53 protein-coding genes (2 of these 53 only partly in view) are annotated in these 57,671 nt (G+C 49.7%); 20 read left to right on the top strand and 33 right to left on the bottom strand.

Annotated features, from left to right (window positions below):
- Nucleotides 1-1,225: the 3' portion of an LTA synthase family protein gene (locus tag MKX40_RS28820; protein WP_339238496.1), read on the top strand. The gene continues 758 nt to the left of window position 1, outside the view; 1,225 of the gene's 1,983 nt are visible here — the last part of the coding sequence; its start codon lies beyond the left edge, outside the window; it ends in the stop codon at nt 1,223-1,225.
- Nucleotides 1,226-1,321: 96 nt separating this feature from the next.
- Here the strand turns inward: MKX40_RS28820 and MKX40_RS28825 are convergent, their stop codons facing one another.
- The 5 genes from MKX40_RS28825 to MKX40_RS28845 all read right to left on the bottom strand — a co-directional run bounded on the left by MKX40_RS28825 (nt 1,322) and on the right by MKX40_RS28845 (nt 5,410).
- Nucleotides 1,322-1,882 carry a hypothetical protein gene (locus MKX40_RS28825; RefSeq protein ID WP_339238498.1) on the bottom strand — a complete coding sequence of 187 codons (561 nt, stop codon included), beginning with the start codon at nt 1,880-1,882 and terminating at the stop codon, nt 1,322-1,324.
- 155 nt (nt 1,883-2,037) lie between these two features.
- Nucleotides 2,038-2,709, bottom strand: coding sequence for a GNAT family N-acetyltransferase (locus MKX40_RS28830; protein WP_339238500.1), 672 nt, complete (start codon nt 2,707-2,709; stop codon nt 2,038-2,040).
- A 93-nt stretch (nt 2,710-2,802) separates the two neighbouring features.
- Nucleotides 2,803-3,477: a GNAT family N-acetyltransferase gene (locus tag MKX40_RS28835; RefSeq protein ID WP_339238502.1), complete on the bottom strand. Its 675-nt coding sequence runs from the start codon at nt 3,475-3,477 to the stop codon at nt 2,803-2,805.
- A gap of 80 nt (nt 3,478-3,557) precedes the next feature.
- A complete protein-coding gene (locus tag MKX40_RS28840) occupies nt 3,558-4,415 on the bottom strand; it encodes a carbon-nitrogen hydrolase family protein (protein WP_339238504.1) in 858 nt (285 codons plus the stop codon).
- A gap of 110 nt (nt 4,416-4,525) precedes the next feature.
- A complete protein-coding gene (locus MKX40_RS28845; RefSeq protein ID WP_339238506.1) occupies nt 4,526-5,410 on the bottom strand; it encodes a LysR family transcriptional regulator in 885 nt (294 codons plus the stop codon).
- Between the two features lie 156 nt (nt 5,411-5,566).
- Between MKX40_RS28845 and MKX40_RS28850 the strand changes: the two genes are divergently transcribed.
- From MKX40_RS28850 to MKX40_RS28870, 5 genes are all read left to right on the top strand, one after another.
- Nucleotides 5,567-5,938 (top strand): CidA/LrgA family holin-like protein, encoded by a 372-nt coding sequence (locus MKX40_RS28850; RefSeq protein WP_076333761.1) that lies wholly within the window; start codon nt 5,567-5,569, stop codon nt 5,936-5,938.
- The gene (locus MKX40_RS28855) at nt 5,935-6,615 is read left to right on the top strand and encodes an LrgB family protein (RefSeq protein ID WP_339238508.1); all 681 of its coding nucleotides are present in this window, start codon (nt 5,935-5,937) and stop codon (nt 6,613-6,615) included. The genes MKX40_RS28850 and MKX40_RS28855 overlap by 4 nt, the downstream gene beginning before the upstream one ends.
- Nucleotides 6,616-6,720: 105 nt before the next feature.
- On the top strand, nt 6,721-7,239 hold the full coding sequence (locus MKX40_RS28860; protein ID WP_047840820.1) for an AbrB/MazE/SpoVT family DNA-binding domain-containing protein: 519 nt from the start codon (nt 6,721-6,723) through the stop codon (nt 7,237-7,239).
- 127 nt (nt 7,240-7,366) lie between these two features.
- Nucleotides 7,367-8,062 (top strand): Crp/Fnr family transcriptional regulator, encoded by a 696-nt coding sequence (locus tag MKX40_RS28865; protein ID WP_339238511.1) that lies wholly within the window; start codon nt 7,367-7,369, stop codon nt 8,060-8,062.
- A 77-nt stretch (nt 8,063-8,139) separates the two neighbouring features.
- Complete coding sequence (locus tag MKX40_RS28870) at nt 8,140-8,979, top strand: DNA alkylation repair protein (protein WP_339238513.1); 840 nt, start codon at nt 8,140-8,142, stop codon at nt 8,977-8,979.
- A gap of 50 nt (nt 8,980-9,029) precedes the next feature.
- Here MKX40_RS28870 and MKX40_RS28875 read toward each other — a convergent pair whose 3' ends face one another.
- Entirely contained in the window at nt 9,030-9,410 is a 381-nt protein-coding gene (locus MKX40_RS28875; RefSeq protein WP_339238516.1) for a DoxX family protein, read from the bottom strand.
- Between the two features lie 423 nt (nt 9,411-9,833).
- Between MKX40_RS28875 and MKX40_RS28880 the strand changes: the two genes are divergently transcribed.
- Nucleotides 9,834-10,133: a helix-turn-helix domain-containing protein gene (locus MKX40_RS28880; RefSeq protein ID WP_026081419.1), complete on the top strand. Its 300-nt coding sequence runs from the start codon at nt 9,834-9,836 to the stop codon at nt 10,131-10,133.
- Between the two features lie 107 nt (nt 10,134-10,240).
- Here the strand turns inward: MKX40_RS28880 and MKX40_RS28885 are convergent, their stop codons facing one another.
- The 5 genes from MKX40_RS28885 to MKX40_RS28905 all read right to left on the bottom strand — a co-directional run bounded on the left by MKX40_RS28885 (nt 10,241) and on the right by MKX40_RS28905 (nt 16,418).
- The gene (locus MKX40_RS28885) at nt 10,241-11,245 is read right to left on the bottom strand and encodes a Gfo/Idh/MocA family oxidoreductase (RefSeq protein ID WP_339238518.1); all 1,005 of its coding nucleotides are present in this window, start codon (nt 11,243-11,245) and stop codon (nt 10,241-10,243) included.
- A gap of 68 nt (nt 11,246-11,313) precedes the next feature.
- A complete protein-coding gene (locus MKX40_RS28890; protein WP_339243231.1) occupies nt 11,314-12,924 on the bottom strand; it encodes an FAD-dependent oxidoreductase in 1,611 nt (536 codons plus the stop codon).
- 445 nt (nt 12,925-13,369) lie between these two features.
- Entirely contained in the window at nt 13,370-14,857 is a 1,488-nt protein-coding gene (gene glpK, locus MKX40_RS28895) for a glycerol kinase GlpK (protein WP_339238520.1), read from the bottom strand.
- A 28-nt stretch (nt 14,858-14,885) separates the two neighbouring features.
- Nucleotides 14,886-15,455 carry a glycerol-3-phosphate responsive antiterminator gene (locus MKX40_RS28900; RefSeq protein WP_339238522.1) on the bottom strand — a complete coding sequence of 190 codons (570 nt, stop codon included), beginning with the start codon at nt 15,453-15,455 and terminating at the stop codon, nt 14,886-14,888.
- A 195-nt stretch (nt 15,456-15,650) separates the two neighbouring features.
- Nucleotides 15,651-16,418: a GTP cyclohydrolase II gene (locus MKX40_RS28905; RefSeq protein ID WP_339238524.1), complete on the bottom strand. Its 768-nt coding sequence runs from the start codon at nt 16,416-16,418 to the stop codon at nt 15,651-15,653.
- Between the two features lie 360 nt (nt 16,419-16,778).
- Between MKX40_RS28905 and MKX40_RS28910 the strand changes: the two genes are divergently transcribed.
- The 4 genes from MKX40_RS28910 to gntK all read left to right on the top strand — a co-directional run bounded on the left by MKX40_RS28910 (nt 16,779) and on the right by gntK (nt 21,730).
- The gene (locus MKX40_RS28910) at nt 16,779-18,014 is read left to right on the top strand and encodes an extracellular solute-binding protein (RefSeq protein ID WP_339243233.1); all 1,236 of its coding nucleotides are present in this window, start codon (nt 16,779-16,781) and stop codon (nt 18,012-18,014) included.
- Nucleotides 18,015-18,173: 159 nt separating this feature from the next.
- The gene (locus MKX40_RS28915) at nt 18,174-19,040 is read left to right on the top strand and encodes a sugar ABC transporter permease (protein ID WP_339243235.1); all 867 of its coding nucleotides are present in this window, start codon (nt 18,174-18,176) and stop codon (nt 19,038-19,040) included.
- Nucleotides 19,041-19,060: 20 nt separating this feature from the next.
- Complete coding sequence (locus MKX40_RS28920) at nt 19,061-19,888, top strand: carbohydrate ABC transporter permease (protein WP_036612996.1); 828 nt, start codon at nt 19,061-19,063, stop codon at nt 19,886-19,888.
- Between the two features lie 291 nt (nt 19,889-20,179).
- Nucleotides 20,180-21,730 carry a gluconokinase gene (gene gntK / locus MKX40_RS28925; protein WP_339238526.1) on the top strand — a complete coding sequence of 517 codons (1,551 nt, stop codon included), beginning with the start codon at nt 20,180-20,182 and terminating at the stop codon, nt 21,728-21,730.
- 791 nt (nt 21,731-22,521) lie between these two features.
- Here gntK and MKX40_RS28930 read toward each other — a convergent pair.
- The gene (locus tag MKX40_RS28930; RefSeq protein ID WP_237177210.1) at nt 22,522-22,911 is read right to left on the bottom strand and encodes a nuclear transport factor 2 family protein; all 390 of its coding nucleotides are present in this window, start codon (nt 22,909-22,911) and stop codon (nt 22,522-22,524) included.
- A gap of 184 nt (nt 22,912-23,095) precedes the next feature.
- Between MKX40_RS28930 and MKX40_RS28935 the strand changes: the two genes are divergently transcribed.
- The 3 genes from MKX40_RS28935 (at nt 23,096) to MKX40_RS28945 (ending at nt 25,360) form a co-directional block, all read left to right on the top strand.
- Nucleotides 23,096-23,392: a metalloregulator ArsR/SmtB family transcription factor gene (locus MKX40_RS28935; protein ID WP_339238528.1), complete on the top strand. Its 297-nt coding sequence runs from the start codon at nt 23,096-23,098 to the stop codon at nt 23,390-23,392.
- A gap of 72 nt (nt 23,393-23,464) precedes the next feature.
- On the top strand, nt 23,465-24,280 hold the full coding sequence (locus MKX40_RS28940; RefSeq protein WP_339238530.1) for a hypothetical protein: 816 nt from the start codon (nt 23,465-23,467) through the stop codon (nt 24,278-24,280).
- Nucleotides 24,281-24,400: 120 nt separating this feature from the next.
- Nucleotides 24,401-25,360: an MraY family glycosyltransferase gene (locus tag MKX40_RS28945; RefSeq protein WP_339243236.1), complete on the top strand. Its 960-nt coding sequence runs from the start codon at nt 24,401-24,403 to the stop codon at nt 25,358-25,360.
- A gap of 104 nt (nt 25,361-25,464) precedes the next feature.
- Here the strand turns inward: MKX40_RS28945 and cydC are convergent, their stop codons facing one another.
- Genes cydC through MKX40_RS28965 form a run of 4 tightly spaced genes read right to left on the bottom strand, consistent with a single transcriptional unit; the run spans nt 25,465 to nt 31,653 of the window.
- Nucleotides 25,465-27,327 (bottom strand): thiol reductant ABC exporter subunit CydC, encoded by a 1,863-nt coding sequence (gene cydC, locus MKX40_RS28950; RefSeq protein ID WP_339238532.1) that lies wholly within the window; start codon nt 27,325-27,327, stop codon nt 25,465-25,467.
- Nucleotide 27,328: 1 nt separating this feature from the next.
- Complete coding sequence (gene cydD / locus MKX40_RS28955) at nt 27,329-29,236, bottom strand: thiol reductant ABC exporter subunit CydD (protein WP_339238534.1); 1,908 nt, start codon at nt 29,234-29,236, stop codon at nt 27,329-27,331.
- Between the two features lies 1 nt (nt 29,237).
- Nucleotides 29,238-30,293, bottom strand: a complete 1,056-nt coding sequence (cydB, locus tag MKX40_RS28960) for a cytochrome d ubiquinol oxidase subunit II (protein WP_339238536.1) — start codon at nt 30,291-30,293, stop codon at nt 29,238-29,240.
- Complete coding sequence (locus MKX40_RS28965) at nt 30,238-31,653, bottom strand: cytochrome ubiquinol oxidase subunit I (RefSeq protein WP_339238538.1); 1,416 nt, start codon at nt 31,651-31,653, stop codon at nt 30,238-30,240. The genes cydB and MKX40_RS28965 overlap by 56 nt, the downstream gene beginning before the upstream one ends.
- A 468-nt stretch (nt 31,654-32,121) precedes the next feature.
- Between MKX40_RS28965 and MKX40_RS28970 the strand changes: the two genes are divergently transcribed.
- The 4 genes from MKX40_RS28970 to MKX40_RS28985 are packed head-to-tail and all read left to right on the top strand — an operon-like array spanning nt 32,122 to nt 36,626.
- The gene (locus MKX40_RS28970; protein ID WP_339238540.1) at nt 32,122-33,423 is read left to right on the top strand and encodes a hypothetical protein; all 1,302 of its coding nucleotides are present in this window, start codon (nt 32,122-32,124) and stop codon (nt 33,421-33,423) included.
- Complete coding sequence (locus tag MKX40_RS28975; protein ID WP_339238542.1) at nt 33,420-34,415, top strand: glycosyltransferase family 2 protein; 996 nt, start codon at nt 33,420-33,422, stop codon at nt 34,413-34,415. Before MKX40_RS28970 ends, MKX40_RS28975 begins: the two co-directional genes overlap by 4 nt.
- A 1-nt stretch (nt 34,416) precedes the next feature.
- Entirely contained in the window at nt 34,417-35,958 is a 1,542-nt protein-coding gene (locus MKX40_RS28980; RefSeq protein WP_339238544.1) for a glycosyltransferase, read from the top strand.
- Nucleotides 35,955-36,626 (top strand): class I SAM-dependent methyltransferase, encoded by a 672-nt coding sequence (locus MKX40_RS28985; RefSeq protein ID WP_339238546.1) that lies wholly within the window; start codon nt 35,955-35,957, stop codon nt 36,624-36,626. The genes MKX40_RS28980 and MKX40_RS28985 overlap by 4 nt, the downstream gene beginning before the upstream one ends.
- 257 nt (nt 36,627-36,883) lie before the next feature.
- Here MKX40_RS28985 and MKX40_RS28990 read toward each other — a convergent pair whose 3' ends face one another.
- The 5 genes from MKX40_RS28990 to MKX40_RS29010 form a co-directional block, all read right to left on the bottom strand.
- Nucleotides 36,884-38,887 carry a glycosyltransferase family 2 protein gene (locus tag MKX40_RS28990; RefSeq protein WP_339238548.1) on the bottom strand — a complete coding sequence of 668 codons (2,004 nt, stop codon included), beginning with the start codon at nt 38,885-38,887 and terminating at the stop codon, nt 36,884-36,886.
- 57 nt (nt 38,888-38,944) lie between these two features.
- A complete protein-coding gene (locus MKX40_RS28995; protein ID WP_339238550.1) occupies nt 38,945-40,933 on the bottom strand; it encodes a glycosyltransferase in 1,989 nt (662 codons plus the stop codon).
- A complete protein-coding gene (locus tag MKX40_RS29000) occupies nt 40,890-43,175 on the bottom strand; it encodes a glycosyltransferase (RefSeq protein WP_339238552.1) in 2,286 nt (761 codons plus the stop codon). Before MKX40_RS29000 ends, MKX40_RS28995 begins: the two co-directional genes overlap by 44 nt.
- A 79-nt stretch (nt 43,176-43,254) precedes the next feature.
- Nucleotides 43,255-44,700, bottom strand: coding sequence for a DUF6385 domain-containing protein (locus tag MKX40_RS29005; protein ID WP_339238554.1), 1,446 nt, complete (start codon nt 44,698-44,700; stop codon nt 43,255-43,257).
- Nucleotides 44,701-44,745: 45 nt separating this feature from the next.
- The gene (locus MKX40_RS29010) at nt 44,746-45,243 is read right to left on the bottom strand and encodes a DUF6385 domain-containing protein (RefSeq protein ID WP_339238556.1); all 498 of its coding nucleotides are present in this window, start codon (nt 45,241-45,243) and stop codon (nt 44,746-44,748) included.
- 199 nt (nt 45,244-45,442) lie between these two features.
- Here MKX40_RS29010 and MKX40_RS29015 point away from each other — a divergent pair, with 199 nt between their 5' ends.
- Both MKX40_RS29015 and MKX40_RS29020 read left to right on the top strand, forming a co-directional pair.
- Complete coding sequence (locus tag MKX40_RS29015; protein WP_339238558.1) at nt 45,443-45,976, top strand: hypothetical protein; 534 nt, start codon at nt 45,443-45,445, stop codon at nt 45,974-45,976.
- A gap of 30 nt (nt 45,977-46,006) precedes the next feature.
- The gene (locus MKX40_RS29020) at nt 46,007-46,588 is read left to right on the top strand and encodes a hypothetical protein (protein WP_339238560.1); all 582 of its coding nucleotides are present in this window, start codon (nt 46,007-46,009) and stop codon (nt 46,586-46,588) included.
- 121 nt (nt 46,589-46,709) lie between these two features.
- Here the strand turns inward: MKX40_RS29020 and MKX40_RS29025 are convergent, their stop codons facing one another.
- The 12 genes from MKX40_RS29025 to MKX40_RS29080 all read right to left on the bottom strand — a co-directional run.
- Nucleotides 46,710-48,035 (bottom strand): MFS transporter, encoded by a 1,326-nt coding sequence (locus MKX40_RS29025; RefSeq protein WP_339238562.1) that lies wholly within the window; start codon nt 48,033-48,035, stop codon nt 46,710-46,712.
- Nucleotides 48,036-48,104: 69 nt separating this feature from the next.
- Complete coding sequence (locus tag MKX40_RS29030) at nt 48,105-49,283, bottom strand: winged helix-turn-helix domain-containing protein (RefSeq protein WP_339238564.1); 1,179 nt, start codon at nt 49,281-49,283, stop codon at nt 48,105-48,107.
- A gap of 139 nt (nt 49,284-49,422) precedes the next feature.
- A complete protein-coding gene (locus MKX40_RS29035; RefSeq protein ID WP_036606660.1) occupies nt 49,423-50,217 on the bottom strand; it encodes an ATP-binding cassette domain-containing protein in 795 nt (264 codons plus the stop codon).
- Between the two features lie 2 nt (nt 50,218-50,219).
- The gene (locus MKX40_RS29040) at nt 50,220-51,140 is read right to left on the bottom strand and encodes an ABC transporter permease (RefSeq protein ID WP_339238566.1); all 921 of its coding nucleotides are present in this window, start codon (nt 51,138-51,140) and stop codon (nt 50,220-50,222) included.
- A gap of 90 nt (nt 51,141-51,230) precedes the next feature.
- Complete coding sequence (locus tag MKX40_RS29045) at nt 51,231-52,280, bottom strand: ABC transporter substrate-binding protein (protein ID WP_315938603.1); 1,050 nt, start codon at nt 52,278-52,280, stop codon at nt 51,231-51,233.
- Nucleotides 52,281-52,603: 323 nt separating this feature from the next.
- Nucleotides 52,604-52,762 carry a hypothetical protein gene (locus MKX40_RS29050; RefSeq protein WP_339238569.1) on the bottom strand — a complete coding sequence of 53 codons (159 nt, stop codon included), beginning with the start codon at nt 52,760-52,762 and terminating at the stop codon, nt 52,604-52,606.
- Between the two features lie 3 nt (nt 52,763-52,765).
- Entirely contained in the window at nt 52,766-52,924 is a 159-nt protein-coding gene (locus MKX40_RS29055) for a hypothetical protein (RefSeq protein ID WP_339238570.1), read from the bottom strand.
- Nucleotides 52,925-53,080: 156 nt separating this feature from the next.
- On the bottom strand, nt 53,081-53,728 hold the full coding sequence (locus MKX40_RS29060) for a winged helix-turn-helix transcriptional regulator (RefSeq protein ID WP_339238573.1): 648 nt from the start codon (nt 53,726-53,728) through the stop codon (nt 53,081-53,083).
- A 12-nt stretch (nt 53,729-53,740) separates the two neighbouring features.
- Entirely contained in the window at nt 53,741-54,628 is an 888-nt protein-coding gene (locus MKX40_RS29065) for a rhodanese-related sulfurtransferase (RefSeq protein WP_124116691.1), read from the bottom strand.
- A 239-nt stretch (nt 54,629-54,867) separates the two neighbouring features.
- Complete coding sequence (locus MKX40_RS29070; protein WP_339238576.1) at nt 54,868-55,977, bottom strand: hypothetical protein; 1,110 nt, start codon at nt 55,975-55,977, stop codon at nt 54,868-54,870.
- Nucleotides 55,978-56,035: 58 nt separating this feature from the next.
- The gene (locus tag MKX40_RS29075) at nt 56,036-57,550 is read right to left on the bottom strand and encodes a HAMP domain-containing sensor histidine kinase (RefSeq protein ID WP_339238578.1); all 1,515 of its coding nucleotides are present in this window, start codon (nt 57,548-57,550) and stop codon (nt 56,036-56,038) included.
- Nucleotides 57,547-57,671, bottom strand: partial view of a response regulator transcription factor gene (locus tag MKX40_RS29080; protein ID WP_339238580.1) — the end only. It continues 586 nt past the right edge of the window; the window shows 125 of its 711 coding nt (coding positions 587-711); its start codon lies beyond the right edge, outside the window; it ends in the stop codon at nt 57,547-57,549. The genes MKX40_RS29075 and MKX40_RS29080 overlap by 4 nt, the downstream gene beginning before the upstream one ends.

The raw sequence follows: 57,671 nt of genomic DNA on the forward strand, positions 1-57,671 counted from the left end.
TCTGATTGGATTAGAGGTGGATGGACAGGAGATCACGCCCAACCTGAATGAATTGGCTAGACAGAGCCTGTATTTTCCGAACTTTTATCAGCAAGTGGGACAGGGAAATACATCCGATGCCGAATTCGTTGTGAATACTTCGTTCTACACCCCACCGAACGGGGCAGCAACGACTGTATACGCAGATAAGGCTCTGCCGAGTCTACCCAAGCTAATGGCGGCGAACGGATATCAGACAGCCACATTCCATACAAATGATGTCCGATTCTGGAATCGGGATCAGTTATACAAGGCACTTGGATTCGACCAGTATTATGATATTGATTATTTCGGCACACAGGATTCTATCGCCTTCTCGGCCTCGGATGAAGTGCTATATTCCAAAACACTGGATAAGCTGGAGTCCATGCAGTCTTCCGGTGATCCCTTCTATGCCCATATCATCTCCATGTCAGCCCACCACCCGTACACTTTGCCCGAAAACAAGGTGAAGCTGACGCTGCCTGAGCGTTACAAGGATACGTTGCCCGGCGATTATCTGATATCGCAGCACTATGCCGATCAGGCGATTGGACAGTTGATTGCTGGACTGAAGGAACGGGGATTATGGGAAAACAGCCTGCTCGTCCTGTATGGGGATCATCTGGGTCTCCCCATCTATTCACTGGATAAGCAAGACAGAGTCATCATGAAAGAGTTGTATGGTCGGGAGTACACATCAGCAGATATGATTAATATTCCGCTCATGATCTCGGCCCCTGGCGTAACCGCGGGTGTTCAGCTGGAACAGATCGGAGGTCAGGTGGACATTCTGCCAACGATTGCGGGACTCACCGGCGTATCATTGGAGGACCAATTACACTTCGGACAGGATTTGTTGCGTGAAGGCGGAAATCTTCTACCCGAACGATATTACCTTCCTTCCGGGTCGGTTCTAAACGATGCTTCTCTCTTCATACCCGCAAAAGGATACGGGGACGGAACGCATTATTCCCTAGCTGATGCGGGCAGACAGGATACCGGGCAAGAGCAGAAGGCTGTTCCTTCGGAAGAGACGCCGCAGATTTCGGCGGGCAAGGTACCTCCAGCAATCTTTACATCCAGTAACAATGAGGTTTCTTCTTCACGGTTTATAACCAAGGAACAGTATGATCGAGCATTGGATCTTGCACACTTGTCCAACAGTTATTTGAGCCAGCTTCCGGATCGAAAGACTACACAATAGTTGAATTTTTTTACTCGAACTCATCCATGCGGCGACCTTCCTCTCTTACATAGACGGAATGGTCGCTATTTATCTGTACGGAGCCAGACTGGTTGCCTATCCATTCGTGAGCAGACCATCAAAGAGCCAGTTGCCTTCCTCGGAACGAATGAAATAGAGATCCAATGCACCGTTTCCATCAGACCATACAGTAGCCATATGTAAAATGAGCCGATCTGAATCCAGCGGATTAAATCCGCGATACTCCAGATTATTCAGGCTAACGTTTTGCAGAAAAGGTACTTCGTAATCTACCTGATCCCGTTTCGAAATAATGATATTGCTCTGCTGCGATATTTCTATGTTCGGAGAAGACACCGATTCAAGATATGCATAATCTTTAGATTGCATCGCTGCCATTAATTTAAACGTAATGTTCAGCGTTTCTCTTAAACTTTCTACTTCTTCCTGCTCTTTTGCCTTTTTTTCATCTTTTTCCTTCTGGTTGTTCCGCACCTGCTCCCTCAGCAGTTCGTTTTCCTTCTGAACTTGTTCGGTATCTATGGCGTCCTTGCGTTCCCTCTGCTGTACATCTGGTAGTGAAGCATCGTCACTTGAAGTGCAGGCTGTTAAAAATAAAGCGAACATCGATATGAACAAGATTCTGCTTTTACTCATCTAATCCCCTCCTTAAATAAAAATGAAAATAAACATATATCTTCCATATTAATGGTAACATATCCCACATAAATAAAAAGAGGATCTCGTTCGTTCTGAAAAATAAACCAAAAAGACCCGAACCCTGTTAGTCCAGGCTCGGGTCTTTCAACTCATTACAACGGCAGTAATGCAACCGACTTACGAGCAGTCAATTGCTCTACCATGGCAAGCCACTCCTGTGGTTTGTTCGGTAGCACCGCATAATACCGATTCAGGAAATCAGCCACCAGACTGGCTGGCAGTTCACCGAGGGACTCATCGCTTGGCATAAAGCACAGATCCAATCCGCCAACCGCTTCCCCATCCCCTTGCCAGGATGGATGAACGTACGGGAAATCCAGACGCTGGTATCCCAGATGCGACAATACTTCGCGGCGTACATACGGGTCCATCGGCTTGATCCCGCCAAATTCGTGATCCTGACTCAGATATGGGTTATAGATTTCGGCAAACATGCCGAACAATTCCTTCCCGTTGGCTGCCGCGAGCTTCTGCAGATCACGCTTGCGGTGATTCGCCAGGAAACTGCCGATACCCAGACCTTCACGCCCAATAATCGTAAAGTCCGTCATCGCCACATTCCAATCCTCGTAGTAACGGTACTCTGTCGCGCCAACGACTTGTCCCTCGTGCACAGCCACGAATACCCGAATACCTGGATCTTCCAATGGCTCTGCCCAGAGCGGGAAGTCCAACACTTCTTCCCTTGGGAAGATCTCCTGCATCAGCTTGTGCATTTGGGCAAACAATGGATCGTTAATGGATGTAATACGCGTGAATTCCATGGATAAATGCCTCCTTGATAAGAATGTATAGTTTAATCATTCGTGTATATAACTCGTTCAAAATTGGGTTTGATCTGTAACGGTGAGCAAATCTTATCGAAATGGATTTCGCCACTCCATCAGGGCAGCATAATTGCAGGACTCCTCGTCATCCAGATAGTCTGCGGTCACGCCAACTGGCATGCGGCCACAACGCAGCAGGAACGATATCACCGGGTCATGCTTCTCTCCCGCGGCCACTTGATCCAGATATTCCTGTGCAGACAGTTGATCTGCAACCAGATGATAACCTGGCATTCTGCCTGCACCCAGTAACCGATCTATACCCTGTGCAATCACCAGGTGGTACATCGCCTGCATCATCAACTGAGCCAGTCCCCACTTGCGATACTTCGGACGAACACAGAGATCAACAATATACAGCGTGTTGCCATCCGACTGGTGGTTACGAATATAGCCGTCATCTGTGACTTCGGCCCAGGTATGACTCGCTGGATGTGCAGGGTCCCACTGCATCCGCAGCGAGGTCATCGATCCAGCCAATTCTCCATCCACTTCAATGCAGATGGCCCCTTCCGGGTAATGCTGCACATGACTGTTGAGCTGCTCGTGACTCCAGAGCAGCTCTTCCGGATAAGGAGGAGGGAAACTTTCCGCCTGAATACGAATAAGTTCCTCAAAGTCGGCTACAACGTAATTGCGGACGACCGCTTTTACCCTTTTACCCTTCCGCTCCGGGTCGGTGATCAGCATTTCTTTCGTATACATGTTGCCGGATCGCCCCTTTCCACTGACAAATGAATTCTGATACATGTTCCGATGTCTTGTTCATTAATAAATGGAATTGTCTATTCCCAATCGGTATACAGATCAGTACGGCGGTCACGCCAGGTCGTTACCGATCCACGTTCCCGCACTTCATATAACAAGTCCAGATCCAGATCAGCGGTCACAATCATATCGTTGTTAATCTCACCCTCCGCCAGAATGCCACGTGGCGGGAATGGGATATCATTCGGCGTAATTATTGCGGCTTGTCCATAGTTGGCACGCATGAAGTCAACCGTCGGCAAGTTACCCACCGTTCCGGTTAACACCACATATACCTGATTCTCCACCGCGCGGGCATGACTCGTATAACGCACACGGTAGAATCCATGACGATCGTCCGTACAGGAAGGACAGAAAATCACGTCAGCACCTTTGGCTTTGGCCATGCGTACAATTTCCGGGAACTCAATATCGTAACAGGTCAGCATGGCAATACGACCTTTATTGGTGTCGAACACCTCAAGTCCATCTCCGGGAGCCATATTCCATTCCTGCACTTCAGTTGGCGTTATGTGAATCTTGTCCTGGCGTGCGATGCGACCATCCGGGTAGAACAGGTGAGCTGTATTATACAGCTTTCCCTCACGGCGAATGACGTGGGTTCCCCCGATAACATGCATACCGTACTTGGCAGCAAGTGAGGTGAACAGTTGTTCATATTGCTCCGTAAAGTTCGGCAGATCCTCAATGGTCAATGCATTACCTTGTTCGTCTCCAATGGACATTAGTTGCGTTGTAAAAAATTCTGGGAACAGCACAAATTCGGTCCCGTATTCATTCGCTGTCCGTATATAATGCTCCGCCTGAGCGGCGAACTGCTCAAACGAGCTGATTGTGTGCAATTGGTATTGTACAGCGGATACCCGCAGTTTCATGTTCGTACACCTCCACCATAATTATGCTTCCATTGTAACAACGATCCTGATTCAACAAAAGAGTATTTACACTGGGCACTACAACGACAGAATACCTTCCGATCGCTCCCTTACTCACCCAGCATCGACTGTGTGAATCCGATCCATTCTCTCGTGGCAAAAGACAGATAACGGTCCTTCCGCCAGATCATGCCGAGCTGCCATGGAATCACCGGTTCCACCACGGGTATAATGCGCACGCGCATGTGGTCCACCTCACGACAGATCGTTTCCGGCAGTAAGGCTACACCCAGATTGGCGGCAACCATTGCGCTGAGCAGATCCCACTGAGAGCTCTCATACACCACCCTCGGCTGGAACCCCGCATGCTGGCAGGCCACAATAATCCGATCATGCAATGCAAAATCCTCCCGAAACAGCACAAAGGCGTCGTTTTCGAGTTCATGCAGCGCAACCGAATCTTTACCCGCAAGTGGATGTGAAGGGTGTACAAGCAGATTCAATTTCTCTTTCACAAAAACAAAATGATCCAACAGTTCGTCCACGGTTGGCAGAACGGCAACACCAATATCCAGTGCACCGCTAATCACATCGGCCTCCACTTTTTTGGCACCATCCTCAAATAGCTGAATGGTCACCTGCGGGTAGGCTTTGTGGAATTCACCAATGATCATGGGGAAAAAGCTGGACCCCACCATCGGCGGCAGGCCAATCCGCAGGTGACCTTTCTTCAGATTCATCAAGTCGTCCAGTTCGGATGACAGATTGCGGAATGATTTTTCAATCTCAAGCGCCTGGCGGAAAAACACATGGCCTGCATCGGTTAATTCCACCTTTTTTCCATAACGGTCCAGTAGCGTGATCCCCAATTCCTCTTCAAGACTCTTGACCGTCTTGCTGATGGTAGGCTGGGTGATATACAGCACTTCAGCGGCTTTGGTGAAGCTTTGTTGTCGGGCAACTTCCAGAAAATATTGCAAATGGCGGATATCCATCCGTTGATCTCCACCTCTCATAGACAAATGGAATAGTAAACATTCTTAATATGCATTTTACTCATGAAAGAATGCCATGTAAAATTTATGATATCAAATGAAACATTTTCAAAAAAAAATTAAACGATTACGTTGATGATACAAGGAGGGATTGAAGTGAAAAAATGGGGCCTTGGTATTGCACAGGTTGCGCTCTTAATGGTTTTTTCACTGCTTATGGACCTGCTGGCCCGTACTCTCCATCTTCCTGTACCGGGTTCGATTCTCGGTATGGTCGTGCTATTCATTCTGCTTCAGACTCGTGTCGTGAAGCTGCGCTGGATTGAAGTTGGAGCTGCATGGCTGCTCGGAGAACTACTGTTATTTTTCATCCCGTCAGCCGTTGGCATCATGAACTATATGCCCATGCTGGAGCATGACGGATTGCAGATTTTATTCATCGTACTACTTAGCACTTTCCTGGTCATGTCCTGCACAGGACTCGTTGCTACACGAATTGCGAAACGAAAGGAGCGTCACATTGGATGATTGGATTCCTCTGCCTGTTGTTAACCGTCGGGATCTATGCGGTAGCCAAACGAATGTATCGCAACCTGCCAAAAGTGTATCTGTCTCCGTTGCTCATTACGCCGCTTCTTGTCGTTGGCGTATTGCTCGCAACCGGAACGGATTATACCACGTATAGCAGTGGTGGCAAATGGCTGAGTCTGTTGCTTCAACCGGCCACCGTGGCTTTTGCTGTACCGCTTTATACTTTTTTCCATGTACTCAAAAAACATATCTCCGAGATTGTCTTCAGTGTCATGACCGGATCGGTGGTTGCCGTGCTGTCTTCTGCCCTGCTTGCCAAATGGCTGCAACTGGATTCAGGACTGATCCATAGCTTGATCCCACGTTCTATCACCACCCCAATTGCCATGAACGTCTCCGCTACAATCGGCGGCATTCCTGCGGTGACAGCTGTTTTCGTTATTATGACCGGCCTGCTCGGGGTGATTATGGGACCTTCTATTGTTAAAATGCTGCGCATTGACGGTGAGATTGCACGAGGCACACTGTTTGGAACCGGTGCCCATGGCACAGGAACATCCAAAGCGTTTGAACTGAGTTCCCTGACAGGTACCATCTCCAGCATCTCCATGGTGCTCGCCGCATTATTCACTTTAGCCGTTGCACCGATCCTTTCCAAACTTATTTTCCCATAATAGATGGAATTATCCCACTTTTTTGAAATATTATTGTTGTATTAAAGCCCTTTCTTCCTTACAATAAGGACAGGTTTTAATTGTGAATATTGCGGGGGAGATGCGATGAAAAGAACCGGAATGAAGAGATCTCTGGACCGTCTTGGACGAATTGTCCTTCCCAAAGAAATGCGGGATACGATGGAAATCCATATCGGCGATCCGCTTGAGTTTTTCATTGAAGGGAAAGAGTTGATTTTGAGAAAGTACAAATCAACATTATGTATTTTTTGCGGTGATGTAGATACGGAAATGTATTTCAAAGAACAATTCATCTGCCGGACTTGTGCAATTCAATTAAAACACCCGGATGACTCTCCCGACTGGTTCGTACCTCAGAACAAACAGGCTCCTGCACCCGTGGAGCGTCCTGCTTCCAAATCCGCCCCTGTCTCATCTCCCGCTAGGGAAGAAGGGACCACAGCTGACAACCAAGAATATCCGGATTTGCGGCCGAAAACGGCACGCATGCTGCAACAAATGAAAGAAATTGTTGAACAGAATCCAGGTTTGGCTCAACAGCAAATTGCGGAAAAGCTTGGCATCAGCCAAGGACGCGTCTCTCAATTAAAAAAGTTACTATAATTAAAATGGCATTCGATCATTTATAGTCAGAAGACCTTCCGATGCCGGAAGTCCCGCTGCAAGAGAACCCGTTGTTTTTCGTGGGTTCTTCTTTTTTTATTTTCATAATGTTATGGGAAGGAATGCTATGGATAAAATTCTGTATTTATCACAATTCGACCTGCTGTCCTCCTTGTCCGAGGCCGACCTGATTGAAATGGATGGGATGACTTCTATCACGACCTTACCTAAAGACAGTCAGATCCAGACACCGGCTACATTTACGGAAGGTTTCTATTTTGTAAAACGGGGAAAGGTTCGTTTATATACATTGAGCCCGGAGGGCAAGCAGTTCACGCTTGATATGTTGACGGAAGGTAACGTGTTTGGAGAGATGAATGGAATCTCACTCGGAACACGTGCCGTTTATATCGAAACGATGGAGGAATGTGATATTTGCCTGATGAACAAACCGCGTTTTGAACAGTTTCTGATTGGGCATCCGGAATTTATGATGAGACTGATGAACATACTAAGTGAACGGATCAAGCGAATGAGCGAGTTGACACAGACGCTTGCACTCGGTAACCTGCACGAAAAGGTGATACATAATCTCTTCCGGCTGGCTGAACAGATGGGATGCATCGAAGAAGAGGAGTTCTGCAAGATTCAACTGGCACTTACCCATCAGGAGATTGCCTGGATGGCGGGAGTCACACGGGAATCGGTCACCGTCGCCATGCAAGAGTTAGCAAGAGCAGGCCGTATACGTACCGGATTCAAATCAGTCTCCCTTCATCGTGACGAAATCGCTACCCTTCGAAAAATCACTGCACAGTTGTAAGATGCCTTACATCCCTTTTCTCCGGTAAGTTGTATTGTATAACGCATGAGTCTATACAACCAAGGAGGCGTATACCGTTGGATGCTAAGTCAGATCTGTTTATCCCTGAGGACGTTCTTCTTCGCAAAGGCGCCCGTAAAGCAGCGGAAATCCCAGAGCACATCCGCAATGGACTACAAGCAGGACAGATCGAATCGGTCAATCTGACCGAATGGCTGGCAGTAGATCATGTTTTTCTTTTTCAGAAGGTTACCCATGAATGGGGAATGGATGCTGAAACGATAGAAATTATGGAGCAATTAAAACAGATGAATGAGCATCGGATTATGAAAATCATTCCGGCCATTGGTATGCAATGGCTTAATCTGTTGAATCGTCTAACCATGAATGAACATACCAATCTCTTTCGTTCCATTGCAGAACATCGTTCAGACAGTATTCGCTGCTGGGCGGCTTATATCATTGGGTTGGATTCCCGGCTCAACCTGACTGAAAAGTTGGAGCGTATTCGGCCCTTTGCCGCAGATCATCACTTTGGTGTAAGGGAAATTGCCTGGATGGCGGTACGGGAGCCCATCTCTGCCGATTTATCCTCCGCTTTGCACGATTTGATCCCATGGAGCGTTGACCCTGATCCACTGATCCGTCGGTTTGCCATAGAATGCATCAGACCTCGTGGCGTATGGGCCAAACATATTCCGGAGTTAAAAGAAAACCCGGCTATGGCCCTTCCCTTGCTTGACGCGGTGAAATCGGATGCTCATAAGTATGTACAGGATTCGGTAAGCAACTGGCTGAACGATGCCGGCAAAACAAATCCCGAGTGGGTCCGGCAGGTCTGTGACACTTGGATTCAGCAGTCCGATACCAAACATACACTGCGAATTATCACACGTGCCAAACGAAGTCTTACATAAAAAGATGACCACCGCTTATTGGCAGTGGTCATCTTCTTGCTGTCTCTCAATTATGCCTGAATCGCATCCATCTGGCCTTCTTCTTCCGCTTCCAATCTGCGCATGCCCACAATCAGGACAATAATGTTAGCTACCAACAACACAGCCGGGAATGGGACCGCAGCATATTGTGCATAGATCAGATGGCTTCCCACGGCTCCAATCAGAATGAATGTCAGTATGCCTGAAGCCAGGATACGAGTCCGTGGAATCAGCAGTCCGACTGCACTAAGCAACTCGGCAGCGCCAAGCAGATACATGGTCCATGTTGGATAAGAGAAACTCTCGAATGTCTGAACCATCATGTCTGCTCCAGTAATTTTATTAAACCCCGTCATGACGAACACACCCGCAAGCACAACCAGAAAAATATAACCCAAAATTTTGTTCATATGTAGATCCTCCTGTGACAAATTATATGTTCCTACTATGTAATGAATATTTTTGCTGTACATTGTAAAAAAAATCTATGTAAAAGTTCCCAAAGGGTCACTCTGTTTTCAAGCGTTCAGCCCAGTTCCATTTTCAAAATAGTACGCGTTCATATTATACGTATTATTTATCACCAACTTACTTTTATGAAGTTAGTATATAATAATAATATAATTTCTTCAAGTAATTTCTCACCATATGATGTATAATACATACAAAAGGTATGTTACAGTATATTTTGTAGTAACCCTCATTTACTTGAATGTTCTACCATTCCAAAAGTGGCAGAAACCATGTCCTTTCATATACAACTGTGAAGAAAATGATCATGAAGCGAGGTGAATACGTTGAAACTGAGAAAAGTAAAAGCACCAAGTCCCTGTATGATTACTCAGGCGATAGACATTATAGGCAAGAAATGGGTTCTGTTGATCATGTACCAACTGTTGTCCGGACCCAAACGGTTCACGGAGCTTGAAGCAGAGATGGCGATCAGTGGACGACTTTTATCGGAGAGATTGAAGGAAATGGAGACGGAAGGCATTGTAACCCGGCACATGTTTCCGGAGATTCCTCCTCGTGTAGAGTATGAATTAACACCCAAAGGCAGAGCGATTGAACCTGTCATTGATCAGATCTACAGCTGGTCTTCCGACTGGTTGAAACAGCAGAAATCCGAGTAATTTGAATGCCGATCCATTCATGTCCGCTCGACACAAATACGCCTGAATCAGGCTGATCTGCCGATCAGTTTCCGATTCAGGCGTATTTAGATTACGTTCAACCTTGATTAATGAGAGAGATGCTTTGAGGGCTGAAGCTTGACAGGCAGACCGGAATCAGCCGATGCCAACGCCGCCGTCGTAATCTCCTGTGTACGGCAGGCATCCGCATAATCGGACAGGATTCGTGAACGGTCCCCGGTACGAAGGGCATGAATGAACGCTTCATTCTCACGCTCGTATGGATTAGGTCCTGCCGAAATCTCAAGTCCTGCCATCGCATTTGTTGCGGCACTTGGCAGAAGCAAACGTTCCGGTGTCCAGTCCCACACACCTGCATCCGTGTAGAATTGGAGTCCTGCGCCGCCCTCTCCGTCTGGCAACAGACAGGTATTGGCGATGCTTGCAATCGCTCCACTTTCCAGCTTGAGCGTCACATTCGCCACATCAGCAACGCTGACATTTTCATGTTTCTCATGCATGCTTCGCTGAGCTGCTACAGCATATACCTCTGTAACTTCTCCTGCACAATACCGAAGCAAGTCTACAATATGTGTAGTTTGCTCTACGAATTGTCCTCCAGAACCATCCTGACGCCGCCACCAGGCAACCCCTGGCATTCCGCCCATCCAGCGGCCAAGAGCCATGCCAACAGTCTGTTCTTTCATCGCTTGTTGCATTACTTGAGCAGCCTCCTGATAACGGAAATGGTATCCGACAGAGGTTAACAATCCGCTCTTCTGCACCTGATCCAACACCTGACGTGGCACGTCCATTCCGGTGCTCAATGGTTTCTCCACCAGGAATGGAATACCCCGGCGGATTAATTCGGACTCTATCGATCCATGAGACATCGGAGGCACACAGATATATACCGCATCCAACTTCTCACCATCCAGCATATGTTCAAGTTCCCCGTAACCAACAGCATCATAGACGGAGGCCATGGCCTCTGCCTTTTCCAACGTTGTTCCACAGACACTCGCGACACGAACACCTTCCATTCGTGCGAGAATATCCGCGTGCACCTTACTGAACCAGCCTGTTCCAATGATTCCGATCTGTAATGTCATGGATGTAATCCCCTCTCTATGTTACACGCTTACATGTTCCATTCGACTCTCGGCCTTGAAATCCTGCCTTAGATTTTGCCGGATGCTTCCAGCAACAGCTGATTCAGTTCCTGTGTGTGCTTGAACGTTTGCTCTTCCGACCAGTTCAAACAATCGGCCATATACGAGATAACCGCTGTTTTATAGCGACGTACTTCATCAATGCGGAAGAATAAATGACCTGTTCTTCGTACCAAAAAGTCAGACGGGGTTACAGCCATCTCTTCATCAATCGCGTAACGCAGCATCAACAGTAGCTCCTGTGGCATGCCATGGAGCTCAGCCTTGGTGCGGGGATCAGGCATTCGCTCATACAGTGCTTTTACATTGGAACCATACGTGCGAACCAGCCGCTCTGCGGCAGGCCGAGTAAGCCCCAAAGCGACACCATCCTTGATCTTGCGCTCCGCATACGATACAAATCCAGCCGAACCGCCTACGTCACCGCCGGAGATGGGCATCTTCTTCGTTACGCATGGGCCTATGTTATGTCCACTCTCCTGCTCCATCTGGCGTGCGACCAGATCAACGACCATCTCGGCCATTTTACGGTATCCGGTCAATTTGCCCCCGGCAATCGTAATCAGATTGGAATCAGAGACCCAGACTTCATCTTTACGTGAGATTTCGGAGGGATTCTTGCCTTCCTCATGAATAAGTGGACGCACACCCGCCCATCCGGATTCCACGTCTTCGATACCAATGTGTACATCTGGAAACATGCCATTGATTGCATCAATTACATAATCTCGATCCGATTCGGAGATTTGCGGGTGTGCAGGATCGTCCTGATATACGGTGTCGGTTGTTCCGACATAGGTTTTGCCATCACGTGGGACAGCAAACACCATTCGACCATCTGGTGTATCAAAATAGACTGCCTGCCTCAATGGGAATCGTTCACCATCAAAGACCAGATGAATGCCTTTGGTCATCTGCAGCGTTTTCCCCTGGCGCGAGCCATCCAATTCCCGCAGACCGTCCACCCATGGACCGGAAGCGTTGATCACCTTGCTTGCTTTCAGCGTATAATTCTGCCCATTGATCTGATCGATGGCCTGAATACCTGTAATTTGGCCATCCTCCTTCAGAAAACCCGTCGCCTTGACATAGTTCACTGCCTGTGCCCCGCGTTTAACAGCTTCTTTCAACACTTCAATGGTGAGGCGGGCATCGTCAGTCCGGTACTCCACATAGAGTCCACCACCTAATAACCCCTGTTTGCGCAATAAAGGTTCACAATCTGACACCGCTCCAGCATTCAACATTTGGCGTCGTTCACTGCGCTTCACCCCGGCGAGCCGATCATACACCATCAGTCCAATGGATGTGCTGAATCGGCCGAACGTACCTGCCGTGTAGATCGGTAACAACATCGGTTCCGGTGTTGTCACATGTGGCCCATTTTCATAAACGATAGCCCGCTCCCGTCCTACCTCAGCAACCATCTTCACTTCATATTGTTTCAAATATCGCAATCCGCCATGGACCAGTTTGGTCGAACGACTGGATGTACCCGCTGCAAAATCCTGCATTTCTACAAGTGCTGTCTTCAATCCGCGTGAAACTGCATCCAATGCAATCCCTGCACCTGTAATCCCACCGCCAATAATTAATATGTCAAAATGTGCATTCGCCATGCCTCGCAAATATTCGGTCCGGTGTGCTGAAGAGAACGTTTCTGTCATTCCTGAACCTCCCATTGATTTCCTTAATGTTTCCGTAAAAAAACAAAAAAAGGACCACGTCATTCGCTCAGCAATTGCTGAGCGGCACGTGGTCCCTCCCGATCTCCAGACATCATTTTTTAACTTGTGCCTTTATCCTATCACAGATTTTTCACGGCGTGAAGTCCTGAAATGACACATTATTCAAAAAATATTCAAAAACCTGTTCTGCCAAAGGATGGAATTTCAAATGAATCCACTAACCTTGATTTTTTCCTTATAGTGGGTTTACGTTTCGGCATCTCCAGGAAGAATAACCCTGTAAATCATGCATCATTTTCCACCAGTAAATATCATTTATAACATATGTTTAGTTAAAAAGTACAAATACCCACAATGAGGTATATTTTATTTCTTTTTATTTAAAAGCCATCGCCGCTTTCACTGCTCGCTTCCAGCCTGCATACAGTTCTGTCCGCTGATGCTCCGCCATAACAGGCTGGAAGACACGCTCCGTATTTTCATGATCGGTCAATTCATCCGCACTCGTCCAATACCCAACCGCCAATCCTGCCAGATAAGCCGCACCCAATGCCGTCGTTTCATTCACCGTTGGGCGTTCGACAGGAATGCCCAGAATATCACTCTGGAATTGCATGAGAAAATCATTCGCTGCCGCTCCCCCATCCACACGCAAAGCATGTACGGAGATACCCGAGTCGGATTCCATGGCCTCCAGTACATCTTTGGTCTGATACGCCAACGCTTCAAGCGTAGCACGGATGAAGTGTTCCTTCGTCGTGCCTCGGGTCAGGCCAAACACCGCACCCTTAACCTCGCTATCCCAATACGGACTGCCCAGCCCCACAAAAGCAGGTACCATATATACGCCGTCCGTTGAAGGCACGCGCGAGGCGTAGTCCTCACTGTCTTTGGATGATCGAAGCATCCTTAATCCGTCACGCAGCCACTGAACCGCTGAACCAGCAACAAAAATACTGCCTTCAAGCGCATATTCAACCTTGCCATTCATCCCCCAGGCTATGGTTGTAATCAGTCCGTGATCGGATTGTACCGGGTTCTCTCCCGTATTCATGAGCATGAAACATCCGGTACCATATGTATTTTTCATACTGCCCTTGGTGTAACATCCCTGACCAAACATCGCTGCCTGCTGATCTCCTGCCGCTCCAGCAATCGGAACCCGATGACCGAAGAAATGATAGTCTGTCGTATGTGCATATACCTCGGATGAACCTCGCACTTCTGGCAGCATGGCCTTAGGAATGTCGAGGATCTCCAACAATTCGTCATCCCATTGCAGATCATAGATGTTGTACATCAGGGTACGTGAGGCATTGGATATATCCGTGACATGTGTCCCCCCGCTTAGTTTCCAGATCAGCCAGCTATCAATCGTGCCAAACAGTAATTCCCCCTTCTCTGCCCGCTCCCGGGCGCCAGGGACATGATCCAGGATCCATTTGACCTTCGTTCCCGAGAAATAGGGATCGATCAGTAATCCTGTTTTGCTGCGGAAAAGGTCCCCCAGACCTTGCATCTTCAATTCTTCACAGATATCTGCAGTCTGTCTGGACTGCCATACCACTGCATTATAGATCGGTCTGCCTGTTACTTTGTCCCATACCACCACAGTCTCCCGCTGATTGGTAATTCCAATTCCCGCAATCTGGACCGGTTTGATGCCGCTCTCTGCCAGACATGAAGCCATCACGGCAAGAATGGAACTCCAGATTTCGTTGGCATTCTGCTCCACCCAGCCCGGCTTGGGGAAATACTGAGGGAATTCCTGCTGTGCAATGTGCACGATCTCTCCGCCCCGATTAAACAGAATAGCTCGGGAGCTTGTCGTTCCCTGATCCAGAGCCAATATATACTTTTCCATACAGATAACCTCCTGTTGTGGGTTCTTTTTAGGGTGTAAGCGATTTCTCAAAGTGTCGAATCAGATCTGCATTGGATGTGGTCACCGCCGTAGCTCCAACACCAAGCGCAAGTTCAACCTCTTCCGGTGATCGAATCAATCCCCCTGCAATAATAGGGATACCGGTACGCACAGACACTTCCGCAATAATATGCGGAATGACACCAGGTAATACTTCAATATAATCCGGTTGAGTTTTGGCCAGTAACAGATAACTTTTCTCCAGGGCGTGGGTGTCCAGCAGAAAAATACGCTGAATAGCTGTAATCCCTTTCTGCTTCGCTTTCTGAATGACACTTGCACGTGTAGAGATCAGTCCTGCCGGACGAATGTGCTGACACAGATACTCTGCCGCATACTCATCATTCTTCAATCCCTGTATCAGATCTGCATGCAAAAGTATTTTCTTGTCATACCGCTTCGCCTCGTCCATCACACTCTGAAGCTGTGCAATATGGGTTTCCAGCATCACCCCATAGGTATAAGGGCCTTCAATCATCGCTTCAAACTGCTTCATGCTCTTCGCAGCTGGCAATATACGTTGTCCCTCAAATGGCACCTTCGTTCCTCCCGCATTCATCAGATGCCTATATTGTATAATCCGTCCAGTGAGAACGGCAAGCCATTCCGTAAATCAGGAAATCTGGTTGCTTGCCGGCTATCAAGATCGCACCAAAAAGCCGTTGCTGTATTTCTCCTTAATGGAGAGTACAACAACGGCTCCCAGTTAATCGTGCCCTTTAATGAATTATCATTAAGCCTGTGCATGCGGAAGCAGCGTATCTGCCCCAGCCCAGCCATCATTTTCTGCCAAGTGACCGGAACGGTTCACTTTGGTCTGCAGATATTTCTCGTTGAACGCAGAGCGATCGCCCCACAGTGGGACACGTCCACCAACATTCAATCCCGCTTCCTGCAAGGCAGCCAGCTTCCGTGGATTGTTGGTGATCAATGTAACGGGTGCGGAACGAAGCGCACGTAACACAGCAATCGCATCGTCATAATTACGAGCGTCGTCCGTGAATCCAAGCTGCAAGTTCGCATCTACCGTATCCAGACCCTCTTCTTGCAAAATGTACGCCATCGCTTTGCTGAACAGACCGATACCACGGCCTTCATGGTTCGCAAGATAGAACAGGGCACCTGCTCCGTGAGCGGCGATCATCTTCATGGATTGCTCCAACTGAAAACCGCAATCACAGCGTTTGCTGCCAAAGATATCGCCTGTATGACAGATGCTGTGCATCCGAATTAATGCTTCTTGCGCTTCGGCAAAGTCACCATATACCAGAACACTGGATTGTTGGCGCTCTGCCAGTTCAGTAGCAGCGAGAGATTCAATTAACTCGCCGCTCTCCATCGCTTTGTCCGATTTCATCCAGCTATACCACTGAAATGTCTTGGTCTCCCCATCCAGGTTAACCGGAAGCTTGATCGGTCCCACCAGGTATATAAACTCTTTTCCACTCGGAAAAGTCTGAATTTTGGGGGCAAGCAGTTGAATAATATGTGAATTGATCATTGTCGTTCCTCCTGTTTAGGCCACTGTCTGTTGATTGATTCGCATCCAGAGCGAAAATGGATCACTCAGATGTTATATAGTACGTATCTATATTATTCTCATCATCATTAGTTACTTTATGTAAGTTAGTTTAGAATAAAAATTATATTGTGTCAAGTAACTTTTATTTTTAAAGTAACTACCCAATTTATGTTACGCAATGGACACAAATATGTGTTTCATTTCAGGAATATTGGGTATGACTTAATAAACTGCTCATACACTAATGTTGTAGTACAAAGCACTTCATGCCTCGAACTTAACGATGAGGGGGTAATACACATGATCCGCCGGAAAAGAACATGCTGGACAGCCATACTGATGGTCTGCGTCCTGCTCATAAGCGGATGCTCCATCTGGCCCGGACAGGACGATTCAGCGAACAACAAAAAGGTAACGCTTACATTATGGTACTGGAACCGTTCCATTGATGATAAGTTGATTGCCAGGGCTAAAGAAAAGTTCCCCAATATCGAACTGACAGCTCAGAAAATCGGCGGTGATTTCAAAGCAAAGCTCAAAACAACACTCGCTGCACGCTCAGGTGAGCCAGACATTGTTGCACTGAACGACTGGATCATGGAGCTATTCCCCAGTGAGGACCGTTTCTATAATCTGTATGATCTTGGTGCAGGAGATATTGAAGACCAATATCTGCCGTGGAAGTGGAAGCAAGGCGTGACGCCAAATGGACAGATGATCGGTTTCCCCATGGATACGGGACCGACAGCCCTCTTCTACCGGGAAGATCTATTCAAGGAAGCCGGATTGCCGTCTGATCCTGAAGACGTTACACGTCAGATCAACAGCTGGGATGCTTATGCTGCTGCCGGAGAGAAGATCAAGGAAAAATTCGGAGGCAAGGTATTTCTGACCGACAATATTGCAACCGTTTACAATCAAGTCTTATCACAGGCTGCCGAACGTTATTTCCGCCCGGATGGGTCCTTTATCGGTATGGATTCCCCTACTGTGCGCAAGAGCTGGGATACGGCCGTTGCCTTTAAAGAGAAAGGCTTGCTTGCCAATGCAGATGGCTGGACTCCGGGCTGGAACGCAGCGATGAATAACGGTGAAGTCGCCTCGTTCGTGGGTGCTGTCTGGATGAAGCAAGTACTTCAGGAAGCTGCACCGGATACATCCGGAAAGTGGCGGGTAGCTCGGGCTCCGGGAGGGGATGGCAACAACGGAGGATCATTCCTGTCTATCCTGAAGTCGAGTGAACATCCTCAGGAAGCCTTTGAACTGGTTCGCTGGCTGCAAAGTCCCGAGAATCAGTTGGAGCAATATCAGACATTGAACCTGTTCCCTTCTGCACCAGGTGTATTTGACGACTCTGCCATGACAGAGAAGGAACCCTTCTTCGGTGGGCAGGCGACCGGCCCTGTATTTGCCGACTCGGCACAGCAAGTACCGGATGCTTTTTTTGGTGAAAGATACCCCTCTGTACACAACATTATTACGCGAAGGCTGAATGATATCGCGAAGCAAAATGCCAATCCACAGCAGGTCTGGACGGATACGGTACACCGCGTTGAGCGGGAATTGCAGCGGTGAGTATAAAATACAGCGTTATCCTGATTACTGGTCCTGGTTTTATGTGGTCTTGTTATCCGCAAAGGAGGAATTCATATGGCTGTAACTGAACCTCGTCTTACGCCCGATCCTAGCAATACCAGACCTGATCTGGATCGGCAGAAGTCACTCTGGTCCAGAATGTGGGAACATCGTGCACTTTATGTTGCGATATCGCCTTTTTATATTCTGTTTGCCGTATTTGGCCTATTCCCGATCGGGTTCTCCCTCTATCTGGCTTTTCATAAATGGGATGGCATCGGGATCATGACGTACAACGGGTTTAACAATTTCAAATACATGCTGACCGATGCCGAATTCTGGCAAGCCGTGGGCAACACATTCATGATCTGGATCTATTCGACTATTCCGATGCTCTTCTTCGCATTGATTATTGCCTTTCTGCTGCATGCACCATTTGTGAAGTTCCGTACATTATTTCGGGTCGGTTATTTCCTGCCAAACGTCACGTCCATTGTGGCGGTAGCCATTATCTTCGGTGCCTTATTTGCCAACAATTATGGTTTTCTCAATTATCTGCTGCAATCGGTCGGGCTACCGGTTGTGGAGTGGCTAAATGCACCATGGGGCATCAAAGTTGCGATCTCCTCCATGGTGGTCTGGCGCTGGACCGGATATAACGCCGTTATCTATCTGGCCGGGCTACAGAGTATTCCCCAGACGTTATACGAAGCAGCCAAGATTGACGGGGCATCCGCGATACAGTCCTTTTTCCGGATCACAATCCCGATGCTGCGTCCAGTCATCCTGTTCACAGTCATTACATCAACCATCGGCGGTATGCAGCTGTTCACCGAGCCGCAAGTATTGGTAGGCAATGATGGTGGCGCGGGTGCAGCAGGCATGACGATTGTACTGTACCTCTACCGTGAATCCTTCATTAACAATTACTTCGGATACGGCGCTGCTGTTGGCTGGGGTATGTTCCTCATTATCGCCCTGTTCTCGATTGTGAACTGGAAGCTTGTTCAAGGCAAATCATCCTGATGTGATAAGGGGGAGCGCACATGGCGACCAAACACCTCAAATCGCTGGTGTTGTATACCGGTCTTATCGGGGGCATGCTCATATCCATGTTCCCGTTCTATTGGCTGATTGTAATGTCCACCCGGACAACGTCCGATATCTACAAGTTTCCACCGCAGCTCTGGTTCGGGGGCGAATTGTGGAATAATATTACGCGAGTGTTACAGCAGATTGATTTTTGGGGCGCCTTTCTGAATACGTTGTTTGTGTCGGGCCTCGTGACCATTCTGGTACTGTTTTTTGACTCACTGGCGGGGTTTGCGTTTGCGAAGTTTGAATTTCCCGGCAAAAAGTGGCTTTTCATCTTGCTGCTCGCGACCATGATGGTACCTTCCCAGCTGTCACTGGTGCCCTCCTTCGTGCTGATGGCCACGTTCGGCTGGGTCGGTTCCTTCAAAGCCCTTATTATTCCAGGCATGGTCAATGCCTTCGGGATCTTCTGGATTCGCCAATATGCTACGGAGTCGATTCCGAATGATCTGCTCGATGCAGGACGCATCGACGGCTGTAATTTCTTCCGGCTCTATTGGAACGTGGCGCTGCCGATTCTGCGACCTGCCTTTGCTTTCCTCGGTGCGTTTACCTTTATCGGCGTATGGAACGATTATCTGTGGCCTTTGATCGTCCTGACGGATGAGCGTAAATACACGTTGCAGATTGCGTTGTCTCAATTAAACGGGCTGTATAACACCGACTACGCGATGGTGATCGCAGGTACGTTGCTTGCCGTCATTCCGCTGATTGTCATGTTCCTGTTCATCAGCCGCCAGTTTATCTCGGATATTGCCGCAGGAGCGGTGAAGGATTAAGGCTGGTGTAATCGAGATCGACGTAATCTGTTCCAATTTTGATCCATCCCTCAAGTCTGATATTCTTATCTATAGTTGAAATAACAGATGCCATATAAGTTGGATGATTAGCGCCACGTGCGCGAAGGGGACAGAAAGGGCCTGAAGAAATGGAATTAAAAGCTTTCCAGAGGAAAGCTACTTCGAAAGCATATGCTTCGCATTTAGGCGATCGGAAGGCTTTCTGTACCCGAAGTGTTAACGTGTGACAGCATTCTTTCACTTATATATTTAAGAAAGAGGGATGACAAAATGGCTTCTTCACCCTATATGATCGGCGTAGATATCGGCACAACCTCCACCAAGGCCGTCTTGTTCGAGCAGAACGGAACCATTGTGGCTCAAGGCAGTGCCGATTATCCGCTGCACACCCCCACACCTGCGATTGCAGAGCAGGATGCGGAAGATATTTTCAAAGCAGTCATCGAATCGGTCAAACAGGCTACCTCCAAAGCAGGAGTTAAGCCGGACGAGATCCTATTTGTCTCGTTCAGCTCAGCCATGCACAGCATTCTGCCAGTCGATCAACACGGTACACCACTGATGCGGGCCATGACATGGGCAGATAATCGCAGTGCCGAGTGGACTGAAGTACTCAAATCGGAGATGAATGGTCACGAAATCTATCTGAGAACAGGGACGCCGATTCATCCGATGTCCCCACTCACCAAGATCATGTGGCTCACCCGGGATCAACCGGAACTGTTCCAGCAGACGCACAAATTCATATCCATGAAAGAATATGTGTTCTATAAATTATTTTCTGAATACGTCATAGATCACTCCATGGCCTCCGCCACCGGACTCATGAATCTGGAGAAACTCGACTGGGATGCAGAAGCACTCCATGTGGCGGGCATCACGCCGGAACACCTATCCCGATTGGTACCGACCACCCATGTGCTCAAACATGGATTGCATCCGGAGTACGCCAAGGAGATGGGCATTGCGTTCACCACACCGTTTGTCATCGGGGCCAGTGATGGCGTGCTCTCCAATCTGGGCGTTAACGCCATCGATCCAGGCGTTGTGGCCGTGACCATTGGTACCAGTGGAGCGATCCGTACCGTCGTGGATAAACCGGTGACCGATCCGAAAGGACGCTTCTTCTGTTATGCACTCACAGAGGATGCATGGGTGATTGGCGGACCCGTGAACAACGGCGGTGTTATTTTCCGCTGGATTCGGGACGAGTTTGCGGCTTCCGAGATAGAGACCGCGAAACGACTTGGCATTGATCCGTATGAAGTGCTCACTCGTGTTGCGGAAAATGTGCCTCCGGGTTCGGAAGGGCTCTTGTTCCATCCGTACATGACGGGTGAGCGGGCTCCACTCTGGAATCCCAATGCACGCGGTTCGTTCTTTGGCCTGACGCTGCATCATAAGAAAGAACATATGATTCGCGCTGCGCTCGAAGGTGTATTGTTCAACCTGTACACGGTTATGTTAGCAATTGAAGAAAAAATCGGTCGTCCGAAAAAGATTCAGGCTACAGGCGGCTTCGCCCGCTCCGAGTTGTGGCGCCAGATGATGGCGGATATTTTCGATCAGGATGTCATCATCCCCGAAAGTATTGAAAGCTCCTGTCTCGGCGCAGCCGTACTGGGCTTGTACGCCCTTGGCCGCATTGATTCCCTGAGCGCCGTCTCCGGCATGATCGGATCAACGCACAGACACCAGCCGGACCCGGACAGTGTCCGTGTCTACCGGGAACTGCTGCCGATCTTCATCCGCATCTCCCGCAAATTCGAAGAAGAGTATGCGGATATCGCTGCTTTTCAGAACAAGACGATGCAGGGATAGGCAATGCGGGAAGATGACCGGAGAACTGGTCAGTTTAAGTTTTAAGGGTTGGGGTTTGGTTATTGGGTTTGGTTATTGGGTTTGGTTATTGGGTTAGGTCTGGGGGTTGGGATTGGAGATTTGGAGCGTTTGAGGCTTAGAGCGGGGTTAAAAGGCTCAATGTTACACGTTGGAGATTCAAAACGTTGAACATGGAGCAGCTAACGAATCGTAGACGTCTTATTTGCAGCTTTTAGCGTGTTTTAAAAATCTAACGAATCTGAGACGCCTTATATCAGCTTACATGGGCGCAAAACTACGCTAGAACCTAATATGTTGATCATTAACGTGTCTGTGATTCGTTAGAATTTTGATTTTGCGAAATATCCTCCTATAGCTCGTCTCAGGTTCATTAGAATTGCCGGACCCTCGCTACCACGCAGCGAATCACCATCTCCTTCGCTACATCCGGCTCAAATTAACATTCGACTATTACATTTGACTCTAACGAGTACGTTTATGCACATTCATGAGGACCGTCTCACCATGCTTACGACATGCGGGACGGTCTTTTTCATGCACAGTTTTTCAGGTACATATTTTCATGTACAGTGTTTTGGTTCATCCATTTCCCTGTAAAAACTGTGCGATCAGAGTGATAAAACCCTCGTTCTCAGTGCCTTCTAATTAACTAAAAGCGCTACAGAAAAAAGCCCACAGCATGAAAAACTGTGGACCTCAAGTGTGGCTATCTTTTTAGTAATTCAAATTTCTGGATTTTCATTCATCAAACTGAAATCGCTAGATTTTATTTACTGATTATACTTGCTGAATGCATTCTGATCGGCCTGTACATTCTCCAGATACACAATCTGCCCCGCATCATTCACACGCGCGATATCAATGCCTGCTTTGGCATATACCGTTCCGTCTGCCGCTTGTCCGCATACCGCCCAGTTGGTTTGGTAACTGCCGTCAGGCTGCTGCACCCACGCGTCCCACATATGTTTTACGTCCTTATTGTACTCGTAGAAAGCTTTCATAAAACCATCGAACCCTGTGCGACTGGTACCATTAAGTACAATTTCTGCGTCCGGTGTAAACAGGGACAACAGATCTTCCATGGCGCGCTCGTCTGTGCGTGAAGCATCAAATAAACGGAAGTAGTTGTTCAACATTGTAGTGGTATTTGTAGTACTCATATATATTCCTCCTAGAATAAAAAGCCGATTTCCAATCTTTCAGTTCGAATAATTTCGAACTAACTGAAAAGAAATGTAACACACTTCCTATCCTACCCGCAAGAGATAGTTCGATATTTTTCAAACATTGAAAGAAAAAGCCGAATATGCTAACGTCATAGATATGAGAACTCCAACGATACCTATGGCTTCGGAACTGAAACTGACTACGGTCTGCAATGCACTCGGTGATCCAATCCGCATGAAAATTGCACACTGTCTGGCCAGTTCTGGCGAGAAAAACTGTTCCGCCTTCGAAGTAGACCATATTTCCAAATCCACATTGTCCCATCACATCAAAATTTTACGTGAAGCTGGCGTGATCCAGCCACGCATTGAAGGTAAACAGCACTTTTATTCCCTGCGAAAGGAAGAACTAAACTCACGTTTTCCAGGTCTCGTCGAGATGATTCTGAATACAACCGAGGAATACGCACATTAAAGTAGGCAGGTCTGGGATCGATTGAAGAACCACATTTATCATGATGGTATATCCATAAAGGAGGCTAACTATATGGACAAAAAAGCGGCAAAGATACTGCTGAGCACATTCTGGGGAGGTGGCGGCTGGAAAACAGCTTCTATCCCGTTCTCCGGGGATGAATTTGAGTATGCCAAAAGCAAAGGCGTCATGTTCGACCCACTCACGATTACGCATGACGAGATTGTCCAGCGTCTATACGACATGCATCAGGATAACTCGTTCAAGGAACGGGTGATCTCGGCCTTTCTACATAGTCTGTCCACCAAAAAAGTCTACCTGCGCAGCGCATTATCCAGCTGGGCTTTAACCTTGAACATGCCTCTGCATACCTATGGGGAACGCCCTGCCCTTCACCCTAACACCAGTGCCTGCGGGGATTGTAATTACCTGCGTTTGCAGTCAGACAAGGAATATTCCAACGTCGATTTAAACGTCCTGAACTTTGAACGGATCAAGTGGGGCGGCGTGCGTCATGGCTGGCTTCTCTATTGCCTTATGGATTTGGAATTACTGCGTAAGGACAACGATACAAGCTATGAAGTAACCCCTGAAGACCAAGCTATCCTCGTAAAGCTGCTTGAAGCAGCTCAGACGGAAGACCCCAAGGACAGTGCACGCTCACTTGAGAAAAAGTGGAAAGATATCTTGCCTTCCAGCAAACAGGAGCGGGATGCCCTGCTGGAAATCTGGGCGGCAGCTGGCATACTGGTTCCTGGGGACAAACCGAGGAAAGCCAAGGGTGGTTCCGGTGATTTCATCTTTGCAGCAACCTGGCAAGGTGATGATGGCTATCATGCAGAAACCGTAAAACAATATTTCGGCTCCTATCTTCCTCAAATGCGATAAAATCTGAACTTTGGCTCACCTTTTTTCGTACGTCTGGTTACAATAATGACATCGACAGATTTCCTGTTTAACTCGTATAATAAGGGGAAATGGGTAGATGGGAGTGAAACAAGCGAGTTTATGGTATACATACTGGCTTTTATAGTGTCTTTTGCTGTCGTGGTTCTGCTTATTCCGCCGCTTGGTCGACTGGCTCACCGGCTCGATTTTGTGGACAAGCCTCGAGAGGATGTGGAGCGTAAGCTGCACAGGCAACCGATCCCGCTCACGGCGAGTTACGCGATATTTACTGGATTTTTCCTGACATACATTGCTCTGACCAAAGAAATCACTTGGGAAACGGCGGCTCTGGTCGCTGGTGGTATGCTTCTGCTAACGATTGGTACCGTCGACGACTGGTACAAAACTAAAGGCAAAGATTTTCCTGCCCTGCCCAAGATGCTCGTACAAGTCTCTGCGGCAGTGCTCGTATTTGCTTCGGGCATTGCGTTCACCGGATTCGTGAATCCCTTCAACGCGGAATATGTCATGCTCCCGATCTGGCTGCAATTCATTCTCACGATCCTCTGGATCTTCGGAGTGACAACCGTCATCAACTTCTCGGACGGCATGGACGGACTGGCTGGCGGATTATCGGCCATCTCGGCGATTACCTTGTTCATCGTGGCCCTGGCCAAAGGACAAAGTGACTCCGCACTCATGTCGATCACTCTGGTTGGTGTGACTATCGGTTATCTGAAGTACAACAAAGCTCCTGCCAAAGTGTTCATGGGTGATGCAGGTGCTACGTTCCTCGGCTTCATTCTGGCGGTTATCGCTCTGGATGGTGCATTCAAACAAGCGACCATGTTGTCCATCTTCATTCCAATTTTGGCGCTCGGTGTACCAATCTTCGATAACATCTTTGTCGTGATCAAACGCTTCATTCAAGGTAAAGCAATCTACCAGGCCGATGCGAGTCAAGCCCATTATCGACTGCTGCGTGCCGGATTGAATCAAAATCAGGTGGTGGGTGTACTGTATCTCGTCAGCACCTGCCTCTGTCTTTCCTCCATCATATTGATGTTGGTAGAGATGTAAGTATCCGCAACAACGCGGTCATATCATTGAAAAAGAGACGAGTCCAAGATTTCTTGGCTCGTCTCTTTGTTATGTTTATCTGATTCGCGCTCACTGGCTCACACTTATCTCGAAGCCGCCGGCGGCAACGGTTGTTCATGTTGCTGCCGCCCTGTCCATCCCGGCCGATCAAGTTCAATGAGACGGCGGTATCGCTCTTCCCCGGCCAGCAGTTGTTCGTGAGAACCCTGCATGGCAATCTGTCCATTTTCCATAAAAATAAGTTCGTCCATCTGTTCCGCACCAATCAGGTGATGGGTGACCCAGATCATCGTTTTTCCTTGCAAGCTGTCCAGAATGGTGCGCATCAGTTCACGTTCCGTCACGGGATCAAGCCCCACGGTTGGTTCATCGAATATCACAACAGGTGTCTCCCGGAGCAATACCCGGGCAAGTGCAATTCGTTGTCTTTCCCCACCGGAGAAACGCAGCCCCGTCTCCAGCATCGGCGTATCATAGCCCTGCGGCAAGGATTCGATCAGACCGGATAAACCGACTTGAGCGGCCACCTGACGAATCTCCTCATCCGTTGCATGTGGACGACCAATCCGTAAATTATTGGCTACCGTGGTATCGAACAGGTGTGGGCTCTGATTCAGCACTGCGATGACATCAGGCACACTCTCATCCAGCGTCTGCACAGGTGCATTATTGATCAGAATGTTCCCCGCAGACGGAAGCAAGGCACCCTGAATGAGCTTCAACAAGGTAGACTTGCCGCCACCGCTTCGCCCAAGGATAGCTAATCGTTTGCCTTGCGGCAAATGAAGGGAGATATCCTGCACAGCGTAAGGATCATCCGGTGCATAGCGGTAACTAACACGATTGATCTCGATGTCTGCTCTTAGTTTGGGCGGAATGCGCAGACGAATTCGTCTGTCCGAGTCGGCTGTTCCGCCAACATCACCCACTCCCGTCTGCCCCGGAAGATCCGATTTCCCTTCCAGCTGTTTCAAGCGGTCCAGTGATTCCCGGTACTGTGGAAGGTGCTCCACAGCATCCCCTACTGGCAGAAGTGATTCCGTAAGCGGAAATAATACCAGTACAAAAGCAGCAATCATCACAGCAGGCAATTGTCCGATAGAAGCGGCATTTCCGGCCCATAACGTCACGGATATGACCATCAGGCCAATGACACACTGGGCCATCAGATCACGCCAGCGTGTCCATCGCCGCAACTTGCGGCGAACCGTGTCGACCTGTTCTTCCGCCTCTTCCTGTTGCTGAACAAATTCAGCTGCTCGTCCACTTGCAAGCCAGTCTCCCAGTCCAAGCACACCGTCAGTCAGACGGGTATACAACCTGCTGTTTTCCTTTTTCAGCCGCACACGCCATTTCCACGTCACTTTCAGGGAAATCGCAGGTAGCGCAGCAACGAGAAATAACATATACAGGCCCATCCACAGCGCAAATCCCAGATCCACACTGCCAAAAGCAATCACAGCCCCGCCGTACATCACAAGCGCAGTAACAGCAGGAAAGACGGTACGAAGATAGATATCCTGCAGCCGCTCCACATCATCGGCGAGTGCTCCGAGCACATCTCCGGTCTGCATACGAGAATGCAGGAATAGCGCCTGCGGCTCCAGAATGCGATATAACTTCACCCGCTGATCGGCCAACACACGCAGTACCGCATCATGTCCTGCCAATCGTTCGATATATCGAAAGACAGCGCGGAATATCCCAAATGCACGTACACCAACAATAGGGACATATACCATCAGAATATTTTCAGGACGCAGCGCAGACTTGGAGATCAAAAATCCGGAGGTAAACAGCAGCAGTACCGCACACAGTGCAGCACAAGTGCCTAGCGCAATGACTGCGATGAATCTCCAGCGGTACTGTGCCACATACGGAGCAATCCAGCTATTTTTTTCTTTGCCGTTACGGACGGTCTCCATATGTTCATATCCGGACTTCATGTTATATCGCCTCCATCTGGGCCTGAATCATCTGATAATATACACCTTGCCTTGCTAGCAGTTCCTGATGTGTTCCTGTCTCTGCCACCGTGCCGCCATCCATAACAATAATCCGATCCATATGCGACATCCAGTGCAGACGATGGGTAGCCAAAAATACAAGTTTGCCTTCGAACAGCGGCAGCATCGTCTGTTTCAGTTCATACTCTGTTTCCACATCCAGATGTGCTGTCGGTTCATCGAGCAGCAGAATGTTTCGTTTGCTCAGCAGGGCTCTTGCCAATGCCACCCGTTGCTCCTGCCCACCACTGAGCTGTCTGCCGCCAGCCCCAATAGGCTCATGCAGCCCACCGGATAATGAGGACCGTAACTTGGTTAATCCGGCAGCGCTAACTGCTTTGGCCACCTCCGCATCCGAAGCCTCCGGCATGTAGAAACGAACGTTATCGGCCAGGCTTCCACTAAAGATATACGGATGCTGCGGGATCGCTGCCGTCTGTCTTCGCCAGGATTCGAGCATATCCGATGTAACCGGCTGTCCGTTAGCCAGTACTTGACCCGAAGTAGGTAACTGGAAACCAGCCAATACATCAATTAATGTGGACTTGCCTGCTCCGCTGGCGCCAATAATACCGATTTTGCCGAGACCTGTGATCTGAAATGTGACATCCTTTAGCGAATATGGACCTTCATCCTCATGCCGTACCTGTACATCCGTAAGTGCAAGTCTACTATTCTCATTCCAAGAGGATCTGGAGGAAAAGGAAGAATCCAACTCAGGAATAGCATCGGGATCAAGATCAGGGTGCACCGCAGCCATGTTGTCACTCAACACGACACGTATGGTCGAGATGCCGACTTTCCTTTTACCCGAAGTTAATGATGGTGTAGATCCTGCTTCGTCCTCTGCCGTAACCGCATGCGGAACAACATTAGCATAGACTTCCTTCTGTTTCTGTTCAGCGGCTCTACCCCGTTCGATCACCTGATTAATGGCCGCTCCGGCTTCCTTACCGTCCAATGTGGCGTGATAATCAGCGCCGAGCATACGTACAGGCAGGAAATATTCGGGTGCGAGAATCAGTACCGTCAGTGCAGGACCGAGCAACATATGTCCTTCCGTCAGACGTAATCCCAGACTAACCGCCACGGAAGCAACGGACAGCATGGTGAAGAAGTCGAGTGCAAATGAAGAAAGAAAAGCCATGCGAAGGGTGGACATCGTCGCCTTCCGATACCGCTGACTGACCCGCCGAATGGAGCCTTCATGTGTTTTGCTCTGTCCCAATGTTTTTAGCGTCTCCAGCCCACGTAAGGTATCGACAAAATGGTTAGCGAGCGCTTTGTAGGATCTGAATTGTCCGTCTATCTTACGCTGAGCTGCGAGGCCAATCAGAATCATGAACACGATCAGGATCGGGAGTGTCAGCATCAAAATAACCCCGGACATCATATCCAGCTTGAACACATACAGCAAAATGACGATGGGTGTGAATCCTATGCCCAGCATACGAGGAATGAACAGTTCGAGATACGTCTTGTATTGAGCGGTGCCCTCACGTGCCAGTGTAACCAGATGGCCTGTGCCCTCGGTCTTGGCATAACGCGGCCCAAGTCTGAACCACTGCTCCACCATCTGTCTGCGCAGATCAGTCCCTGTCCTCTCCGCATATCGTGATGTCACGAGTTGTAACCAGAAGGATAGAGCGTATCGGGCGGCAAAAGCAGCCAGGAACAGCAGCAGTACCGGGTACTGCTCCGTTACGGATGAACCTTCAAACAATGCCGTGATGGCTTGTGCCAACCATTTGGCTTGCATAATGATCGTCATCGCCTGTAGGAGTACCAGCGCTGATGCCAGCGAAAGTACTGGCCGGATGCCCGGCAGCTTCAGCAGCCCCCGTCCCATGTCAGTACTCCAGGTGGTGCTGCTCGTTCAGGCGTTTGCGGAAGATATAATAACTCCAGATCTGATACCCAAGAACAAATGGCAGCAGTGTACAAGCTACAATGGTCATGACTTTCAAGGAATACGCACCAGATGCCGCATTGTATACGGTCAGGTCATATGCCGCTCCAAAGGAACTCACCATCACTCTTGGGAACAGTCCGATAAATACCGAAGCAAAGGCAATCGCAATCACAGCACCTGTCATACCAAAAGCCCAACCTTCACGCTTCTGACGAATGAAGTATGCCGCAAGCGCAAGTGAAACTGCACCAAGTACAACCATGATCCACAGTGCCCAGCCACGAACGGCGAACACATCGGTCATGAAATACGTCAATATCGCATACACGGCAAGCAGTACAGCTAGCGGCAGCATCAATTTTTGCGCTGTATTCAAGGCACGCTCTCTGAGTTCCCCGACTGTTCGTAGGGAGGCAAACAGCAATCCATGAACCAGACACAGCAGGGTTACGCTCAAACCACCAATTACAGTGTACGGATTAACGATATCCAAGAATCCTGCGCGCAACTGCATCTCCCCATCAATGGGCAGACCCTTCATGAACGTGGCAAAGACTACGCCGAACAGGAAAGGCAGGAGCGCGCTGGATACCACAATGATGATATCCCATGTTTTGCGCCAACGCTGCTGTTTCATTTTACTGCGGAATTCGAAGGCAACCCCGCGACCAATCAAGGCGAGTAATACGACCACAAGCGGCAGGTAGAAGCCACTGAACATCGTGGCATACCAGTGCGGGAAGGCAGCAAACATGGCACCCCCTGCTGTAATCAGCCATACTTCGTTACCATCCCAGAAGGGACCAATCGAGTTGATCAGGGTCCGGCGTTCACGGTCCGTTTTGGCAATAATGCCTGTAGACATCCCCACTCCAAAATCAAAACCTTCCAAAAAGAAGAAACCGACAAACAATACGGCAATCAGCAAAAACCACAACTCACTTAGTGACAACGGAATAACCTCCATCCACGCCGAACGGATCGGCCGATTCATCGTGATCTTCCGGCTTCTCGACCGCAAACGGTCCTGCCTTGATCTCACGTACGAACAGGTATACCATCACGATACCGAGAACCGTATACGCAGCGGTAAAAGCAATGGTAGAGAACAGGATCATTCCTGCGGATACGTTCGGTGAGACACCGGCTTCGGTCGTCATATAGCCAAACACCGTCCACGGTTGCCTGCCAACCTCGGTCATGATCCAACCAGATGTATTAGCGATAAATGGCAGAGAAATAGCAATTACCATCAGACGCATGAACCACTTTCCTGCAATCTCCAGCTTCTTGCGCATGGCCAGAAACGTACCATATAGGGATAACAAAATCATTAAGCCACCTGCTGCGATCATAATGCGGAAACTCCAGAACGTTGTTCGTACCGGCGGGATGTAATTCCCCGGTCCATACGTCTGCTCATACTCGGCTTGAAGCTCCTTCATGCCTGTGACACTGCCGGAGAACTTGCTGTAGGACAGGTAACTGAGCAATCCAGGGATTTTGATCTCACCGGTATTCTCCTGTTTGTCTGGATCGATAAAAGCAACTACCGTCCATGGTGCCGGATCTTCCGTTGTCGTCCATGTGCCTTCACTGGCTGCCATCTTCATCGGCTGTGTCTCCACCAGATATTGCGCCTGGAAATGCCCGGAGAACGCTACACCCAATGAAGAAACGAGTCCAATGATGATCGCAATATTAAACGATTTGCGGAAGATCTCTACATCCTGCTTCTTCATCAATTTGTAAGCACTGATCCCGGTGACAACGAAGGCCCCTGTCATCAATGCCCCAAAGATGGTATGCGGGAACTCAACGAGAAGCTGACCATTCGTGATCAGTGCCAGGAAATCATTCATCTCGGCTCGGCCGTTGTTGATCTCAAACCCGACGGGATGCTGCATAAATGAATTGGCTGCCAGAATCCACAGCGCGGACAGGAATGTGCCGACAAACACCAGCCAGATGCAGGCCAGATGCACTTTTTTGGACAAACGATCCCATCCGAATATCCACAGCCCAATAAATGTAGACTCCATGAAAAACGCGAGTAACGCTTCAACAGCCAGTGGCGCACCAAACACGTCCCCCACGAACCGGGAGTACTCGGACCAGTTCATGCCGAACTGGAATTCTTGCAGAATACCTGTGACAACCCCGACGGCAAAGTTAATCAGGAACAGCTTGCCCCAGAACTTGGCCATCGTTTTGTAGATTTCCTTCCCCTTAACAACGTACAACGTCTCCATGATTGCAACCAACAGCACAAGACCGATGGATAGCGGGACAAAGAAGAAATGGAAAATCGTTGTAAGTGCATATTGGATACGCGATAACATAATCGGATCCATACCGTTACCCCTTCTTTCTGTTCACTTCGCAGTATGCGTATTTGGCATTGAAGCTGCACCTTCGCTGTCTGTCCGCCAAATACGTTGATGAACGTATTGTGCCAGATTCCCTATTTTATACATGTGAGAATTATCACAATCTCCGTGTTTAGAGCAAAAAAAAGTGATCCTGGTCACACAAAAGATAAAAATCAGCCTTTTGTAGTGCGAATTCAAATATCTTTTTTACAGTATCCAGAAGGTGTAATGACGCCGAAATTAGAGGATTGGTGCTTAGGGAAGCTCTATAATGGCTTGCCTACTTCATCTATTCATGGAAGATACTCATGTTTGGGACGGAATGCCCATATGTTAGTCTCAGGCATATCATGCGAAGTGCCGTGAGGGCTTTACATATGAAGTGGAAGCATGAAGCACATGCATAGTGAAGGACGCTCCTTATTACAGTCAAGGTGAGGTGAACGATTCATGGAAAAACCTGCGCCGTTACCAAGTGAAGACTCCGAAGCCAGTCCGGATAAGACCCGTGCAGCTGTCGCAGAACAGCCCCCTGTCCGATATGTTCTCTTCCCTCGCAAAGGAGGATGGTCATCCTTTCCCTATCCCGATATTGCTGCACTGCTGTCGATTGAGGGTGAGGTCTACTATGTCAGCAGTCTGACGCAAACAGAGGATGTACCTGCGGTGATCACTGTAATCTCCTTACCTGAAGCCGAGCAGCTATTGATGGAGCCACGTACTGTGGCAGTGGTTACTCATCCCTACTGGCTCATGGCTGCAGCTTCGCTGGAACCAGAGCTATGTATTGTCCTGCTCCCTGAGCCTGTCGGAGACGAAGCCTCTTCTCCCCTGTGGGAAAGCAGTATTTCCAAACTGGTGGGTATCGCTGATCTGGTAGGTACATCCTCCGAAACACGATATATGAAGCTATTATTCCAAGGCGTACGCGCCATCTGGCTGGGAGGCGAAGATCCTTCACAAGCGGGTACGGTGCAAAAGGATAATCTCGAAGTCCCTCTCCGGGACTACGAACTGTTCTTCCTGCATGCGCTGCGGCAGATCCTGTCAGGCACTCCGGATAGCGTTACCCTGCTTCAATGCAGTGTACGTGCTGATTTCTATCGCCAGCTTCGAGCCAAAGCAGGGGCGCATGAGACCATATCCTTTTTGCTCGCAGCCTATGAGTACTTGCTTGAAGATTCTCGGGCCATCCAATCATTACAAGAGGCATTCACCCAAGCGGTCCTGAATGGTCGAAGTGATTGTGTGATCTCCCACTATCGCTTCCTGTCTGCCATCCATGCCCGGGCCGGACAATTGGAGGACGCCCTGCTGGTGTACGGGATTAGTGCATCCGACGAACAGGAACGACATCATTATGAACAGTTATGTCGCTGGTTGGAGGCAGGAGAAGATCAACTTGTACGAGCGGAATTACTACGTATGAACGATGATTATGGAACCGCGCTGCGCACCCTGGACGAACTTGGCGGAGAAACCGCGAGACATTGGAAATTCCGCATTTATCAGGAGACAGGTCGCGTGGAAGAGGCACTGGCGCTGGTTCATGCAGTCGATATTCAGGATGATGCCAGTCGCCGGGATTATCAGCAATTATCCGGAAGTGTGCTGGCCCTGCGAGGCGACAGACACGGGGCAGTCAGACATTTTCTCGAAACGGCACTGGAGGATGAAGATGCGCTCGCCCGGATTGTCGAGCTGGAGTTGTTGGATCATGCCGTACAGCAATTGCTTGGGGAGGTGCCATGATGCTGGACCCGAAGAAACGCAGGCAACAGTTGAATGGGCCGATGGTGCACAGGGATATCCGAACCGAAACCACTTACACGCCAACGGTAACAGTGGATCTGACACATACAGACGCATCGGGAGAAGGCGATCAGCCGCCGAATCATGCACATCCAGCGCAGAACATCCGAAGCCAGGTGCATCACTGGGGCGGTGAACAAGGTCAGGGTGAACAGGATGCTGCTGTATCACAAGAGGAAACGAGTGCATTCAAAGAGCCCTTCTCCATCCGTCGAGTTCGTAAAAGCAAAGGCAACAAGCTGACCGCCATGCTCCAGGTTCGCAATGAACGCGGCCGATACCTTGAAGAAGTATTGCATGATCTGAGTGAGTTCGTGGATGAGATCGTGATTGTAGACGATGCCAGCACAGACGGAACCCCGGAGCTATGCAAAGCCTATCCGAAGGTGGTCCGCCTGGAGGTATTGGAGAAACCGCTGTTCGCCGAGGAATGGCGACTTCGCAACACCTTATGGCAAGCGGCGGCGGGAACACGTCCCGACTGGTTGCTATCGGTTGATGCGGATGAGCTGTACAGCACAGAGGCCAAGAAAGCCATACGCACACTGATTAATCAGGAATATGCAGACTGGTTTGCCTTCCGTTTCTATGATATGTGGGGTGGCCGAACCCATTATCGGGAAGATGATCTCTGGTGTCTGCACAAGCGGCATACCGCTTCACTTGTACGTTATATGCCTGGATATCCTTATTTTTATCCACAACAGAATCATCATGTTCCCCGTCTTCCCTTGTCCTGCACCGTATTGCCCGGAGTCAGCACGGAATTGAAGGTTCAACATCTCGGCTGGGCAGGCAGTCTGGAGGACCGGGTGCGTAAATATTTGCGTTACAAGCGTATTGATCCCAGCGGTGAGTGGGGCAATCTTGCACATTACGAGTCGATTCTCGATCCAGAACCTCGGCTGATTCCCTGGAAGGAGGGACCGTGAGATGGGCGTGGTGAGTATTCTGACGCATAGCTTCACCGACGGGTATAACCGGGAATTTGGTCGGGTATTCGGTGGTGGGCTGGAGCGTTATATCCTGGATCTGTGCAGTGTCATCCGCGGACTCGGACATATTCCTGAGGTTCATCAACTGTCCTATTTTGAAGCATTCCAGACTCGGACGGAGCAGATTGACGTATTCGGTTATTCGTACGACATGGATAATGTACCGGAAGCCTTTGATCGAATGGCAGCCGCGGCACGCGGCCCAGTGATCTATGCAAGCTGTCTGTGGCAGCCCATCACCTACAAACCGGGCAGTCTTGGCATCTGTCACGGCATTAACTGGGATCGTCCCGGACTGCCACTGGAGACCAAGCAACAAGTGGCAGAACATATTCAGCTCGCTCTAGATGGACTCGTGCGCATTGTATCCGTGGATTCCCATTTCCAGACCTTCTGCCGGGCTGCATGTACCTATACCGATCCAAGGCAGGTCGTCCTGATTCCCAATGCTGTGGATACGTCCTATTTCACACCTGCCCCGCCAACACGAACCTTCGAGCAGGAACAGGAAGACGAATGGCTTGCCGCATGGAAGACCGATCTGGCGAGTCATGAGGAGAATGCCGGTGCAGTTATATCCGGGATGAAAGCTGTGGAAAGCAAGGTTGGACCGAGTGGTGATGGAGCATACAGTGGGAAGGCTAACGGAGATGGAGGTGGGGATACAGATAGCGATCAAGAACGAGATGAGAAGGGAGCGGTAGGTCACCATTTGGAGTTATCAAAGCTGGAAAAAGCCGAGGTAGTCGGCGGATCGTCTACGGTTGCTCGTCACCACCTGAATTCAACGGATTGGGCTACCGATATTGTAATATCAGCAGATGCTGATTATCAGGTTAATGTTCCGATTCAGGAACAGGTTGAACAGAAAACTATGGATATCCGCTTGACCCCTCCCCGCCCAATTCGCATTATATATCCGCGTCGCATCAGCATGGAACGGGGCATTATTCCCATGATGCTGGCAGCAGATAAGCTGCTGGGGGCTTTTCCGGATCTGGAGATTGAATTTGCCGGGGAACTGGTTGAAGGCAGTACGGTCGGGAGAGCCTTTCGTTATTGGCATCGTACTCATCCACATGCGGAGCGGATTACCCAGCGTACGTATGATTTCCGGGACATTCGGGAGGCCTACCATCAGGCAGATATCGCCGTAATTCCAACCGTGTTCTCGGAAGGTACCTCCTATGCCTGTCTGGAAGCGATGAGCTGTGGACTTCCGGTGATTGCCTCCAATGTCGGCGGATTGAATGATCTGATTCAGGATGGTTTTAACGGGCTTTTGGTACCTCCTGGCGAGCAGGAATTAACCGCCGCCCTGGTACGTCTCGTACAGGATCGGGCCGAGCGGGAACGACTGGGAATCTATGCGCGCGAGACCGCACTGTCTTATGATCTTGCCAAGTGGCGGAGCCGGTGGAGCACGGTGTTGGAATCTTTTTTGGCAGAGACAGGATTAAAGGAGGGAATTCGGGGATGATGGATACGCCCAAGGCAACGGAATTCATGGAATCAAGATACATTAGGCAAAGTGACCCTAAAACGGACACATTGGTCTTCCCCCTGCATCCGGCATGGTGGAGCCGTCCCTACGAATATGAATGGGCCCGGCGGTTTGCACGTCCAGACGATGTGGTCCTTGATGCAGCCTGCGGCATCTCCCATCCGTTCAAATTCTGGCTTGCCGAACACTGCCGCGAGGTTCACGCCTGTGATTGGGATGAACGCATTTTGTCTGAAGAGGCGATACGACTGGATATCGCTTCTGATTTTGGCGAGCTGGCCGCTCAGGATCTGCCGGAATCCACGCTCGTCCGATTGCACCGTGCAAAGGCCAATCTGGCCCAGCTTCCATACGAGTCGGGTAAATTTGATCGGGTGTTCTGTATCTCTGTCCTGGAGCATCTGGATACGGGCACAATGCTGCGAGCGTTTCGTGAGTTCGCCCGCGTGCTGAAGCCAAACGGACAGCTGATCGCTACCTTCGATGTACCCGAGATGCGCCCTGATCTGCTGGAGACAATCATGGCCGTTACCGGACTAAACATTAAGGATAAGCTGAATGTGGAAGAGCCGGACGATGCGATCTGGTCTGACATGTACGGCGCGCCGATTCGCTGTTTTCGAGCGGTGATATGCAAAGGTTAAGGCACCGATCTATTGGCAACGGAACCATGCACGGTTCGGGGAATGCTCCGAAGACCGGTAGCTCCGTTGCTTTTGCACTTTCAATCGGAGATGGATTGAGAAAAAGATCGGGGTTACAGATTGGGGGGTGGGACTGGGATTTAGGGACTATGGATTAGAAATTAAAATTAGAAGTTAGATGCTTAGATGTTAGATAACAGATAAAAGATAACGATAAAGATAAGTGATAAGTGATAAGTGATAAGTGATAAGTGAAATTATAGGTGTACCAGTAAAATGTTGCACTGGTTGGTATACGCATCGGCAGAGGCTGCGCCGGGTGCTGTCAGGCGCAGCAGGATGTGCAGGCCCGGCGGAATGGTCGTCGCCGGGCGACCTGTGGCGGCAGATTGCCGCGCAGTGAGTTGGGCCGATTCGGCCCATTCACGTGCCAGGTTCTGCCGCCCGGCGAGCAGCGCGAGCGTGCCCGCAAGGAGTGCGTGAGCGACGCGCTCCGGGGTGGGCACCGCGTCCGTGCGGGGCTGCTGCGCGCCGTCAGGCGTGCCGCATAGCGCAAGCAGCCCTTCGCGGACGCCCGCGGGTGCGCGCAGCAACCCGCAGCGTGCCGCAGGCGGAAGCGCTGCGAGCAACGCCAGCGCGCCGCGGGGCGGCAGGGCTTGCAGCAGGCGCAGCCATGCGGCCCAGGCGCCCACGCCGGCGAGCGCTTGCGCCGCTGCGAGCACGCAAGCCGCAGGCGCGGCAGAGCCGCCGGGCGTTGCATCGCCGGGCGGGCTAGACGCCATGCCGCTGCTGCGAGCCATGGCCCCGCGCTGCAGCAGCGCCTCGGCGGTGTCGGCCGCAGCGGGCAGCCCAGCCTGCTGGCGAGCTGCCGCTCGGGCGTTGCGCCTGCCGGGCTGCTTGTGGCCTAGCGCCCACAGCGCCAGGGCCGCCTCTGGCCCGTGCTGCGCATGCACCGCCCAGGGCTGCAAAGCCGCCCGAGCGGCAGCGTCCTCGCCCAGCTGGGCGAGCGCAAGCCCGGCGGCCAGCGGCTGTGCCCGCAGCGGGCCCGCAAGCGCCGCCGCATGGCGCAGCAGCCACTCCGGCCGATGCGCAGCCAGCGCGGCCGCGATCAGTGCTTGCCATGCCGCAGGCGGCAAGCTTACCCGGGCGGCTACGCCTGCGATTGCGTGTGGCCGCCCAGTGGCAGCGGCCAGCAACAACAGCCGCTGCCATGCAGGCAAGCTGCCGGGTTGCACGTCCAGCGCCGCCGTGTATGCCGCTTCTGCCTCTGCCCAGCGGCCAGCCCGCTCATGTGCCATTCCTTCCAGCGTCAGGCTTCGGTAGGTTCCAGCACCAGAGACGGATGTATATCTGCTGGCTGTGGAAGCAGCCAATTTAGCCTGTTTTAACCAGTCCAGGGCCACGTCCTCTCTTCCTTGATCCAGTTCAAGTACAGCACCAAGTTCCAACAAATCCGGAAAATCCTCATACACCGGCGCCCACGCTTCCACCACAGCAAGCGCGCGTTCCGGGCTGCCAATCTCTCGCCAGGCGTAAGCCGTTTTCAGCACCAGATCCGAGTGATATCCACAATCCGGCATAAGCTGCGCTAATAAGGGCTGTAACAACCGGAGTGCTTCATCATACTTCGCTTGCTGAAACCATTCGGCAGCCAGAGCATATAACAACTCCGGTTGATTTCCCTCCTGATTCAACGCGGAACGGATCAACTGCATGTTGCGTACACCTTTATTTTTGGCATTAATCACCTGCTCCAGATATCCGTAATGCATGACCTCAAGTCCAGAATGAAGTACGCCTTGCGGAGCGAGTGCCATGATCGAAGAAGCAATCTCTTCGTGAATTCTGCCCTGAAAAGCAATTCGGGAATCATTACGGAACAATCGACATACCGCATCCGTCACGCGCTCTTCACCGGACACACCCAGCAGACTCGTGACCTGTATCCAATATCCCCATACGTCGTCTCTGCTTGCTGCTAACAACTGCACGAGTTCTGCCTTCATCTGCTTGGTCTGTACCCATACCTCATCTGCATCAAGCACCAGAATCCACGGTTTCGTAGCTGCGGCCAGCGACAGATTACGGGCTTTACTGAAGTCACCCTTCCATTCCGAGTGGATGACAACGGCACCATGGAGACGTGCAATTTCAGGTGTATCATCTACCGAGCCTGTGTCCACAACGATGATCTCATCCACAACATCCCTGACTGTATTCAAGCACCGCTGGAGTGACCTCGCTTCATCCTTCACGATCATGCACAAGCTAATCTCCGACCCCACATTCTCCACCATCCCTCACCTACCTGATCCCTCTCAGCTCTCAAACCCGTCCGCTCCCGGTAACTCCAGCCGAATATGCTGAACGACAGGCCAACAACGATGCCGCTGTCCATCTACAGGCTGTGCGAATACGTCCAGATGATGATCCGCAGCACTGACCAATCCTTTCACCAGCCAACTGGTTCCCATCAGCGTATCCAAAGATCCAGGGAATGGCCCCTTTTCTTCCCCTTTGCCCCTACCCATCTCCTTCTCGCTCCTCTTCCTTTCCTCTTTCTCCTTCTCTCCTACACGAGCGCTCTCTTCTGACGATACCCCTTCTACGGACAATTGCTGTTGGCACATCTGAATCAGGCTATGCAGCTCTTTCCATCGTCCTGACTGTACACACCCTTCCATCATCAGTCCAAAAGCCTGCCATCCATCGTACTCTGCTCCTGCAACTGTTCCGTCCATGCTGGAGTCCATGCCCTTCTTCGTTGTCGCTCTCAGACCCAAGGTTCGCCCTGTCTGTACAGCAATTTCTTCATTGTTAGTTACTGCTTCACCCATCTGCGAACTACGCTTCAACCATAACGTTAATGGATCATCTCCGCTAACTTCCTTCCCCTCGATCCACTCCAAACGTTCGAGCCATCGGGCAGATGAGGCGGCGAGCAACCCTTTTTTGCGCCTCACAGGTTCCAGTTTCAGACGCGCCTTGTTCCATCTGCCTTGCTGGATTTGGAGCATCGCCTCCGCTACGGATAAACGCTCCCTCATCGCTCCGTTGGGTTGTGACGACACACCAGGTAATAATTGCAGGGCCGCATCATAACAACGGGATTGCTCCAGAATGCCCAATACTTTGTGTATAGCCTCTTCTGAACTGAGTGCAAAACGTTCCCTCACTAGCTCTGGAATCTGATGTTGCTGACCAGAAACTCGCATAATACGGAATATCCGATAGAGTGGCGGCAGCAGACTGGATTTGGCGCGCACCGCTTCCACGTAAGCATCCACTGCACCCTCCAGATCGGCCCTTCCTTCCAGTAATCGCCCTAACGTATACCACGTCTGATAGGTTCCGATGCCTTCTTCCGTATGGTATATGGGCGGAGGCGGACCCATGCGAATAGCTTCACGTAGCGCATACTCTGCCCGATCTGTATCCCCCAATGCGTCTGCACATACCCCGCGATGGTGCATGAGATCCGTGTACTCTGGGAAGAGTTCAAGCGCAGCACCAATGCGATCCAAGGCCTCCTGCCAGCGATTCAGATGCTGAAGACAACGAACTTCATATTTGAACAGCAGATGCGCGTAACTGGTCACCGCAGGATCAATCCCCATCCGAGCTACACCAAACGTCTCCAATGCCCGCTCCGCTTCCCCTACACGCAGATACTCGACCCCCAGATTATAGTGATGGAACGGCTGATCCGGTTCTTCTTCCACTGCCTGTTCCAGCAGGCGAACATTGCGGTTCACCTTATCTTTGCGCTCCACAATTGCCGTCTGATACCCATAATGATGGATGATCATGTCCGTTACATGAAATGCAGCTTCAGGGTTAACCCGACAGATCGCCGCCGCAATCTGCTCATGAATTCGACCTTCAAACCGATGACCCGGAGCATTGCGGAAGAGACGCAGCACCGGATTCACAGTAGCCCCCTGCTGACCTGTACCTGTATAGTTATGAATGTTTAAAAACAATCCGTCACATCCGCTGACCGCCGTCCAGCTTCTGATCTGCTCCCGCGCAGCTCTATCGAGCGTCTCGTCCGCATCAAGGAAAAGAATCCAGTCGCCGGAAGCCTGCTCCAGGCCAGCATTCCGTGCTGCGGCAAAGTCATCGCACCACTCAAAGGGCACCACCATCGCGCCATACTGACGCGCAATCTCTGCGCTACGATCCGACGAACCGGTGTCCACTACGATCACTTCATCCACCGCTCCTTGGACACTGGCAAGACAATGAGGCAGTAACTCTTCCTCATCCTTCACGATCATGCATAAGGAAATTCGTTCCGCTCGCAAGCTGATTCCTCCTTTCCTTCGCATGGAAAATCGTACGCCAGGGAATGCCCTCGGCCGTACGTAATCTTTGTTCCAACGCAGTATGCTGTGCAATGAGCATCTCGGCAGACGGGGAACGAACCAACTCCTGTCGAATCGCCTTCAAGGCCAATCGCATGTAACATACAGCGGCTCCAGCCCGCGCTTGTCGGTGAGCAGGTTCCCGCTCCAGTGCCTGTTCGAACAGAGACAACGCCTGTTCATCGTATCCTTTGGCATACAGCGTTTCACCCAGCCAGAATAATCCTTCGGCATCGAGTTCATTCTCGGTCATACACTGAATCAGGATGTTCGCGGCTGCTATGGTATAGCCCTGACGATATAACAGACTTGAAAACTCCCTCCGTAAAGTTACGGCAGTTCCCCAATACTCCCTCACCATCATTGCCCGCAGCTTATGCAGTTGCTCGGCAAGTGTAAGCTGTCCCGTATATAACGCCCGCTCTACAACCTTCTCTGTGATTATCTCTGCCTGCGAACCCCATTGCATAAGCTTCTGTTCTTGTGGCACTGGTACAACGCTTCGCGGCTCTTTGGACAGCTGAGTTAATACTCGATCCATGACCTTCCAAATGTTTTTTTCCTGTGGATGCGAGGTTGCGAGGAATGTATCGCTTAATCGTAATCCATTAGCCCAACAAGCCAGTGCCCAATCCATTCTGTGCTCAGCCGGCATGTTGAATTCACTCACACATTCCGTGCCCCAGTGCTCTTCCGCCAATTGCAGTGCTTCGGATATCTTATTCGCACACAACATCCAATGTATACGTTCCGCTATATGGATACGAGCAGTACGCGCATCTGTATCCAGCATTTTCAATGCCTGCTCATATGCTCCGCAGCCTGCCAGAACATAAATCACGTGCACCAGATGATCCTCATGCATCACTGCATATGAATGAGGCATTTCACCACCAATCGATTTGCCTTGACTCGGCTCCTCAATTCCCATGCATCTGGCGAGTAATGTTTCTGTTATGCTCTCATCTGTTTCTCCGGATTGCTGCAATACATCTGCCAACCCAGCCCACGCCGGGGCATATGCAAACATGCTGTCCAATGCCAATTCATACAGATGTGCAGACTCCTTTAGAAATCCTCGTTTCTGTGCAAGTCTTGCCATCGCGGAATAAGCTCTGTAGCTGTCGGAACCTGCTTCCGTTACATATGGCGAGTCTAATGCGCCGCCTCCATTACTCTGTTCATTACCTTGCAGTCCCTCCCGACATTCGGTTGCTCGGACGTAGGATTGGTATGCACGTTCCTCCAAACCTTGGTGCTCCAACGTCTCCCCATACAACAGGTGCAGATCGGCATAGGCTGGATAACGCTGTCTTTCCACAGCCAGAATTGCATGTGCCTCGTCATAACGTTCCGTTCCTACAAGGGTCTTAGCATAATCTTTAACCAGTGTAGGGCGATATGGCGCAAGCAGCTCTGTGAGACGTAATGATTCACGGAACGCTTCAATTGCCTGTTCGATCTGACCAAGCTGGCAATACGTTACTCCCAGATTGTACAGGTGAAAAGGCTGTGCAGGCTCATCTGCGAGTTCCCGTTCAATCAGCTTTAAATTACGTCTTGGTTTATGTTCCTTCGCAATTGTGGAGGCCAGGTATCCATCATGAATCAGACATAACGGCGCAAGTGGTTCCGACTCCATCAATAAATGTTCTTCATCCTGTGTAGCGATCTTGCTGTCATTCATATCAGCGGCCCCATCCTGGCCAAATCTGCATGAGCTACTGCGTACCAACTGCTCATGGACGCGTCCCACATATTGATATCCCTGATGAGCACGGAATAGTCTCACTGGTTGGCAGATTACCCGCTCTTCCGCCCCATCACCGTATCGATTCTCTATGGTAATTCGTAATCTTGAAATGCTTCTATGGACTTTGGGCAAATATTTCAGCAGTTCTTCCAATCCCTGGCTGACGTACTCATCGGCATCCAGACACAGGACCCATTCTGTACCTGCCAGAGGCAGACTGATATTTCGTGCTTGGGCAAAGTCATCTTGCCATTCGGCGTGCAACACCGTTGCTCCGTACGTTTTGCCGATCTCGGGTGTGCGATCAGAGGAACCCGTATCCGTGATAAAACATTCCATGCCGAAAGGCTTCAAACTGTCGAGACAGCGGGGCAGGTGATGTTCTTCATTTTGAACAATCATATGGATTCCAAGCAAACGGTTCTTCAAATGCGACCACCTCCAATACAAAAAAAGTACATGAAGTCCACCAAAGGAACTCCATGTACCTATATGAAATATAAATGGGTTATGTGCCTTGTCCATTGAAGAACACATCAATCGTGCTTGGTGCACCAATGAGGCTGGAGCGGTAGGAAAGACGTGTGTATTTGAGAAAACGCTGTGGTACGAGTACATCTACTGATCCGGACAAAATGCCAGTCACAGTGGTCACATCCGTGTACCAGTTCGTTCCGTTGGCACTGATCTCAACCAGAGCATCCACCCGGTTTACACCCGGCCCCCGGTTATATACAAAGAAAGAATACGTGCCAAATACACTGGTCGTAACCGCTGGAAGCGCGGTGAAGGTGTTTGCTGTAGGTGTGCTTATGATCTGTGACTCCTGAAAACTCTTTTGTGAAATGGACGTCACACTGCTGAGCGTTCCTGCGGTGATCGTTGCGCCAAGCACACTCGTAATCGTACCATTTAGCAAGTTCGTCAACGTACCTGCAGTTACGGTTGCACCAAGGACACTTGTAATGGTTCCATTCAATAAGTTCGTAAGCGTTCCTGCGGTGATCGTTGCTCCGAGCACACTCGTAATCGTACCATTCAACAAGTTCGTTAATGTTCCCGCTGTTACCGTTGCTCCGAGTATACCTGTAATGGTCCCCGCTGTAATCGTCGCTCCAAGCACGCTCGTGATTGTTCCTGCCGTGATTGTTGCTCCCAGTACACTTGTGATTGTACCATTCAGCAAGTTGGTGAGTGTCCCTGCTGTTACGGTTGCCCCAAGCACGCTGGTAATGGTTCCGGCCGTAATCGTTGCTCCTAGTACACTTGTGATTGTACCATTTAGCAGGTTCGTCAATGTTCCGGCGGTTACAGTCGCTCCGAGCACACTCGTGATTGTCCCGGCAGTAATCGTCGCTCCCAGTACACTTGTGATTGTACCATTCAGCAAGTTTGTCAGCGTTCCCGCTGTCACCGTAGCTCCGAGCACACTGGTAAGTGTACCATCAAGCAAGTTGGTGAGTGTCCCTGCAGTTACAGTCGCTCCGAGCACACTCGTAATCGTTCCTGCCGTAATCGTTGCTCCCAGTACACTTGTGATTGTACCATTTAGCAGGTTCGTCAATGTTCCCGCAGTTACAGTCGCTCCAAGCACACTCGTAATCGTTCCGGCCGTGATCGTCGCTCCCAATACACTTGTGATTGTACCATTGAGCAAATTCGTTAATGTACCTGCGGTTACGGTGGCTCCCAGCACACTGTTAATTGTACCTGCCGTGATGGTCGCTCCAAGTACACTCGTAATGGTTCCGTTCAGAATGTTGGTAATGGTTCCTGCGTTAATTGTGACGGTAGTCAGACCTGAGATATTACTAATGGTCCCGTCCAAAATAATGCCAACCACATTCCCGCTTGTATCGGTTCTGACAGGCTGGGCTGTGCCTGTACTATCCTGGCCGAAAATCAACGTCCTCAGATTATCCGGATTCGTATTAAACGTCGTAAAGTTAGGCATGTGCCTCGTCCTCCTCCCTGGTCAAATCTGTGTAATCCTACTCCCTTACGGCATACGCTGCGCCTGAAAGTAAACATCAAGCCGGGTCGGTTGATCCGGTTCAACGGATCGAATTGCAAGCCGGGTATAATGCAAAAATCGCAAAGGTACCAGCGCTTTGGTCTGTCCTCCCTCGACCACCTCCTGGCTGTCCACAGCATAGTCCAAGGCATTGGGGCTGATCTGGATCTGTACCAGAGCCGGATGTTTTCCGCGATTCACAACGCCATAGGTGTACATGCTGAGTGATGAGGTGTCTTGTGCCGGGAGGGAATTCATGCTGCTGCTGGTTTCGGCTCCGACATACGTATGCTCTGTAAAACAATGAATAGCACCAGGGAGTTTCGTACGTGAGGAAGTACCCTGCTTGAACCGGGGACGAGTAATCCGGGAACAAGGGGGTTTCAGCAATTTAGCGCGGCAGGAATGACGTGAGCGGCGACGGCTTGCATATTTGGTTGGTTGCTTCGTTCTCTTCTTGCTTCGCTTCGCTGTTCGACTCATCTCGATTTCCCCTTAAAAAATGTGCTTACGCATCGTATGCCCGGATTGGATATACGGGCACGGCATCTGCCGTTATTTTGGAATTAGCAGTCCGTTCCCAAACGCTTTCTCTTGTTGATACATACAATGCAAGTAATGAGGACATGCGAAACAAATAGTATCGCGAGACCAGTTTCATCTATTCAGAGGGGGGGACAAGATGACAAACTCTAATGTGTTCAACCAGTCTAATGGGCCCCTGTTCACTCAACTGACCAACACTTATGCAGCCCCGGGTATTGAGGCTTCAGCAGATGCCGGTGCAGCTGCGGCTGGCAGTTTTTTTGCCCTGACGACCAATAATACATCGATCCCTTCCAGCCAAAACCTCCTTCTTCAAATCCTGAATGCAAGTGGAAGTGGCAGAACAGTACGAATTGCCAGCCTTTCGGGAGGTACAACGGCTGCAGCCACACTGGCCGTATATTCCGGGGGCACGGTGACGGCAGGAAGTACACCTACACCCGTCAATACATTGCTTGGCAACGCCAATTCCAGCATCGTTACTACAAGGCAAAATACCGGCACGCTTGGGGGGACTTTCACAAGTTTGCTCAGCATACCTCTCACTGCGGGAATGTATTTTTTGGATTTAAACGGTTCCATTCTTGTTCCACCGGGACAATCACTATCCATTAGTTTGGGAACTGGAAGTCAGACTGCAGCCATTAATCTCTTCTGGTGGGAATTCTAAGCATGATGCTTATAAAAGGAGGTGCACACTGTGCCGAACAATAATGTATTTAATCCATTAAATCTGCCTGTCTATACGTCCAATACGAACACGTATATCTCTCCCGGCATTGTTGCTCCTCCGGAGAATAGTGCTGGCAGTACCGGCAATCTATACAATGCAGGTTCCACCAACTCCACAACACTGGGATTACTGGGAGGAACGGTGATTGCCACCGTTCAATTAGCCAATCCAGTTGGGAGTGGGAGAACCCTGTATGTATCACGGCTCTCTGGTGGAATCACAGTGGCACTGAATCTGTTGTCATCCTTCAGCGGTTCCATGAGTCTGACCGCGAACGGAACGCTAAGCTCTCCCAGTACACTCACGGCGGTCAACAGCAATCTTTCCAGCAGCAATACCAGTGCAGCCATCGTACGATTCTCTTCTTCTGCGCCTTCAGGAGCGACCTCATTGATGGCGATGCCCCTTCAAGCGGGGCCTTTCCAATCCAATGAATTTGGCCGTTATGTGCTTCCTCCAGGTCAAGCCATTAACCTCTCTGTCAGCGGATCACTTTCGGTTGGTGGACTGTTGGCCTCTACGGCTTATTTCACTTGGTGGGAAGTCTGATTTGTTCAACGATGCACAACCAGTACAACGTGCAAACAACCGCCTTCGGATGAAAACGGAAGCGGCTGTTCGTTTTATTGTAGATACAATGAATGTTTAACATGTTGACCCGAGAAAGCAGTCAGACCGATTCCTGCGGAATGGTCTCTTTCGCTTCCGATAGGAGAGGCGGCTTCGCCTCCCATAGGATGCGCTGTAGCAGTATTCCGGCAAGGCCAATCACCAGCGTAGCGAGACCGATATATTGAAAGGTGGGACTCGGTCCTGCAACTCGAATGAGCGCTCCACCTGCAAGTGGGGCTACAACAAGTACAACACTGAATAGTGAATTTTGAATGCCGAAGACACGTCCTACATAGGCAGGAGGGGTTTCCTTTTGCAACAAATAATTCAGTGTTACCATAAAGAGCCCATTGCCTACCCCAATGCACAACCCCCACATTAAGACCCAAATTTCAGGTGTTTGTGGGCCAATCCACCCTAATGCAGCAATCCCAGCCCCGATGAACAGATATCCTCCACCTAGCCCCCACCCATACCCAATTCTCGGCAAACGATTTAACAGCAAAATGATGACTATGGCTCCGGCACCTCCCGATGAACCCAACCAACCTAACAGCGATTCATTCCCCGGCTTGATTTCCCGAAACAGAGTCGTAAATTGATAATCGATCATCAGGATAGCCATGAGTCCAAAACAGCCGAACAGCATCGTGCTCAGTACGGGGCGACTGCTCTGTATAAAACGCCAGCCTTGCTGCCACTGGGTAAACAACGATTCGGGGATATCCCTTGCATCAGCCGTACTTCCGTCTGGTTCAACAGCCTCCGGCTTCTCCATCAACCGTCGCAAGGGCCATAACACTGCGCCCGACAGCAGGCGGGTACAAGCATTGATTAATATACAGATCTGTGGTGAAAAGAAGGCCAAAATGACTGCACCTAGCAGCGGTCCCGCCACTTTCGAGCACTGGTTCACAAAACCATTTAGGGACGATGCCTGAAACAGATGCTCCTCTGCCACCACCTGGCGGGTTAGCGCCTGCTGGGCGGGAACATGGAACACTCCCATCATGGCCCGCAGGGCAAGCAGTGGAAGCAACCACAGCGGACTTGGTGCAAATAAAATTGCAATGGTTAATCCCACCGTGATTACATCACACAGGAGCATGATTTTCACTTTGTGCAGCCGATCAGCCAGTGCACCAGCAACGGAGCCCAGCAGTATGCCCGGTACGGCCATACATACAGGAATAAGGGCAATAATCAGCGGATCGGCACCCCATCGGTAGGCCACCATGACCTGAATGGCGAGTGCATCAAACCAGTCTCCAAACGTAGCCAGCGAATAGGCAATAAACATGCGGACAAACCGGAGATTGGTCCATAAACTTCTGGAGGGTTCGGTGGATTCAGTGGATGTGGGTTCATTTGAAATGACGGTCATACGTGTACTTCCTCCCTTGATTACAGCCGTGTGTGGTCTGTGTGTTACTTGACTGTAATCATAAGAGAGTTATATCAGAGGAAGATCAGAGGATGGGGAGATAGGGGATAAAAATTTACGTATTTCATCTACAATTCGTTGTTTATAGGTGGGAACACCATAATTTTTACAAATATCTGCGTAAAATTGATGATATTTCCTGCACAGTCTGCCTTCAATTCGATGTTGTTCCATGAACAGGAGGATCTGATATGCAGCATTCAGATATAGCGGCACATTCAGCGACATTTTCAACACGTCCAGTCCGTCATCCATCCTAAGTTCCGCTTCACGCACTCGCCCTTGCCGAAGCAACCATAAACCTTCCATCACCTGAAAACGTCCGATCTCCCGCAGATAGGGGGCATCCTTCAATCCTGCTCGCAGCACTGCCATTTGAGCCTCAACAGCTTCACCGCTACCACCCCACAGTTCCACGTATAACGCTGCAAGGGTTACCGGCAGTCTGAAATTCTTGAGCTCGTCCGTCTCTATCAGACGATACGTCTCCTCCAGTTGCATCCGAGCACGCTCGTATTGACCTACCTCTGCATAGAGTTCAATGATGTTCAAAATGCGGAGTTCTCGAAGCAATTCCGCAGATAATGCCGATGAATTCAATGCTTGCTCATATAAGGGTAAGCTTTCTGATGGTTCAATTAGCGAATGAACAAAAATAAGTAACCAGTATAAACGCTCTTCAAAAGAAATTTCCTTTGTTGTAATTAGCCATTCCAGATCGCCCTGTATAAAATGGATATACAACTGATAGTACGGCTCAATCTGAATGCCTAGCGCTTCCTGCTGTTGAACCAGGGTCTGTATGGCATTTCCCTGCCCAAACAAGTGATATTTACGAAGTAATCCGTGAATGACTTCCTGCATTTCCGGGTCCTGAGCAGAAGGACTAGCGGGCAGAACGGACTTGTTCTCTTGCACCGTAAGCCGATATCCGTATCCCCGTACCGTATCCAGACTAATCTCATCCCAACGTTTTAATTTCTTGCGCAGGCGGTAGATATGATCATCCACCGTGCGTTCAACCGGATACTCCAGCGGCCATACCCGGTCCAACAGTTGGCTGCGCGTGAAGACTTTATCCTTGTTCTCATATAAAAAATGAAAAAGCGCAAATTCCTTCGCCAGCAGGCGAATGGAATCCATACGCCGGGTTACGGTGTATGTTCCTTCATCCAATTGTAAAGACATGCCTGGTTCCTCCTATGTATTCTTCTCATCATATTTTCAACATACCACAAAAACCCTTTGCGAGAACGCAAAAGGTTTCTGTAATAAAGAGCTTGTTATAGTACGAAATAGTTATTTGGGGACAAGTTATTTCCTTGTTTTAACCGAGTACGACCCGGTCATCCGCCATTTTTTTGCCGCTAATCCGCTCGAATTCACCAAGCAACTCTGGCACGGTCAACGTACGCTTGCGCTCTTCGCTGACATCCAGAATAATGCGGCCTTTATCCATCATGATTAAACGATTGCCCAGACGGATGGCCTGTTCCATATTGTGCGTCACCATCAGTGTGGTAAGTCTCATCTCACGCACAAGTGTCTCCGTCAGTTCCGTGATCAGTTCGGCACGCGAGGGGTCAAGGGCTGCCGTATGCTCATCAAGTAGCAGAATCTGCGGCTGGGTAAACGTAGCCATCAACAGGCTGAGTGCCTGCCGCTCCCCGCCTGACAAGAGACCTACCTTCGCGTTAGGCCGCTTCTCCAGTCCGATTCCCAGCTTCTCCAGTTGCGTGTTAAAAATCTCACGTCTGGCACGGGTAACGCCGAAGCCCAATCCACGTCCTTTGCCACGCTTGTATGCCATCGCCATATTTTCTTCAATGGACATATGCGGTGCTGTTCCTGCCATCGGGTCCTGAAACACCCGGCCAATCCAGCTGCTGCGTTTATGCTCCGGCAGGTTTTTGATGGAACGATCATTGATTAGCACATCACCCATATCCGGCTTCATCACACCCGAAATGATGTTCATCAACGTCGATTTACCTGCTCCGTTACTGCCAATGACCGTCACAAAATCTCCCGGATTCATCGTCAGATTCACACCAACAAGCGCAGTCTTCTCGTCCGTTGTGCCTGGGTTGAACAGCTTGGTTACTTGCGTAATCTCCAGCATGCTCACATACCTCCCTTCGCCTGTTGACCCCCGGATCGCATCAACTCTTCTGTTCGTTTGCGAGCCAGACTCCGCTGCTTCATGGAACGCTGCATCGTTGGGAATACAAGGGCAATGATGACGATCACTGCGGTAATCAACTTCAGATCAGATGTATCAAACCATTCGACCTGTAGGGCAAGTGCAACCACAATCCGGTAAATTACTGAACCAACGATTGCTGCAAGTGTAGCCCAAAACACCGTTCTTGCACCAAGGATGGCTTCACCAATGATGACGGAAGCCAGTCCAATGACGATCATACCGATACCCATTGTGATGTCCGCAAAACCGGATTGCTGGGCAATAAATGCCCCAGACAGAGCTACCAATCCATTGGATAAGCTGACACCTACAATCGTCGTTACATCCGTATTTGCACCAAAGCTGCGAATCATGCGTTTGTTATCCCCTGTGGCACGGAGCGCCAGGCCAACATCTGTTTTCATGAACAGATCGAGCATGATTTTAAACACGAGTACCACGATAATAATAAGCACCATGACATGCTCACCTGAGAATGGATTATCCATACCCATAATGGATTTATTCGGTGCGCCAAGAATACGCATATTAATGGAGTAGAGCGCGATCATCATCAAGATCCCGGATAACAACCCGTTAATCTTGCCTTTGGTATGAAGCAGACCTGTACAAGCCCCGGCCACCATGCCGCCAGCCATTGCCGCCAAACAGGCAAGCCAAGGAGAGAAGTCATTGGAGATCATCACCGCCGCGATTGCGCCTCCTGTTGTAAAACTTCCGTCTACGGTAAGGTCAGGAAAATCGAGTATGCGGAACGTAATATACACACCAAGAGCCATCAGTGCATATAAAAGTCCCAGCTCGATTGCTCCTTCAATTGAATTCCAGCTTATACTCACGTTACTTCCTCCCTGTCTATCGAAAAGAATGAGGCGAACCCGTTGCACGTTCGCCTCGCATCCATACTGCCGGATGATGATCCGGTCAGATTATTGAATAATGTTGTTTTCTTGGTCTTTTACTTCCGCCTTCATCTCATCCGTAACCGTGATGCCTTGGGCTTCCGCTGCTTTCAGGTTCAGGATCAGATCCAGCTTGTCTGGAACGGTGACTTTCATATCACCAGGATTCGTACCATTCTTCAGAATGTCCGCAGCCATCTCACCCACCTGATATCCATGGTCATAATATTTGAAGCCTACCGTTGCGAAAGCTCCTTTTTCAACCGTATCCCGGTCACTGGAGAAGAACGGAATTTTATTGCTGTTCGCCGTTTGGATGATCGTATCCACCGCACTTACGACAGAGTTATCAAGCGTAATGTAGAAGGCATCTACTTTGCCAACCAGAGAATCCGTTGCCTGTTTAACTTCAGATGTATTCGTAACTGGTGCTTTCACCAGCTTGATATTATGTGTTGCGAGCGCTTTTTCTGCGTTATCTGCCATAACCACTGCATTCGGTTCACCTTCGTTAATGACCAAGCCTACCGTTTTTACATCCGGCAGATTTTTGGCGATAAAGTCAGCCAATTGTACGATAGCCTCCGGGTTCGTGTCGGATGCACCTGTAACATTGCCGCCCGGCTTATCCATATCAGTTACCAATTTGGCGCCCAGTGGGTCTGTTACCGCCGCGAACAGCAATGGCTTGTCCTTCACTTGCTGAGCCAGAGCCAACGCCGATGGTGTTGCGATTCCGAGTACGAGATCATTTTTGGAATCACCCGAGATTTTCTGTGCAATGGACAGGTTGTTCGTCGAATCACCTTGCGCGTTATTGTAATCGATTTTGAGGTTCTTGTTCTCTTCAATACCCGCATCCTTCAGGGCTGCGATGAAACCTTCGCGTGTAGCATCCAGAGATGGATGTTCAACAATCTGGGAGATGGCAATCTGGTATGATTTTTCCTCGCTGCCTCCACCTGTTGTACTCCCCGATCCTTCGGATTCCGAGCCTGTACCGCTGTTATTTCCGCAACCTGCCGCAACGATCATTGAAGCAACCATCATCAGTGACATCCAAAATTTCTTTTTCATGTGTGAGAACCCCTCTCCATCTTATAAAATGTGGTTACCCTTATCGAGATTCCATTGACACGATAGGGTGGGACAAAACAAACGCTTCAACGCATTGTTGCTTTGATCGACAAAAGCAGACAAATATAGACTTTTGTCATGCGACTGAAGTCCATGAACCGTGTTAGTGTTTTATTGTTCCCCTAATATTAAGGGGCGTCCCGATATACGTCAATGGTTGAACCGCTTCCAATTTACTCTCATCGGTTGATTGTGATAGGAAATATTACATAAGATCAAAAAAGGCAACCCACATGTTATGCGAGCAGCCTCATATAGATAGCTTATTTTTCTTCTTGAATTGCTTTTAGCTCAGCAGAGGTTAGTCCCGTCGCTTTGACAATGGTCTCTTGATCAAGACCCAAGGTGAGCATATTCAATGCAATTTTCCGCTTGCTCTCAGCTTCACTTTCTTCGATTCCTTTTTGAATTCCTTCCTCCATGCCTTACTTGAGACCCTCTTCTCGTGCGCCCTCAATCATGGATATCTGATCCCGTAAAAACTTTTGACGTGCTTCATACTGTTCGCGGAACTCTTCATCCTCGCTCAGTTCCTTCAATAGATTCATGGCCTTTTTCAAAGCCGGTTCGGGTTCATGCATCATTAACGCCTCCCATCTAACATAGAGTTATGTATAAGAATCTGGTGTTATCTCAGATTATATTACGTATCTCACTACAAAAATAACGTTTTTACGTCATTTTCACCCAAAAAAAGAGACTATTTCGACGAATCGAAACAATCTCTTGTGTATAAACCGTTAATTCCCTGACGCTTCGCGAATCTCATACTTGCACCTTTTGCCGCCATCGGCGTAACATTCGGTACGCTCCACCTCCGCTTGAAGCAGCGAGCGGAACAATTCCAGTTCACAGCGACAAGCCTGCTTGTAGACACTCGCAACTTGCACAATCGGGCAGTTCATTTCCGTAATGACGTAGGTTCCATCTTCTTCTCTGGACGCATCCGCCATATATCCGTTGGCATTCTGAATTCGCGCGAGTTCCTCCACTCGTCCGGCCAGATCCTGGCCCTCCATCTGTGGCAATCCGCTGCGGAGCAGCTTGTCCCGGCGACTCTCGAACAATGCATCCACCACACCGCTCCCGGCTGATTCAGACAATTCTTCAAGCAGTTCCAGCGTAAGGGACGAATATGATTTTGGAAAAAAGCTGTCCCCGCGTACCGTCAATTGGTACACCGAGGATGGACGTCCAGCTGTAGCCCGGGCCTCCCGAACCTCGATCCAGCCGTCCTGCTCCAGTGCTGTCAGATGACGGCGAATGGCCATGCCGGTCAGACCCAGATCAGCTGTCATTTCCCTCGCGGTCAATGTACCTTGCTGCTTCAGCATGAACAAAATCCGTTCACGCGTCGTTCGTTCCTCTTCGCGCTTCACGATCAGCACCTGCTCTCCTGCTTATGCGTGTACCGGTGCTGCCTCCCGGCAGGCATCCGAACAAAAGCGGTTATGCGTCTCTTCGCAATCCTCGCAGCTTACGTGCTGCAGGTTGCAGGTTGGACAATTAATATATCGGTCATGTGTGGTTCCACAGTGATAACAGCTGGCAATGACAATATCCTCTTCTGTCCGGTTAATCGGTACAGAGATTCGCTCGTCAAACACGTAACATTTACCATCGAATAGATGGCCTTGAACTTCTGGATCTTTACCATACGTGACAATACCGCCGTCTAATTGAGCCACGTCCTGGAATCCTTCATTAATCATGAATCCGGTCAGCTTCTCGCAGCGAATACCACCCGTGCAGTAGGTAATAATCGTTTTATCTTTCATGTCACCTAGGTTCTCGCGAATCCACTCCGGGAACTCACGGAACGACTCAACATCTGGACGGATGGCGCCGCGGAAATGGCCGATTTCGTATTCATAATCATTGCGACCATCGATAACGATGACATCATCCCGTTGCAGATGCTCATGGAACTCTTTCGGTGAGAGGCGTTTGCCACTAATCACATTTGGATCCAGATCTTCGTCTACGCGGAACGTAACCAACTCTGCTTTGTGACGAACAAAGATTTTTTTGAATGCATGTTCTTCCACATCATCAATCTTGAACACCATATCGCTGAACAGTGGGTTCGCATGCATGTCTTTCATATACTGTTCCGTCTGTTCCGGCGTTCCGGATACCGTGCCGTTAATGCCTTCGGATGCGATCAGGATACGTCCTTTCACACCGAGGTCCTTGCAGTATTGCAAATGCTCTTGTGTAAACGTCTCGGGGTCTTCAATCTTCACGAACTTATAATATAAAAGCACGCGATACGCGCTGTTACACATGTATATCACCTGTTCCTATTCCATGTTGTTATGAGCCGGATCATCCGGCAAGACGACTACGTTGCACCCTTACTTGTAAAAAGAAAAGAAACAGCCGCCCGAAACTTCGTCTCGAACTGCTGTCTGACATTCGACTTATATTCCTGCATTCTAGTTTATCGGAAGCGGAATAGCTTAGTCAATATAAATGTATAGAAAGGGATGAAAGATATGGAACATATCTGTCCGTAACAATCATCCTATTCCGAGATCGTAATGACCGAGGTCACAAAGTGATACGACTCATTCTCCAATACCGCCTGCGATAACAGGATCTTATTGCCTTCCGGACTCCAGGCAAGTGGGTCAGAGGCGTTGTCCATATCCGCCGAGATCTGGAACTGTTCTGCCGACTCCGTGTTGGAGACGAACAGCCCTTTCTCATTATCATTCTCGGAATTGATCGTATACGCAATCTTGGAATCATCACCCGACCAGCTGGTGCCGAAGATCTGCGTGCCTCTGGCGAGTGTGGCCTTCTCGTTACCTTCCAGATCGGTGAGCACCAGCGCCCGTTTGGTATCCGCCGTTCTTTTCACAATCGCAAGCCTTGTTCCATCATTGGAAGGAATGACCCATTCCACACTTTTCAGCACCTGTTTCACGTCACCCGTCTTCACGTCGTATGCATTCAACTGGCCGTCTTCGCCCGTAATATAATAGAGCATATTGCCTGACACTTTGATACTCCGTACATTGAAATTGCCTGTCTCCACCAGCACCTTCGTTGTTCCATCCACACTTGCCGAGATCAGATCACCCTTCATATTGGGAAAAACGACATGTTCATTATCCAGCCATGCACCCTCTTGGACGAAGCCATCCTCCTTACCGGCAGGGGTTGTCTCCCCGTTATGCAGATTCAGAATGTAACCTTTACCCGTACTTTCCTCCGGCTCCCGATAGAACAGGTACTGAGCATCCGGTGACACCAGCGGTGCACCCAGGCTAACTTCACTTTCCTTGAGCGGCGTGTCTGTACCTTTGGTTAGATCATACATATATAAGTTATGCGGGTATCTTTCCTCACCTTCAACAGTAACGGGTTTCAAGGACTTATTCTCCTTGTCGGATACAATCCAGTCGTCACTTAGCCATGCAATTCCGCGCATATTGGGCAATTTATCAATTTTCTCCAACTTGAAGCTCTGGTACACAGACGTGTTGGTATTATCTTTCACCGTAATATCGGTGCCTGTTTTTCCGCCTTGTGCATTGCTCCCCGGCTCTGTTGTTCCCCCGCATGCTGCTGTCGTTAACAGGGCAATGGCCCCGAACGTACCCAAAGCTGCTTTTTTCCAATTCATCATGGTCCCCCCTGGTTCCTCTTGCTATTAGACCAAGCATACACACGGCATACTTCCAAAGTTATTCAGACTTGTTTCGAACTTGTAAACTTGCATCAGCCAAAGGAAATACGAGTTGGAATGTCACGCCTTCCCCATTCTGAGAATCGCTCGTACTGCTTGGAAGTAAGGTGATTGTACCTCCTTGCTTTTCAACAAATTGCTTCACGAGAGATAATCCGAGCCCGGTTCCGCCGGTTTTTCTGGCCCTGTCTTTGTTCACCGTGTAAAAGGGTTCAAAAATCTTCTCCCGCGCCTCTGCCGGAATCGGCGTACCCGAGTTATAGATGCGAATGACCGCTTGACGCTCCTGCATCTGTAATTCGCTCTTCACCCGGATCACACCATCCGGAACGTTATATTTGATGGCGTTATCCAGCATGTTGATGAAGATATGCATAAGACTCTCCCGATCACTGCGGATCACCGCTGGTTCAAGATCCAGTTCCATGTTCAGCGCAAACTTCTCCGCTTTCCCACGCATCCGGCCACAGGCATCCTCCAGCAGAGCACTGACCTCTACATCTTCGGCCTGGTTCTCGAAATCATACTTCTCCAGAGCAGATAAATGCAGTACTTTCTCCACCATCTCGTACAGCCGCTCCGTTTCTTTGCCAATGTTACTCGTCGCATCATCAAGCAGTTGCGGGTCATCCTTATACATGTCGAGCAGCTCCACATAAGCTTTGATCGAGGTCAGCGGAGTCTTAAACTCATGACTGATGTTACCGATATATTGTTTCTGCTGCTGTTCCAGCGCCTGAAGCTTCTCTATCGCCAGTTGCAGCTTCTGCTGCTCCGCATGCATGGCTGTGATATTTTGCTGAATGGATGTACTCATATAATAGATGCCTTGCCCCAGCTCTCCCAATTCATCCTTACGCCTTACAGGAGACTCCGTAATGTAGTTCCCTTCCCGAATGGAATCTGCGGACCTCTTCAGCCGGGTAATCGCAACGGCAAACCGATTGTAGAACAGATAACCTAATATGAAGCTCAGCGCAACCACGGTAATTCCTGCCCATATGAACAGTTGAAGGATGCGAGTATAGAACTCATGGTAACTCTGGACAGGATATTGTATCCATACAGCGCCCATCTGTCCATCCGGGCCATCCAGTGGTGCGGCATAGAGCAGGGTCTCGCCCTGCTCATGATAAGCTATTTTATTTTGCAGTGCATAGTCCAACGTTTCCTGTACGAGTTCACTCTCGCCGGAGGCGAAGGATGCTCCCACCTGCTGGCCTGTCATGTTATAGAGTGCAATTGGCAATCCGGTAGAGTTGGCCAGCTCCTGTGCCAGCCTACGGCCATTTCGCTGTAAAAAAACGTCCTGATCGAGATGAACCGACTCGGTGTAGTAGGACTGTCGTACATTCAGGTTCACCAGCCGTGTCTGCTGCGATAGAATACCCTCAATCTGTGACTGCTGATTGCGTTCAATACCACGCAGGACCAGTGAACTAAGCACAACTACGGTCAGGATTAGCAAGGCTGCCAGAAAAACACTGAACTTCAGCTTGATGCTGACTCTCATATGGCCCCGCCTGGTTCAGGTGCAGATGCTTTGTAGCCAATACCATATACCGTCTGCAATTTTTGCTGATCTGTATCCCCGATTTTTTTGCGCAAACGCTGGATATGAATGTCCACGGTCC

Source organism: Paenibacillus sp. FSL R5-0517 (assembly GCF_037974355.1).
In the GTDB taxonomy this organism is placed as follows: Bacteria; Bacillota; Bacilli; order Paenibacillales; family Paenibacillaceae; genus Paenibacillus.

Bases quoted from the DNA above. Each gene is read 5' to 3' on its own strand.
- MKX40_RS28990 (WP_339238548.1), bottom strand. From the start codon at position 38,887: ATGATCGTGAAGGATGAAGCGAGGTCACTCCAGCGGTGCTTGAATACA.
- MKX40_RS28830 (WP_339238500.1), bottom strand. From the start codon at position 2,709: ATGGAATTCACGCGTATTACATCCATTAACGATCCATTGTTTGCCCAA.
- MKX40_RS29015 (WP_339238558.1), top strand. From the start codon at position 45,443: ATGACAAACTCTAATGTGTTCAACCAGTCTAATGGGCCCCTGTTCACT.
- MKX40_RS28905 (WP_339238524.1), bottom strand. From the start codon at position 16,418: ATGATCAATTCACATATTATTCAACTGCTTGCCCCCAAAATTCAGACT.
- MKX40_RS28945 (WP_339243236.1), top strand. From the start codon at position 24,401: ATGGTATACATACTGGCTTTTATAGTGTCTTTTGCTGTCGTGGTTCTG.
- MKX40_RS28935 (WP_339238528.1), top strand. From the start codon at position 23,096: ATGGCTTCGGAACTGAAACTGACTACGGTCTGCAATGCACTCGGTGAT.
- MKX40_RS28825 (WP_339238498.1), bottom strand. From the start codon at position 1,882: ATGAGTAAAAGCAGAATCTTGTTCATATCGATGTTCGCTTTATTTTTA.
- MKX40_RS29075 (WP_339238578.1), bottom strand. From the start codon at position 57,550: ATGAGAGTCAGCATCAAGCTGAAGTTCAGTGTTTTTCTGGCAGCCTTG.
- MKX40_RS28985 (WP_339238546.1), top strand. From the start codon at position 35,955: ATGATGGATACGCCCAAGGCAACGGAATTCATGGAATCAAGATACATT.
- MKX40_RS29030 (WP_339238564.1), bottom strand. From the start codon at position 49,283: ATGTCTTTACAATTGGATGAAGGAACATACACCGTAACCCGGCGTATG.
- MKX40_RS29065 (WP_124116691.1), bottom strand. From the start codon at position 54,628: ATGTGTAACAGCGCGTATCGCGTGCTTTTATATTATAAGTTCGTGAAG.
- MKX40_RS28890 (WP_339243231.1), bottom strand. From the start codon at position 12,924: ATGGCGAATGCACATTTTGACATATTAATTATTGGCGGTGGGATTACA.
- MKX40_RS28845 (WP_339238506.1), bottom strand. From the start codon at position 5,410: ATGGATATCCGCCATTTGCAATATTTTCTGGAAGTTGCCCGACAACAA.
- MKX40_RS28855 (WP_339238508.1), top strand. From the start codon at position 5,935: ATGATTGGATTCCTCTGCCTGTTGTTAACCGTCGGGATCTATGCGGTA.
- MKX40_RS29045 (WP_315938603.1), bottom strand. From the start codon at position 52,280: ATGAAAAAGAAATTTTGGATGTCACTGATGATGGTTGCTTCAATGATC.
- MKX40_RS28840 (WP_339238504.1), bottom strand. From the start codon at position 4,415: ATGAAACTGCGGGTATCCGCTGTACAATACCAATTGCACACAATCAGC.
- MKX40_RS29010 (WP_339238556.1), bottom strand. From the start codon at position 45,243: ATGAGTCGAACAGCGAAGCGAAGCAAGAAGAGAACGAAGCAACCAACC.
- MKX40_RS28970 (WP_339238540.1), top strand. From the start codon at position 32,122: ATGGAAAAACCTGCGCCGTTACCAAGTGAAGACTCCGAAGCCAGTCCG.
- gntK (WP_339238526.1), top strand. From the start codon at position 20,180: ATGGCTTCTTCACCCTATATGATCGGCGTAGATATCGGCACAACCTCC.
- MKX40_RS28885 (WP_339238518.1), bottom strand. From the start codon at position 11,245: ATGACATTACAGATCGGAATCATTGGAACAGGCTGGTTCAGTAAGGTG.
- glpK (WP_339238520.1), bottom strand. From the start codon at position 14,857: ATGGAAAAGTATATATTGGCTCTGGATCAGGGAACGACAAGCTCCCGA.
- MKX40_RS28880 (WP_026081419.1), top strand. From the start codon at position 9,834: ATGATTACTCAGGCGATAGACATTATAGGCAAGAAATGGGTTCTGTTG.
- MKX40_RS28920 (WP_036612996.1), top strand. From the start codon at position 19,061: ATGGCGACCAAACACCTCAAATCGCTGGTGTTGTATACCGGTCTTATC.
- MKX40_RS28860 (WP_047840820.1), top strand. From the start codon at position 6,721: ATGAAAAGAACCGGAATGAAGAGATCTCTGGACCGTCTTGGACGAATT.
- MKX40_RS28940 (WP_339238530.1), top strand. From the start codon at position 23,465: ATGGACAAAAAAGCGGCAAAGATACTGCTGAGCACATTCTGGGGAGGT.
- cydC (WP_339238532.1), bottom strand. From the start codon at position 27,327: ATGAAGTCCGGATATGAACATATGGAGACCGTCCGTAACGGCAAAGAA.
- cydB (WP_339238536.1), bottom strand. From the start codon at position 30,293: ATGAATCGGCCGATCCGTTCGGCGTGGATGGAGGTTATTCCGTTGTCA.
- MKX40_RS28965 (WP_339238538.1), bottom strand. From the start codon at position 31,653: ATGGATCCGATTATGTTATCGCGTATCCAATATGCACTTACAACGATT.
- MKX40_RS29050 (WP_339238569.1), bottom strand. From the start codon at position 52,762: ATGGAGGAAGGAATTCAAAAAGGAATCGAAGAAAGTGAAGCTGAGAGC.
- MKX40_RS28930 (WP_237177210.1), bottom strand. From the start codon at position 22,911: ATGAGTACTACAAATACCACTACAATGTTGAACAACTACTTCCGTTTA.
- MKX40_RS28910 (WP_339243233.1), top strand. From the start codon at position 16,779: ATGGTCTGCGTCCTGCTCATAAGCGGATGCTCCATCTGGCCCGGACAG.
- MKX40_RS28915 (WP_339243235.1), top strand. From the start codon at position 18,174: ATGTGGGAACATCGTGCACTTTATGTTGCGATATCGCCTTTTTATATT.
- MKX40_RS28975 (WP_339238542.1), top strand. From the start codon at position 33,420: ATGATGCTGGACCCGAAGAAACGCAGGCAACAGTTGAATGGGCCGATG.
- MKX40_RS28865 (WP_339238511.1), top strand. From the start codon at position 7,367: ATGGATAAAATTCTGTATTTATCACAATTCGACCTGCTGTCCTCCTTG.
- cydD (WP_339238534.1), bottom strand. From the start codon at position 29,236: ATGGGACGGGGGCTGCTGAAGCTGCCGGGCATCCGGCCAGTACTTTCG.
- MKX40_RS28980 (WP_339238544.1), top strand. From the start codon at position 34,417: ATGGGCGTGGTGAGTATTCTGACGCATAGCTTCACCGACGGGTATAAC.
- MKX40_RS28835 (WP_339238502.1), bottom strand. From the start codon at position 3,477: ATGTATACGAAAGAAATGCTGATCACCGACCCGGAGCGGAAGGGTAAA.
- MKX40_RS29035 (WP_036606660.1), bottom strand. From the start codon at position 50,217: ATGCTGGAGATTACGCAAGTAACCAAGCTGTTCAACCCAGGCACAACG.
- MKX40_RS29025 (WP_339238562.1), bottom strand. From the start codon at position 48,035: ATGACCGTCATTTCAAATGAACCCACATCCACTGAATCCACCGAACCC.
- MKX40_RS29005 (WP_339238554.1), bottom strand. From the start codon at position 44,700: ATGCCTAACTTTACGACGTTTAATACGAATCCGGATAATCTGAGGACG.
- MKX40_RS29070 (WP_339238576.1), bottom strand. From the start codon at position 55,977: ATGATGAATTGGAAAAAAGCAGCTTTGGGTACGTTCGGGGCCATTGCC.
- MKX40_RS29055 (WP_339238570.1), bottom strand. From the start codon at position 52,924: ATGATGCATGAACCCGAACCGGCTTTGAAAAAGGCCATGAATCTATTG.
- MKX40_RS28875 (WP_339238516.1), bottom strand. From the start codon at position 9,410: ATGAACAAAATTTTGGGTTATATTTTTCTGGTTGTGCTTGCGGGTGTG.